Origin of the sequence: Rhizobium sp. SG570 (assembly GCF_012275345.1) — a bacterium.
GTDB lineage: Bacteria > Pseudomonadota > Alphaproteobacteria > Rhizobiales > Rhizobiaceae > Rhizobium > Rhizobium lusitanum.
In genome coordinates this window covers 1-55,381 of the sequence record NZ_JAAZQI010000022.1, presented here as the reverse complement: position 1 = coordinate 55,381, position 55,381 = coordinate 1, and the positions used below count along the sequence as shown (strand labels likewise).

Below are 55,381 nucleotides of genomic sequence, written 5' to 3'. Positions count from 1 at the left end.
GCTCGGTTACTCGGCGGCTGGTACATCTGAATGGGGCACGAGCCGTCGCCATGCCGGCGAGTTGCTTGCGGATGCCCTGAACAGCCGGGTGCCGCAGATCTTCGACGTCTTCAAGGATGCCGATGGCGAACGCCGGGTTCTCAATGTCGTCGATACAGAAGCCGCTCGCGACAAGCTGCAGCGGATCAAGCAGGCGTTTCAAGACTGGGTCTGGATCGATCCCGATCGCACCGATCGGTTGGCGAGGGATTACAACGATCGCTTCAACAATATCGCGCCGCGCAAATTTGACGGCTCGCATTTGAAGCTACCGGGCGCCTCAGGCGCCTTTACTTTGTATGGCCACCAGAAACGCGGCATCTGGCGGATTATCGCCGATGGTTCGACCTATCTCGCCCATGCCGTCGGCGCCGGCAAGACGATGACCATGGCAGCTGCCATCATGGAACAGCGCCGTCTCGGCCTGATCGCCAAGGCGATGCTGGTCGTACCCGGCCATTGCCTTGCGCAGGCGGCCCGCGAGTTCCTGGCGCTCTATCCGAACGCGCGCATTCTTGTGGCTGACGAGACCAACTTCACCAAGGACAAGCGCGCCCGATTCCTGTCGCGGGCGGCGACCGCGACCTGGGATGCGATCATCATCACCCACTCGGCCTTCCGCTTCATCGCCGTGCCCCCGGCCTTCGAACAGGAGATGATCCATGACGAGTTGCAGCTTTACGAGGATCTGCTGACCAAGGTGGATAGCGAGGACCGCGTCTCGCGCAAGCGCCTTGAGCGGCTGAAGGAAGGGTTGCAGGAGCGGCTTGAAGCTCTCGCGACCCGTAAGGACGACCTGCTGACGATTTCGGAGATTGGTGTCGACCAGATCGTCGTCGACGAGGCGCAGGAATTCCGCAAGCTGTCGTTTGCCACCAATATGTCGACGCTGAAGGGCATCGATCCGAACGGCTCGCAACGCGCCTGGGACCTCTACGTGAAGTCCCGGTATATCGAGACGAAGAACCCTGGCCGCGCGCTGGTTCTCGCGTCGGGCACGCCGATCACAAATACGCTCGGCGAAATGTTCTCCATCCAGCGCCTGCTCGGCCATGCCGCGCTAGCCGAACGGGGACTGCACGAATTCGATGCCTGGGCCTCGTGCTTCGGCGATACGACGACGGAACTCGAAATCCAGCCGTCGGGCAAATACAAGCCGGTCAGCCGCTTTGCCTCCTTCGTCAACGTGCCCGAGCTGATCGCCATGTTCCGGTCGTTCGCCGACGTCGTCATGCCGGAGGATCTCCGGCAATATGTGAAGGTGCCCAACATCTCGACCGGGCGGCGGCAGATCCTGACGGCCAAGCCGACCGCCCTGTTCAAGACCTATCAGCAGATGCTCGATGGCCGGATCAAGGCGATCGAGAAGCGTGAGGGGCCGACCAAGCCCGGCGACGATATTCTGCTCTCCGTCATCACCGATGGTCGCCACGCGGCGATCGATCTTCGTTTCGTCGTGCCGGGGGCCGAGAATGAGGAGGATAACAAGCTCAATCTGCTCATCCGTAATGCTTATCGGATCTGGCAGGAGAATGGGGACACGATCTATCGTCGCCCAGACGGGAAGGATTTTGATCTGCCGGGTGCGGCGCAGATGATCTTTTCCGATCTCGGCACCATCAGTGTCGAGAAATCCCGCGGCTTCTCGGCCTACCGCTTCATCCGCGACGAGCTGATCCGGCTCGGCGTACCGGCATCTCAGATTGCCTTCATGCAGGATTACAAGAAGACCGAGGCGAAGCAGCGGCTGTTCGGTGATGTCCGCGCCGGCAAGGTTCGATTTCTGATCGGTTCGTCGGAGACGATGGGCACCGGTGTCAACGCGCAGCTCCGCCTGAAGGCTCTCCACCATCTCGATGTGCCATGGCTGCCGTCGCAGATCGAGCAGCGGGAGGGACGGATCGTTCGCCAGGGCAATCAGCACGGCGAGGTCGATATCTTTGCTTATGCCACGGAAGGCTCACTCGACGCCTCGATGTGGCAGAACAACGAGCGCAAGGCCCGGTTCATTGCCGCCGCTCTCTCCGGTGACACCTCGATCCGCAGGCTGGAGGACATCGGCGAGGGAGCCGCCAACCAGTTTGCCATGGCCAAGGCCATCGCCTCCGGTGACGAGCGACTGATGCAAAAGGCGGGTCTCGAAGCTGATATCGCTCGGCTTGAGCGTCTTCGCGCTGCCCATGAGGATGATCAGTATGCCGTTCGTCGGCAAATGCGGGATGCGGAGCGGGAAATCGAGATGGCGCTCCGCCGTATCGAGGAGATCGGTCAGGATATCGCGCGGCTTAAGCCGACAGGCGGCGATGCCTTTAATATGACGGTACTGGGTCAGGATTATACCGAGCGCAAAGAGGCCGGGCGCGAACTGATGAAAGAAATCTTCACGCTGCTGCACCTACAGCAGGAGGGTGAGGTTCACTTGGCAGCGATCGGTGGCTTCGATCTCGTCTATAAAGGTGAGCGGATCGGCAAGGGCGACGGCTATCGCTACGACACCATCCTCCAGCGGACTGGCGCCGACTATGAGATCGAGCTGGCCATCACTGTCACTCCGCTCGGGGCCATCTCCCGGCTGGAACATGGGATCGACGGGTTTGAAGAGGAACAACGGCGTCACCGTCAACGCCTGGAAGAGGCGCAACGACGGCTGACTTCTTACAGTACAAGGGACGGCGGAGCCTTTACATTCGCGGACGACTTGAGCGTGAAACGGCTCCAACTGCGTGAGATCGAAACACAGCTGGCATCCGACGATGCGAACGATACCGCGGCGGCGTCCGCCTAGCCTTTGAAGGTCAAAATTCCACATCTTACGGGCCGCGACCTTTGCCGTTGGCCCGTCTTTATTGCTCCCTGGATTGAGCGCTATAGACGCACCACTGAACCAATGCGTGAGCCGCGACGAAGATTGCGTAAAAGATAATGAACCAAGGTTGCCAGAAGTAGAGACCGCGCATGACCTGCTCATCAACCCCGCCTTGAGTTGAGCCGATCACAACGAAGACGCCCGCTGCGATACTGAGTGTCGCAATGCAGTTCGCGCAACGAAGGCCCCAGGTTACCATCCAGCGCCTATTGAGAATTTTCCCAAAACTCATGAGGACGACCGACAGGCCGATCAGGACGAAGTTTATCACTGGCTGGATCGATGCAATCCGGCTCAGCGTTTCGAGCAAGGTTTCCTTCGCCATAAAGTAGCTGGCTGCAATGAACATTACGACCGCGAGGGTAAGACTGACGATTGCGAAGAAGGGAACATAGGTTGGCGATGTTGTTGCACAGCAGGTGTTTGGCGAAGTTTTTTTCACTATCAGAATTCCATGATGCGGTTTCCGCTGCTGCTTAATCACCACAACTTACGATAAATTTAAAAGGAAATGCGCAATCTGAACTGAAGAAGGGAAACGGAAACCTGTCGCAGATCGTTCCTCCTGTCGTCGCTATCGCTCAACCGCCGCCTGCGCGATCCCGGCCAGTTGTCCATCGCAGGGCTGATGCCCCGCTCGTCCTTCCCAGCAGGGATGCTCGGCCGCAGTTGCGGCAGTCCGGCCGCTCGGCGGTCCGGGAGGTGTCTTCGAGAAAAGATGAAGACAGGAAGGGCTGGCAAGGCGCCGGTCCGGAACTCTCCCGAAAGGAAAGACATCATGCAGATCATGAAGGTTGACCCGCGTGCACTGAAGGAAAACCCCGACCGGATGCGCCAGTCGAAGTCGTCGCCGCAGGCCGATGCGCTGATGCTGGCCACGATCAAGGCCGTCGGAATCGTGCAGCCGCCGGTGGTCGCACCGGAAACGGATGGCGGAAACGGCTACATCATCGACGCCGGCCATCGCCGCGTGCGCCTTGCCATCGCCGCCGGCCTGGAAGAAATCGAAATCCTCGTCGTGGATGCCGCGAACGACAACGGCGCCATGCGCTCCATGGTCGAGAACTCGGTTCGCGAGGCACTCAACCCGGTCGACCAGTGGCGTGGCATCGAACGTCTGGTCGCTCTGGGATGGACCGAGGAAGCGATTGCCGTCGCTCTCGCGCTTCCCGTCCGCCAGATCCGAAAGCTGCGTCTGCTTGCCAATGTCCTGCCGGCGATGCTCGAACAGATGGCGCTGGGCGACATGCCGTCCGAGCAGCAGCTGCGGATCATCGCCGCCGCCGGTCAGGTCGACCAGAACGAAGTCTGGAAGGCCCACAGGCCGAAGAAGGGCGACACGGCTCCCTGGTGGCAGATCGCCAATGCTCTGACCAAGAAGCGCATGTATGGCAGGGATGCGAGCTTTGGCGACGATCTGGCCCAGGCCTACGGGATCGAGTGGGTGGAAGACCTCTTCGCACCGGCCGACCAGGACGGCCGTTACACCACGAATGTCGAGGGCTTCCTCGGTGCCCAGCATGAATGGATGATGAGCAACTTGCCTAAGCGCGGCGCGATCGTCGAGGCCAACAGTTGGGGACAGCCGGAGCTGCCGAAGAAGGCCTCTCAGGTCTATGGCAAACCATCCAAGTCCGACCACACGGCGCTCTATCTCGATCGCGATGGCAAGGTGCAGACAGTGCATTACCGTATGCCCGAGGCGGCCAAGCCGAAGGGCACCGATGGTGACGGATCCTCCTTGGGCAGCGATGGCGATGCGGTTGCCTCGCCGAGGGTTCGCCCCGACGTGACCCAAAAGGGCCATGACATGATCGGCGATTTCCGCACCGATGCGCTTCACGACGCGCTTGGCCGCGCGCCGATCGAAGACGACATGCTGATGGCGCTGCTGGTGCTGGCCTTTGCCGGACAGAACATTCGCGTCGACTCCGGTGCGGATGGGACGTTCTACGGCGGCAAGCGCTTCTCGCGCCATGCCGTCGCCTTGTTCGACGAGCACGGCAAGCTCGCCTTCGATCGGGACAGACTTCGGATCACCGTTCGCTCCGTGCTGATCGACGTCCTCTCGTGCCGCCGGGGTATGTCGAACAGCGGCATGGTATCGCGAATTGCCGGCGATGCGATCGGCGCCGACGAATACCTACCCAACATGGGCTCGGAGGAGTTCCTCTTGTGCCTGTCTCGCCAGGCGCTGGAAGCCTCTTGTGCCGAGGCGTCCGTCCAGCCTCGGTCGAAGGTTCGCGAGACCCGTGCAGCGCTCGTCGAGCATTTCGAAAACGAGCACTTCGTCTATGCATCGGCCCGCTTCGTGCCACCAGCCGACGAGTTGCTCGACTGGATACGGACGAGTTCTGCCACGGATGTCAAGGGTGCGTCCTCGCACGAGGACAACGGCGGCCATGCTGACAACCCCGCTGACCACCAGCAAGGGAAGATCAACGAGGATGCGGATGAGGACGATCTGCAGGATACAGATCTGTCTGATGACGAAGAGCACGACCAGGATGTCGATCAGAGGGCCGCAGCATGACCGCCTCTCCGAAGACGAACATCGCGGCACCCACCCCCGATTTTTCGGGGGTGGAGTTTGCCACCAGCGCGGACGCCTGCCGGTCGCCGCATCGACTATCCGATCCTAGCAATGTGCCGACGCCGGGCTTCCGGTATAGGGCGCTGCGCTTCAAATAATCAGTTGCGTTCATGTGTCCTCTCTTTCGCGTCAACCGCGATGGAGAGACCTTATATGCCGACGAGGCGACCGCTATGATGCCGGAAACGTCGGCAAAAAGTTGATTAATGGGCATAGCTGGCCGGTCAGCATAAACCTGCAAACTCAACGCCGTCGATCCACAAGTCTACCTGACATACGCTCTCAGCCATCTTTAGTGGGCATAAGCAGAGCCAGATCGATGATCTGCTTCCTTGGAACTACCAGGCCGCGTAACGTTTGTTGGGGACCGCCATGGGCCGACCAATGTTCTTCCGATTGCATTGTCGCCGCCGATTGCGCAGTGGTCAGCCCCGTGAGGTCATCCATACGCCAACCAACGTCACCGCAAGCCCGGCGAACATTGCGACAGTCAGAGGCTCCGAGAACAACATCCATGCCCACAGCATGGTCACGGGTGGGCTGAGGTAGATGGCTGCGCTCACCGTGGCAACGGGAAACAAGCGCAGACTGGTATAGTAGACCGCATAGGCTAGGAACGTTGCGATCAGCACCAGCCAGACCATCCCGATTGCAAAATCTCGGGTCATCGGTGGAGCAAGGCTGCCCTGCGTCAATGCGCATAGGCCGAAGAGAGCTGAACCCATCAGAGTCTGAATGCAAAGGCTCTGATGGACCGGCATGTGCTGCGTCCTGCGCCGCCTGTGCAGGACCGAGGCGACGGCGAAAACCAGCATCGAACCGACCGTCAAACCGTATGCCCAGACCGGAGCAGTGCCGAAGCTGAGACTGTCGAAGGAGACGATCAAGACACCGCCAACGGCAATAGCGGTGCCTGTCCACTGTTGTGCCGTCAGCCGCTCGCCCAGGAAGGGTTGCGAAAGGGCGGCAACGGCCAGCGGAAGAAGGTCGGAGATCAGGGCGACGAGCCCCGTTGGCACCTTTTGCTCGATGGCAAGCGCGAAGCCTCCCAGATAAAGGAAAACAGCCATGATGCCGAACAGTGCCTGATCCCTGACCGCACGCATCGATATCCGCGGTCCGATGGCCATTGCGAATGGCAAAAGGATGAGGCCGGACAGCAAAGTCCGCCAGAAGAGCAAAAGCATGACGCTCGCCTCCTGGTTGGCGTATCGAATACCGACGAACCCAGAACTCCATCCGATGATGAGAAGCGTGGCGAGCAATGGCCATAACAGAGGATGGCGACTGTCAGAGACGGAAGGTAGAGAGGTGTCGGTCATTGGGGCTCTATCGCGAGGAACACGATCTACCCGTAGGCTGGAACTGAAGAAATCGCTCATGACAAATATCGATGATCCCATGACATTTATAGAGCATATGTCATAATCTGGCAGGCTCGTGGTAGGTTCGTTCCACGGACAATTTGACGGGATATGACCATGAACGAGCTGAACAGTCGCCGCCTCGAAATCGACGCTCTGCGGGCGCTTTGCGCAATCCGCCAACATGGCGGCATTACCAGAGCCGCCACCGCACTCGGTCTCTCCCAATCCGCCGTGAGCCATAAAATCAAAAGGCTTGAGGTTAGCCTAGATTGCGAGCTGCTCGGACGGAAATCGGGAGGACCGATGTTCACAGCCGCCGGCGAAGACCTGCTGGACTACGCTGGCCGCATCCTTGGGCTGCACGACGAGGCGCTGATAAGTCTATCCAAGACACCACTCGCCGGAAGACTTCTACTGGGGCTCACCGAAGACACTGCATGTACCGATCTCGCTCGCATCTTTGGCCGCTTCAGGCGGCTTCACCCAAACGTCGCGGTTCGAACCAAGGTCCGCATGAGCCTGGTCCTCCGCGCCATGCTGGAGCGCGGAGAACTCGATGCTGCAATCGTCCAGGTCTTCAGCCACGAGGTGCGACCGAACGACGTGGTCCTTTACAGAGAGGGCCTTCACTGGGTGAAGCATCCAGAGTTGCTGATCCGGAAAGATGAACCGATACCCTTCTTGTCGTTCGATGACGAATGTTTCTATCGACAATGGGCACTCGACGTCGGCCAGGAGAACTCAGTTCTCGAAACCGTGTTCGAGTGCTCAAGCGCCGCTGGGATTGTATCCGCCGTGAACGCGACAATGGGTGTAGCGTTGCTGAGCGACCGCCATATCCGGGGCGAGATGCAGATAATGGCCGACCGTTTGCCTGTACCGCCCTCCCTGGCTTACGTTGTACGGCGTGCACGTAAGTCGAGAAATCCAGCTCTCGATAGCTTGGTCAGAGAAATCGAGAGGGACATTGGTCGTCAGGGCGGCTTGGCACTAATTGGCTGAATTGAGTGCGTCTGCAGATGACGTATAGTTATCGCGCCAATTGCGGCTGAGAGTCCGGCATCGAAAATTAAATCTCAATCAAGGTGCGAGCGGAATACCGCTCTGATGTCCATTGTCAATGCATTGGGCATGAAGAAGCTGCCGCTCTTGCTGACCTCTCTCGACTCCAACCCGTTACGGAAATCCCATCCTCCCTCTCACTCTCAGTTGACCGAGCCGCTGCCAGGGGCGGGGTAAATTTCAGCTAATGGAAGTCAGTGTCTCGATATCGACCAATTATTCTTCCCTGCGGAAAGGTTCATCTTCCTCTCGTCCGATAGAGCAACTCGGCGGAAAGGAGGTGTGCGATGTCAAGCAGTTCAAGTCTGGCAAAGACCGTTGGCTCGTCGATATCGCGTACGTCCACCGAGAGTAATGCTGCTCTTGAGGGAGCGGCAACGCAGTATTTTTGCGCGACATTCCATTCGCCCAACGGCGTTCTGGTCGCGCAGTTGATTGGGGAAGCCCTTGCCGTATTCGACGAAGACGGGCCGCGGGCGCGCGGTTACATCGAGCGGGCGCACTTCATCTTGCGTGGCCGCTACCCTGTCGCACTTCCCGGCAAAGGGATGCTGGCGGATTGGCAGGTTCGCAAAGTCGTTCATCACATCCACGGCAATCTCGAAGCCGAGCTGCGCATGGGTGACGCCGCGAAGCGGGTGAACCTCAGCAGCGGGCATTTTTCCAGGTCGTTCAAGATGACGACCGGCCTGACCTATTCGCAATATGTGATTCAGGCGCGCGTGGATCTGGCGAAGCACCTCCTGCAGACTTCAGAGGCGCCGATATCGGAAATCGCGCTGATGTGCGGGCTGTCGGATCAGCCGCATCTCAACCGGCTTTTCCGTCGGTTGGTCGGCGTGCCGCCGAGCACTTGGCGCCGGATGATGGCCGAACCGCCGGCAAATGCGAACTGAGACCGACGCGCCGGTGATCATAAATCTTCAAAACGCGATCAATACAGCCAAGCGCTCGACGCCGCGAACCCTTAACTGACAGCGCCTGGGATTGCAGCAGATGCTCGCGATGCTGCTCGGAAATCCGGGCGCGTCCCGATGCGCCTCCCGGACTGTTCAGTTCCTTTGCGAGAGCCCCTCCCGCGAATGAGCCAACCGTCTGCAAGCAAGCTCAGATCGTAGCGACGTCGATCCACCAGCGCCGCCCCACCGGCCGGCGCGACGGGTGAGTTCGCCGGTCCGCCCGTTGCAACGCTGTGCCGGCATCGGCCAAACCAAGGAGAAAATCACATGTCGCATCATTACTCGGGACCCGACCTCGGCTTTCCCCAGGGCGATCCGCGCCTCGACTTCTGCGATCTCTACACGTTTCCTAAGCCGGGCGACGCCAGGAAATCGATTCTGGTGATGAACGTTCATCCGTCGTCGACGGTGAGCGTCGACCGCTCGCCCGACGCGGCGCCGACCGAACTGACGACATCCGTGCCATTCGCGGCCGACGCGATCTACGAAATCAAGATCGATACCGACAACGACGGTATCGCAGACGTGACTTATCGCGCGACTTTCACCCCATTCGTCTCTGGCGGCCAGTGGGCGACGTTGCGGTTGATCAAGGGCAAGGACGCTGGGATCGCCCAAGGCGACGGCGAAGTGTTGGTCGAGAATCTTTCCGTGTCGCTCGATGCAGAGCTCACGATCGGCGAAGGAGCTGGTCATCGGGTCTTCGTCGGCTGGCGCAGCGATCCGTTCTTCTTCGACCCGCCCAGCGCCTTCAACGGATTCGACTTTAGCGACAGTAAGGACTTCTTCGGTGACAAGGACGTTTGCAGCATCATTCTCGAGGTCCCGAATTCGATCTTCGGCGCCGGCAAGGTTGCGATCTGGGCGCGCACGGCGTCCAAATCGAGCGGGACCTGGGTACAGACCGATCGCGGCGCGCTCGCGGCGCAGTCGGTGTTCCTCACGAACGACCAGCGGGAGGCCTACCTGAAATCGGATCCGGTCAACGACCCCGCGTTTATCCCCGTCTTTGCCCACTCATTGGAACATCTCGGAGGCTTCGCCAGCGATGCGGCTAGGGACGTCGCCAAGGGCCTGCTTCCGGACGTCATCCACTACGACGCAACGCAGCCGGCCACCTATCCGACGAATGGCAGGACGCTGACCGACGACATCATGGGGCCGTTCCTGGCGATCATTACCGACGGCAAGGTGACGACGCATAACCTGACGCACCACGACGACCTGTTGGTCGATTTTCCCTATCTCGGCGCACCGCACGTCGCGTTCAGCGCGCGTCCGGCGCCGGTTGAGGCGAAGGCATGATGAGCATGGCTTGTCTGCTTGGTCAGGGCTGCGCATTCATCTGTGGCGACGGGCGGGCTGGGCGATGACGGGCCTCGGTTCGAGCGGGCGCCGCGGCAACAAGGGCGAGACACTCGCTCTTGTGGCGCCGGGGCGGCCGATGCTCGACTATCTGCCAGTCGGATTGTTTGGCTCGGTGATGGGTGTGACGGGGCTGTCGATCGCCTGGCGGCTCGCGCATTTGTGCTGGGGCGTTCCGGAGATGGTGTCGGTCGCGATGGCCATGATCGCGGTGAGCGCCTTCGCGCTGATGGTGGTGGCCTATACGATCAAGCTGGTGACGGCGTTCGGCGCCGTGCGGCAAGAATTCCACCACCCGATTGCCGGAAACCTCTTCGGCACGGTCCTGATCAGTTTGCTGCAGTTGCCGATCGCCCTTGCGCCCTTCGCGATGCCGTTCGCGAGGGCCATGTGGATGCTGGGTGCGGCGGGGATGGTATTCTTCGCGTGGCTGATCGTCATACGGTGGATGTCGGATCGCCAGCAGGTCGCGCACGCAACCCCGGCGTGGATCATCCCGGTTGTTGGCCTTCTGAATGTGCCGATTGCCGTGCCGGTCCTCGGGCTGCCCGGGTTGCATGGATTGATGGTCGCCACACTTGCCATCGGCCTGTTCTTCGCAGTGCCTCTGTTCACGCTGATCTTCTCCCGGCTGCTTTTCGAAGAGCCGCTCCCGGCGGCGCTCAGGCCATCGCTGCTGATCCTCGTTGCGCCCTTTGCGGTTGGTTATTCGACCTACACGGTCACGACGGGGCAAAGCGATCTGTTCGCCGAGGGGCTGTTCGCGTTGACGCTGTTCGTGCTGGCCGTCCTGCTCGGGCAACTGCGCAACCTGCCGCTCGCCTGTCCTTTCCGGATATCATGGTGGGCGGTCAGCTTCCCGATCGCGGCGAGCAGCGTCGCGGCCCTTCGTTTCGCCACTGCTGAGCCGGCGCTGGTGAACGACCTGATCGCTGCGGCATTGCTGGCGCTTGCGACGCTTATCATCGGATGGCTGCTGGTCTTCACCCTGATGGACCTCCGGCGGGGCGGGTTGCGCGCCCTGAGCACCTGAAACGCGGCTGGCGGCCGTTCACGCCGCCAGCGGCACCAGCGCAGGTTTGAACGTGCGCCGCGCCCCACAAGAGGCCGGGCCTCCTGGTCCTCGGACGGGTCACGATGCGTGGCGAAACTGGTAGGAAAGCTATGACGTCACATCATCGCCAGGCCGACGAACCCAGAACGAGGGTTGCAATCGTGTATCTGACGCTGCTCGCGTTCAACGTCGGCGCGTGGGCCTGGGCGGTCTGGGAGTTCGCGGATCGTCCGGTGCTGCTCGGGACGACTCTCCTGGCGTACAGCTTCGGACTGCGGCACGCCTTCGACGCGGATCATATCGCGGCGATCGACAACGTGGTGCGTAAGATGGTCCAGGAGAAGAAGCAGCCCTATGCGGTCGGGGCCTTCTTCTCGCTCGGGCATTCGACCGTAGTGGTCGTCGCGTCCCTGGTGATCGCCTTCGCCGCCGCCGGGGTTCGTGATGAACTCGACAGGTTTCATGTGGTCGGAGGTGTTATCGGAACGGCCGTCTCCGCGCTGTTTCTTCTCGCCGTCGGCCTCGCCAACCTTCTGGGTCTTACTGATGTCTGGGCCGCGTTTTTACGCGCACGTCAGCAGGCAGAGCACGGTGATCTGGAACTGGACAATCTATCCACACGCGGCGGCGTTATGAGCCGATTGTTTGGCCGGGCTTTCTCGGTCGTTTCGCGGCCATGGCATATGTACCCGCTCGGCTTTCTGTTCGGGCTCGGCTTCGACACGGCGACCGAGATCGGTGTGCTTGCCATCTCGGCCGCGCAAGCCACCCAAGGAGCGGCCTTCTGGACGATCCTAATCTTCCCGATGCTGTTCACGGCGGGAATGTCGCTGATGGATTTCACCGACAGCGTGCTGATGACCAGGGCCTATGGCTGGGCGTGGATCAATCCGGTCCGAAAGCTCTGGTACAACCTGACGATCACCGCGACGTCAGTCGTCGTTGCCCTGTTTATCGGGGGCGTCGAAGCGCTCGGCCTCATCGCAGACAAGCTTGATCTCTCGGGCCGGGGCTGGGACATGATCCGAGATTTAAACGACGAGCTGGGCTTTCTCGGCTTTGGGGTGGTCGCGTTCTTCGCCCTCGCATGGCTAGTATCTTTCCTCATCTTTCGCGCCCGGGGGTATAACGACCTCGTGCCAGGTCCGGGTGCGTTGGGTGCGAAGCTGGTCGAGGCGACGGCGCTCCCGGACTGAGGCGCCGCTGTCGGCCGGTCTTGCCCAAATCAGGAAGAACAGGAATTTCACCCTCGGCTCTTGGACGCCGCATGGCCGCCAAGTCTGGCTTCGAGCCCAGTCCGGAGGGCGATGAGTTCCGTCCTCAGATCTTCGATGCGCTTCGCTCCCAGTCCGGTAGCAAGATTGCTCTGCGCGGGGATAGTCGCTGCAATGCGGTTTAGGGCGTGCCCTTCGGGCGTCAGGGTGATGCGGACTTGTCTTTCATCTTCCAGATCGCGAGTGCGTCGGACGCGACCAGCCGCCTCAAGCCTTTTGAGCAGCGGTGTCAAGGTGCCGGAATCAAGCAGCAACCTCTGCCCCAATTCCTTGACGATAAGATCGTCGCGTTCCCACAGCACCAGCATCGCCAGATACTGCGGATAGGATAGCTCCATGGGATCGAGTAGAGGCTTGTATATCTTGTTGTAGGAATGAGCTGCTGCGTAGAGGGCGAAGCAGAGTTGGTTGTCCAGCTTCAACTCGTCATTCGCAGTGGCGCCCTGATTGGTTTCGTGTGACACGATTTTTCGCTTTCGTCTTGGTAGCAATTGAGTTGTGCCACCAAAAATTGCGCATCGAACCGCAACCGATAAGGCAGAGATTTCGACAGTCTTACTTCCGCAAAGTGGAAGAACGGTGACCATGAACCGAACATCTCTCGCGAAATCCGTGCCGAAATGCGCTGGCCGGTTGATTGCGATGTTTCGCTCAAGGGAATAAATTGCCCCTGACTGGCTGAACGTTTTCAGGGGGTGGAAGAAGCGATGGACAGATTGGAGGCGATGACGATCGTTCTGCTGACAGTCGAAAAGGGCAGCCTGACGGCGGCGGCGAAAGCGCTAAACATGCCGCTACCGACGGTGAGCCGGAAGGTCAGCGAGCTGGAGGCTTATCTCGGCACCAAGCTACTTCAGCGTTCCACCAGAAAACTGACGCTGACCGACGCCGGCGAGAACTATGTCAACGGCGTCAGGCGCATCATGGAGGATATAGACGAGGTCGAGCGAGCCGCATCGGGCGAGTATAGGACTCCCCGCGGCGAACTGGTTCTCACAGCGCCGATGCTGTTCGGGCAGATGTATATCCTGCCGATCGTCACCGACTTCCTCGCTGCGTATCCAGAGATCAACGTTCGGCTGCTCCTCTCGGACCAGAACCTTCACCTCTACGACGACCACGTCGATATGGCGGTCAGGCTCGGCGCACTGCCGGACAGCAGTATGATCGCGACCCGCGTCGGCTCCATGGACACGCTCGTCTGTGCATCGCCGGATTTCCTCGCGGCCCACGGCGTTCCGAAGCATCCAAAGGATCTCGAGGCGCTTCCCTGCGTGGTGTTTGCAGGCCCGTCGACGACCACCTGGTCGTTTCAGGACCCGAATTCCAAGCAGAAGTTCGAGGTCAACATCACCCCTCGGCTGTCGGTGACAGGGGCAGAGGCCGCGATCCAGGCGGCGTTGCGGCGCACCGGTCTGACGCGGGTGTTCCGTTATCATTGCGCCGACGAGCTGAGAGCCGGCACGCTTGTGCAAGTGCTGCAGGATTTCGACGTGAGCCCAATTCCGGTTCATCTCGTCCATGCGGCCCACGGAATGCTGCCCCTTAAAATGAGGGTGTTCCTGGACTTTGCGGCCAGCCAGTTGCGATCGGTCCTGTCGAAGCTGAAGTGAGAGGCGGGAGGTCGACCCTTACGCTGGATGGAAGTTACACTCTCGAATTCAGCGCATTATTCGATGGAATGTAATGCCGCATATTCTCCTCACCGAAGCCGAGGTGGCTCGGAAGTAAAGGAGAAACGAAATGGCTCGCATTGCAATCCCCACCCTTCAAGAAGCCCCCACGAAGTCTCAGCCGATCCTTCAGAACTACGTGAAGGTGCTCGGTCTGGTCCCGAACTTCTTCGCAATGATCTCACAGTCGCCGGACGCGCTGAAGGCGATTGCTGACATGCATGCCGCGCTGGGCAAAAGCCTCGGCCACAAGACCCGCGAGCGCATCCACGTCATGACGGCCGAGGTCAATGGCTGCAATTACTGCCTCTCGGCGCACACCTATCTCGGCGCCAAGCTCCAGGGCCTGAGCGCTGAAGACATGGAACTGAACCGCGAAGGTCACTCGACCGACCCCAAGGCCGACGCTGCGCTCCAGTTCGCTTACAAGGTTGCTACTGGTCGCGGCCACATCTCGGACGCCGATGTCGAGGCGGTTCGAGCCGCTGGCTTCAGCGAGGCTGAGATCGTCGACATCGTCGCCGAGACCGCGTTCAGCTTCATCACCAACATCTTCAACAACACCTTCAAGACCGAGATCGACGCGACCTTCCCGCCGCTTCAGACCCGTAAGAGCGCATCTGTTCCGTTCGAGAAGTACCTGACAAACGTCCAGTAAGCGGCGGCGACGCCCTTCAACCAGATGCCACCGGCCGGCCACACGTGCCTCTTTTAAGGGACGCGTGTTCGGCTGGGGCACCCTTAGAAACCACTAGCGCTGGCTGCGAACGGACGCATTGCCACTCGGAGCATTTCAATGCCACGCCCAAGAATATCAGCTCGTGACGACGCGCCAGCCGCCAGCAAGCCAATTTTGGATTTCGTTTATCGAACATTGGGCGTCGTGCCCAACGAGGCGCGGTTGCTCGGCAGCAGCCCCGCCGCGCTGGAAGCCTTCACAGCACTTCAGGCGGGCCTTTCCAAGGCTCTCGACGTCAAGACGAGGGAACGTATCGCGATCGCGGTCGCACAAGTGAATGGCTGTGATTACTGCTTGTCGGCACACAGCTACATCGCCACGAACTTCGCGAAACTGGCTCCGGAAGAGATTGCGCTTAATCGCAGAGGCGCATCGAAGGATCTACGCGCTGACGCAGCGGTAAACTTTGCTGCGAAGGTGGCCAGACATCGTGGCCGCGTTAGCGACGAAGACATCACAGCCGTGAAGCGTGCAGGCTTCGACGATGCCGAGATCGTCAAAATCGTCGCGGTCGTGGCTCAGAACAGCTTCACCAACCTGCTGAATACCGTCGCCAAGACTGAGATCGACTTCCCGGTCGTCCAGACCAATTACGGCGCTGAATCTGACGACAAGCAACCACTACCTTAACCCTGACTCCATTGTGAATGAACCCCAACCTCTTCGAGGAGAACTTCCATGACTACAGTTGTCATTCCCGTCTACGACGAAGTCACGCAGCTCGACTTCACAGCTCCGCATCAGTTTCTGACGATGATCCCCGACATCAAGGTCTTAGTCGCATCGCTTGGCGGGGGCCCAGTGACTTCGCAGGGCCTGTCCTTCGGCGAGTTGGCGGATCTTGAAGCCATCGAGACGTGCGACGTTCTCTGCGTGCCTGGTGGGCTGGGCGCCATCCATATGATGGAAAACGCGCGTTTCATGGCTGCGGTTCGCCGTCTGGCGGACGGGGCCACCTATGTGACCTCGGTCTGCTCAGGTTCGTTGATCCTCGGCGCCGCCGGCGTCCTTAAGGGGCGCCGGGCAGCTTGCCACTGGGCGTGGCGGAGCCTCCTGCCCGACTTCGGAGCGATCCCCGACGACTCACGGGTCGTGCGTGACGGTAATATCATCACCGGTGGAGGCGTGACGGCCGGCGCCGACTTCGCCCTCACACTGATTTCGGAATTGCGTGGCGAAGATGCAGCCCAATGTGTTCAGCTTGCGTTGGAATACGAGCCGGCCCCACCGTTCAATGCGGGCAATGCGCATACCGCTCCGACCCACATCCGCTATTCCGTCATGGCCCAGATGGGCGAGCAGATGGGTGACACGCCGAACCGGATGAAGGCGATTGCGGCGGGCATGCGAGGCTAGCGAGATCGGCCCGCCTGGCGCCGCCACCGCAGGGAGCGGGTTGCTTCGATCGAGGCGGCCCGCTCCTTCTGACGTGTGACCGGACTAAGCGGTGAACATAAGGCCCAGCGGGGCCCTAGGCGAAAGCGAGATGACGTCCATTTTCAGTTAAGCCCTTGGCTGACCACTGCTCCATCATCCTGCTCGTATATCTGTCCGATGGCACGTAGCCGCTGTTGCAGTCGGGGTGCCACGAAATCCAGGAATGCCCTGAGTTTCAGAGGTTGGTGCGGGCGGGGGGTATGGACGATCTGCACCGGAAAAGGGGGCGGCGCCCAATCGCGCAGGATCGGCACCAGGACCCCGTCACGGACACTGTCTGCTGCCTGATAAGAAATGATGTAGGCGATACCGAGCCCAGCGGCAGCGCCAGCAATCACAGCATCAGCCGTATTTACGGAAAAGCGTGGGCGGATAATCGTCGTCTGTTCGCCTCGCGGGCCGGCGAAGGTCCAGTCCCGCCATAGCTCGAGCCCCTCGTAGGCGATGCAGTCGTGTTCGGCCAGTTCGTCCGGAGACGAAGGCGAACCCCGTCGAGCCAGGTAGTCGGGACTCGCGCAGGTCACCCAACGAACCTCGCCGACGCGCTTGGCGACAAGCGCGCTGTCCGGCAACTTACCGAGCCTCACCGCGACGTCGACATGGGATTCAACCAGGTCGACGACACCATCGGTCAGGGCCAGCCGGACCGTGACCTCAGGGTAAGCCCCAAGAAAGTCATGGATCACCGGGGCAACATGCATTTTGCCGAACATGATCGGCGCGGTGATCAGCAGCTCGCCGCGGGGCGCCCGGTACTCGCCTGAGGCAGCCCGTTCGGCTTCAGCCAGTTCGTCAAGCACGCGCCGCGCCGAGGCGACATAGGCGGTTCCCGCCTCCGTGAGCAGTAGCTTGCGGCTTGTGCGCACCACCAACTGCGAGCCAAGCATGGCCTCAAGGTCCGAAACACGGCGACTGACCGTAGGCAAGGGGATGTTCAAGGCCCGTGAGGCGGCCGACAGGCTCCCGCCATCCACCGCGGCGACCAAGGTACGCATAGCCTCAAATCGATCCATAAAGCCTCTCGTAAAGCGGAAGTCTGGCTTTCAGTCTTAGTGGCTAATCGCGGAATGTGGAAGGCGTTACTTCTTTTCTGGCAGGCAAATCGAACGAACGTGGTCAGGAACAATCCAATGTCGCAGATACCGACGCCCAGTGTGGATGAAGCGCCCTCGCAGTCTCGCTCCCTCCTTGCGCAGGTGAATGACAGGCTTGGCGCGATCCCGAACTTCTACCGGGTCGTTTCCAATAGCCCGGCCGCGCTTCAAGCGGTGCTGAGCTTCCAGTCCGCGCTTGATCAGGGTGCTCTGGACAGCCTCGTTGCTGAGCGCATTGCGCTGACGGTGGCCGAGGTCAACGGCTGCGATTACTGCCTATCCGCCCAGACCTTTCGGGTTCGCAAGCTCGGCAAGCTGGATGACATCGAGATCACGGCAAACCGGAATGGCGCATCAAACGACATCGTCGTCGATGCATCCCTTCGGTTTGCAAGGAAACTTGTTCGCGAGCGCGGGCATGTGACGGAATTGGATGTCGACGACGTGAGACGCGCTGGGTACTCGGACGCTCAGATCGTTGAGATCATCGCCCATGTCGCTCTCAACGTCTTCACCAATTTCGTCAACGAGGCGCTGAAGACGGAAATCGACTTTCCCAGAATCGGCGCTCGTCGGCCAGCCTGACGACCCTGACTTTTCGACTTTTACAACGCAGGCGCAATGGCGCGCCTGTGAAACCTCTCGCACACCCTCAATAAGGAGAAGTACCATGACTGTTCGTTTCAAGACCGCCGATGTTGACGGCCTCAAGCTTTTCTATCGCGAAGCCGGTGACACAGCCCGGCCTACGGTCCTGCTGCTGCACGGCTTCCCGAGTGCCAGCCATATGTTCAGGGATCTGATCCCCGAACTCGCCGACAAATATCACGTCGTCGCTCCCGATCTGCCGGGCTTCGGCCAGACCGAGCAGCCGTCGCGGGACAAGTTCGTCTACACCTTCGAGAACATTACCAAGGTGATCGCTCGTTTCACCGAAGTGATCGGTCTCGACAAGTTCGCGATGTACGTCTTCGATTACGGCGCGCCGGTGGGCTTTCGTCTTGCCGTCGCGCATCCCGAGCGCGTCACCGCGATCATCACGCAGAACGGCAACACCTATCTTGAGGGCGTGTCGGAGGCGTTCGCACCGGTCCAGGCCTACTGGATTGACCCAAGCCAAGCCAATCGAGATGCGTTGCGGGGTTTCCTGGCTCCCGAGACGACGCTGTTCCAATACACCCACGGCGTCGCCGACCCGAGCCTCGTGTCGCCGGACGGTCGCAATCTCGACGACTTCTATCTGTCCCGGCCGGGCAACGATGAAATCCAGCTCGATCTCCTGTTGGATTACCAGTCGAACGTGGCGCTGTACGACACTATCCAAGCCTATCTACGCAAGCATCAGCCGCCCGTGTTGGCGGTCTGGGGCAAGAACGATCCGTTCTTCATCCCGCCGGGCGCCGAGGCCTTCAAGCGCGACGTTTCGTCGGCCGACGTGCGGTTCGTCGACAGCGGCCACTTCGCGCTGGAAACCCACGCAGCCGAGATCGGCGCCGCGATGCGCGAATTCCTCGCCAAGCACGTCGGCTGAGGCCGTCACTGTGCCCTGGGCGTCGCTTTAGGCGACGCCCCTTGGATTGGACCAATGAGATGGCGGCATCGCGACCGCTTTAGGAGACTGACATGCAAAACCCCGCAGAAATCGTCCGCAGCTTTTACGAGAGGCTCGGCGTCGGCGATGTCGCCGGCGTCCTCGACCTGATCGCCGCCGACATCGAATGGACGACCATGTGGCACTACAAGGTCACTGGCCCTGGGCTCGTCGGCATCGTCGACGGAATTTTCAAGCCCTTGATGGCGGAGTGGTCGCAGCATTCGCTGGTTCCGACGGAGTTGATCGTCGACGGCGACACCGTGGTGTCTCTGGGTGATTTCACCGGCAGGCACGCAACGACGGGCAAAGAAGCTCGGGCTCGCTACGCGCACGTCTGGACAATCAAGAACGGTCAGATCGCGCGGTTTCGTCAGTACATCGACACGTTGGCCGTGGAAGGGGCTCGGTCATGAGCCGGGTCGCGATCGTCACCGGCGCCAGCAGGGGCATCGGCCGCGGCACGGCGATCCGGTTGGCGCGAGACTTCAAGGCTGTGACCCTTGTCGCGCGCTCGGCCGAATCCTTGACAGAAACCGCCGACTTGGTTCGCTCGGCGGGTGCCGAACCGCTCGCGCTGTCCCATGACCTGAGGGAGCCGGAAGCAAGCGGAGCAGTCGTCAAGGCGACACTCAAACATTTCGGACGTATCGATGCGTTGGCTTGCATAGCCGGCGCGGTCCTCCAGGCCGACCTCTTCGCGCTGACCGACGAACAATGGGACGACGGCCTCGCGCTGAAGTTCCACTCAGCGCGTCGCCTGACCTTGTCGGCGTGGGATGCGCTGAAGGCGTCGCGGGGTTCGGTGGTCATCACGTCGGGAACGTCGGCTTACACTCCGAAGGCCTCGCTCGCTGCCGTTGGAACCATCAATGCTGCGATCGTCGCACTCGCCAAGGCATTCGCCGATCGCGGCATCAAGGACGGGATTCAGGTGAATTCAATCCTTCCGGGTTCGGTCATGACCGATCGCCGGCGGTCCATGCTGCAGGGATATGCCGACACGCATGGTCTGGGGCTCGACGAGGCGACGGAGAAGTTCGCGGTCGAGATCGGGATCGCGCGCTATGGCGAGCCCGACGATATCGCCAACGCCATTGCTTTCCTGTTCGCGCCGGAGAGCCATTGGATGACCGGGACGGCCCTGCGGGTCGATGGCGGGGAATCAAAACTCGTCTGAAGCCAGAAAGCCCGCCGGCCCGGGTCTCAGTGACCGGGCGGGCGGTGATGAATTGAGGCAATCTAGGGTCGGAGCGGAGGTCGCCTGGCCAGTTCGATGCGAAGCAACGCCAGGAGATGAACATGAGCCGTCCACCGATACCCCCGTTTACCGAGGAAACAGCGATCCAGAAGGTTCGCGCCGCCGAAGATGCCTGGAACACGCGCGACCCGGCCCGTGTGGTGCTCGCCTACACGTCTGATAGCCGGTGGCGAAACCGAACCGAATTTCCGGTGGGCCGTGCGGAGATCGAGGCTTTCCTCGTTCGAAAGTGGTCACGCGAGCTGGATTATCGGCTCATCAAGGAGCTTTGGACGTTCACCAGCAACCGTATCGCTGTCCGGTTTTCCTACGAATATCACGAAGATGGCGGCCAGTGGTTTCGCGCCTACGGCAACGAGAATTGGCTGTTCGACGCCGACGGCCTTATGGCCGTCCGATACGCGAGCATCAACGAACACCCAATCGCCGACGCTGAGCGAAGGTTTCGCTGGGCGTTGGGCCGCCGCCCGGACGATCATCCGGGCCTCACAGACTTGGGCTTCTGACGGCCCTTGTTTTCCTAAAGCACAAACGCGGATTCGCGTGGAGTTTTGTTATGGCCAAAAGACTATTCGATCGCATAAAGGACCGCTTGGCTACAGCGGCCGCCGTGACATCGGTGGCGCTTGCGCTTGCCACGCCGGTTTATGCTGCAACGCTGGAATCGACCACCGAGACCACGACATATCACCGCGTGCAGGTCGACGGGACCGGTGTCTTCTATCGCGAAGCCGGGCCTGCCAATGCCCCGACGATTGTCTTGCTACACGGTTTTCCGTCGTCGTCGCGCGAATTTGACACGCTCATCCCTCTGTTGGCCCCTCGTTTTCATGTGATCGCTCCTGACTTCCCGGGATTTGGTCACAGCGACGCGCCGGCGGCCTCGGCATACGCGTACACCTTCGACCATCTTGCGCAGGTGATGAATGATCTTCTGACGAGCCTCAAGGTCGACCGCTACACCCTCTACATCCATGATTACGGCGCCCCGGTGGGCTTCCGGATGATGCTGACGCATCCGGAACGGCTGCAGGCGCTCATCACACAGAACGGCAATGCCTACCAGGAAGGGCTTGGCCCGAAGTGGTCCCAGATCGCGCAATATTGGGCGAACCCGAAGGGCCATCCGGAGGTGCTCGACGCCTTCTTGTCGCTTGCCGCGACCGAGCAGCGCCACACGGCGGGTAGCGCCCATCCGGAGCGCTACAATCCGGACACGTGGACCGATGAGTTCGCCCACCTTTCACAACCCGGACAGCGTGAGATCCAGGCGGCGCTGCTGTACGACTATCGAACCAACGTTGCGTCTTACCCGACGTGGCAGGCCTGGCTCCGCGAGCACCGGCCTTCGACCCTTGTGGCCTGGGGCGCCAACGACCCGTCATTCGTGGCGCCAGGCGCCACGGCGTTCAAGAGGGATCTTCCCGACGCGGAGGTTCACCTGCTGGACGCTGGTCATTTCGCGCTCGACGAAAAGACGGACGAGATTGCACGCCTGATCCTGGACTTCATGGGAAGGCACGTCCGGTGAGGTGTGGTGTGCGGCCCGCATGCTTCAGAAACCGAGAGAGCGGCGCTGGGCTGACGGTTCGCATGACCGGAGACGGCGGAGTGACAGGAGATTGGCGATGAGTTTTTTGGCGATCGGGGCGGAGCGTGTGATCGATCTGACGCACGAGCTGCATGAGGATTTCCCGACTCTCATCGGGCAGAAGCAGTTTTCGCGACGCAGGCAGCTCGCCTTCGAAAAGGCGGGCATCAACATCGACACCATAATGTCGACAGAGCATGTGGGGACGCATTTCGACGCGCCGCTGCATTTCTCCGAGAACGGGCGATCGGCCAGCGAGGTCCCGGCCGCTCAGCTCGTCGTGCCGCTGTGCGTCATCGACATCCGTGAAAAGGTGGCAGCCGATCCCGATGCGCGGCTGTCTATCTCGGACCTTGAGGTTTGGATTCAACATCATGGGTCCATGCCCGACAACGCTTGCGTGGCGATGCTGTCGGGCTGGGGGCGTTTCGTCGGCGACGACAAGTTCCGAAATGCCGACGTTGACGGCAAACTTCACTTTCCTGGCGTGGACGCACAGGCTGCTCAATACCTGCTGGACGAGACAAGCGTAGTTGGCCTTGCCGTCGATACGCTCTCCTTGGACGCCGGTGCCGCGACCGACTTTCCGACCCACCGCATTTGGCTGCCGGGGGGGGCGCTGGGGCCCGGAATGCGTCGCCAACCTCCACGAGGTTCCACCGCATGGCGCGACGATCATCGTCGGCGCGCCGAAGCATCGTGGTGGCACCGTAGATCCGGCTCGTGTGCTGGCTGTCCGATAAGCGTTCGGTCGGCATCGCCGGCAGATGAGGTTCAACGTACATTCCGCAGAAATCGAGGCTTTCAGTGACCCGGCTCACGCATCAAACCGCGCCAAAGCAATATCTCGACGCTGACGGTACTCGATTTGCCTATCGCCGCTTTGGATAGGCAGTTGATGTCCCGATCGTGCTGAACCAGCACTTCAAAGGTACGCTCGACCATTGAAGATGATCCTGATCAGCGCCGGATTACGGGGCGCGGATATGCCGGTTACTTCGGGCTGGGATTCGAGGTCGCCCCCGTACCGGACTGCCCTTCTTGTTCGCTGCGGTCTGAACCAGCGGCCAGTCGTTTCAAGGCCGCTGTCGCGCCGCGGGGCGGCCAACCCAGCCTCACTGCACAGGGCAGGCCAGCGGTCCCAAGCAGGTCAAAACCTGCTGGCCCGCAAACCTACCCGGCTGGTTCAGCCGGATCGGACCTATGAAGCCGCCCGTCCTTTGCCGGTTCTTAGTCAGCCGCATCGAAGGGCAGACCGGCACGGGCCGGAACCGCTTCGGCAGTCAAGGAAGGAACAGACATGGCCAAGCCCGCAACTCCCAACCGCTCCAACACACGAGTATCGCAATCTCGTCGCGGCACCACCCTGGAAATGGTCCGCCACACCTGCCCAGACGCCACCCAGGCACTCAAGATCGCCGAAAGCTTCGGCACTACGATCGTCGACAGCGATGGCATCCGCAGGCTGCATGAGCGGCTGATCGTCGAGACCGCCGACAGCCTCTCAGAAGGCTTGGGCGAGAAGGCCATGCAGATACACCTGCAGCGCATCATCGGGGCTTTTGTCGGATCGGCGCATGGCGCCGGGCAGTTTTACTCCCGCGCCGTTACCGAAGCACGCGACGCAACCGCCAAGGCATCCAACGATGCCCGCGATGAGGATCTCGACGGTCCGGTCGGCTATGACAGCGGCGCTCAGCGCAAGCGGGAATTTGCGGCTGACATGGGTATCCAGTCCCATGCGCTACGCATGGCGGCCGAGGGCGCGGTAGCGGCCTACGAACAGGTCGTCGGGGAGACCTGGAAGCCCTTCGACCGGCCGGTCGAAAACCCGGGCGCATCGCTCGACCGCAAAGCAGCTGAGGTTCAGATGGCTGCATTCGGATGACGCACTCGGCGGGGTCTCACCCCACCTCCTCTTTCTGATCCGAGGCCGGCGCCTGCAGCGCCGGCCTTTCTTATGTCTAAAAGGAAAACTGGAGACGCGCCTATCGCGGCCCGTCCCGCTCGGCGGTCCTGCAGGAGCCGGGCGCCCATGCAACGGCTTTGCCGTCCTCCACGTTGTTGCGGCCTTCGGTGCCTGGTCACACCATTGGCCCCTGACCTCGGACCTCCGTGACGGGCCGCGATAGGCGCGGTCATAAGGTACGGAGAGACAAGTCATGAGCAGGAAAACGGATTCCAACCGCGTCGACATCTATGCGCGGATCACCGATCGGATCGTCGAGGACCTCGAACAGGGCGTGCGTCCCTGGATGAAGCCATGGAGCGCCGCCAACACCGACGGTCGCATTACCCGGCCGGTGCGGCACAACGGTCTTCCTTATTCGGGCATGAACGTGCTCCTTCTATGGTCGGAGCAGATATCGCGTGGCTTCGCCTCGTCGATGTGGATGACCTTCAAGCAGTCCCTCGAACTGGGCGGGGCCGTGCGCAAGGGCGAGACTGGCTCGACCGTCGTCTTCGCCAGCCGCTTCACCAAGTCTGAAGCGGACGGGAACGGCAACGAAGTCGACCGGGAGATCCCGTTCCTGAAGGCGTATTCGGTGTTCAACGTTGAGCAGATCGAGGGGTTGCCCGACAGCTATTACGCGCCGTCGGCCAAGGCAGTTGACCCGATCGCGCGGATCGAGAGCGCCGATCGCTTCTTCCACAATACCGGCGCAGTCATCCGGCACGGCGGCAACCAGGCCTACTATTCCCCGATCATGGACTGCATCCAGATGCCGCCCTTCGAGGCCTTTCGCGATGCCGCCGGGTACGCGGCCGTCCTCAGTCATGAGGCGACCCACTGGACGGCGGCGGAGCATCGTGTCGGACGTGACCTGTCGCGCTATGCCAAGGACCGTACGGAGCGGGCGCGGGAAGAACTCGTTGCCGAACTTGGCAGTTGCTTCCTCTGCGCCGACCTCGGTATCGCGCCGGAGCTTCAGCCGCGGCCGGATCACGCTTCTTATCTGCAGTCCTGGTTCTCGGTGCTGGCCAACGACAAGCGGGCGATCTTCCAAGCAGCAGCCCATGCTCAACGCGCCGTGAGCTTTCTGCATTCGCTGCAGCCGGAGACGGATGTGCAGGCTGCGGCCTGACCCTTAAGCGCGGTCGGCACCACCGGTGGCGGCCGCCTGATCCTTCTCACGCTGGTCGCTAAGACCTTGTGCAATGTCAGCATCCAGCCTTCCCCAGATCGACGGTTTTGCGGCGTCGGGTTTCGGTTTGCGGGACGGTTTGCGTTCGACGATGAACGGCTTGGTCTGCTGACGCATTGATCCTCCAGGCTGTGATTCGCGAGCGCAACGATATCGCACGAGGCGTGGTGGGCAAGTCGGACGATGTCTGCGTGGAGCTCGTTTCCCCAATTGAAGCAAGCAGCGACGACGGTGCAAGTGGGGCATGGCGCAGGCTACCATTCCTGCCCAAGGCAAATGCGGCGGAACGCCACTGCCCTATCCCTTCCCGTTAGAATTTCCGGCAACCCATCTGCGGGCTCGATGAGGCATGTCTGACCGGAGACCGGCTGCGCCTCGATCGTTTTCCCACAACGACAACTCGCGGATTTCTTACCCCGGAGCCCAGTCTACCCCACTCGACAGGTCGAGCGGGGACCCCAGCTTGGGCTCCTCCTTGCCCACTAACAAATCCGCGACTTGCCGCCCTCCATTTCATTGCGGCCCTATTGCCACCCCACCGCGCAGGCGCGCTGGGGACCCCGGCTGGGTGCGGTCCGATCGTCACCGGTCTGTTCGACAGCCATCGAGGCCGCGATGGGCGCGGCCCGAACACGAGAAAAGGAATACGACAATGGCAACCATCGGCACCTTCACCTCCGCCGAAAACGGCTTCACCGGCTCCATCCGCACTCTCGCCCTCAACGTCAAGGCCCGCATCGCCCGGGTCGAGAACCCCTCCGACAAGGGACCGCAGTTCCGCGTCTACGCCGGTAGCGTCGAACTGGGCGCCGCCTGGCGGAAGACCTCCGGTGAGGGCCGCGACTACCTCTCGGTCAAGCTCGATGATCCGAGCTTCCCCGCCCCGATCTACGCAACGCTCGCCGAGGTCGAAGGCGAAGACGGTCTCCAGCTCATCTGGTCCCGCTCGAACCGGGACTGACTGACATCACGAGGCTCCGCCATCGGCGGAGCCTTTTCCCTTATCGGAATTGGGGCGACATTAGCGCCCGTCGAACCTGGCGAGCATCCTGCGCAATTGCGCGTTCTGCTCGATGAGCTTCTTTGCAAGCTGACGCCGCAACGCGTCGACCTCAGCGTCGAGGTCGGCCATTTCATCCATGAATGATTTCGGGACGGCAGCGACGGCAGGAGCAACCTCGGCGGTTTGGGTGGCGGAAACCACAGGCTCCACGGTTGGATTAATATTCTTTCGACGTGCCGGCGCTCGCTTCCCCAGTATTTCGGCAACTTCAGTCAGCGTGGGAGCAGGCGACTTCTCCTCAGGCTGTTGCGGGGTAAGGAGAGCAGCAGGCTCTTCCTCATCAACTGGGGCCGCAGGAGCCTCTGCTGCAACGGGTGCCGCTGATTCGACGTCAGTCGAGCTAGTATCTTGATCGAGCAGGCTTGCCTTGAGTTGCGCAGCGGAGCGATCGACTGCCGCCGGTTCGATGCCCGGGTGTTCCTCTTCAGAAACCGGCTTGTACTCGAGCGCAACGGTTTTAGCTGCGACTGCAGCGCTCTCTGGCTTCGGTTTACGTGACACCAGGTCAGCCACAACTCTCCATGGTGTTCTCATCACATTACCTTCAAAGCATTGCGGCAGGGAAATAGCCGCGGTCATTCATTGTCACCAAGACCGTGTTGATCTCGGCTCAAACAGGCGAAGAATCGACGGCGCCGTCGCATGCAATGCGTGGCGCCGTTCGAATACCGAAACTCAGGCCTTCCCGAGGCGCTTGCGCAGATCCGCATTCTCGGCGCGCAGCTTTTCGGAGAGCTCCTTGCGAAGCTGTTTGTTCTCTTCCTCAAGCTTGAAGAGGTCGGCGATATCGTCAATGACGTCAACAGAGGTGACGACGGGAGCGGACGCAGCAGCTTTGCGGGGTGCGCGTGTGGCGGCCGCCTTGGGTGCGGGAACCGCCTTTTCGGCCTTGATCGGAGCGGTCTTGGAGCCACGCTTCGCACGAGTCTTCTTGGCCGGCTGTTCAACGGGTGCAGCAGTAGCATCGATGGTAGTGGCTTCGGCAGGAGCTTTCGGTGCCCGAGGCTTGCGGGTCTTCTTCTCGGCGAGAGCTGCGGCCGGCGCTTCGGTGGTCGCAGTTGTTTCAATTGTGTTTTCGTCGGCCATCAGTGTTCTCCTCTGTCAGGCGGGCCAAGCTTTTGATTCGTTGCGAATTAAAGTCAATGCGGGGAGCCGTGTTTTCGCGTGCAATCGGTGCTTGAGAGGCCGCAACGTGCGATTCCTTTCACTGCGCGACGAGGGACCGGTCCAACGCGGACTCGATGAGGCATGTCTGACCGGAGACCGGCTGCGCCTCGATCGTGTTACCGCAACGGCCACAACCACTTTTCTTACCCTGCCGGCTGCGCCGCCATTCCTCTCCGACTAACAAAAGTGGCAATTGCCGCCCTCCACTTCGTTCCGGCCTTATCAGGTGCGGTCCGATCGTCACCGGTCTGTTCGACAGCCATCGAGACCGCGATGGGCGCGGCCCGAACACGAGAAAAGGAATACGACAATGGCAACCATCGGCACCTTCACCTCCGCCGAAAACGGCTTCACCGGCTCCATCCGCACTCTCGCCCTCAACGTCAAGGCCCGCATCGCCCGGGTGGAGAACTCCTCAGACAAGGGACCGCAGTTCCGCGTCTACGCCGGCAGCGTCGAACTGGGCGCCGCCTGGCAGAAGACCTCCGGTGAGGGCCGCGACTATCTCTCGGTCAAGCTTGACGATCCGAGCTTCCCGGCTCCCCTCTACGCAACGCTCGCCGAGGTGGAAGGCGAAGACGGTCTCCAGCTCATCTGGTCCCGCCCGAACCGGGACTGATTGACATCACGGGGCTCCGCCATCGGCGGAGCCTTCTCCTCTACCGAGAATCAAAGCCGGACCCGGCATCGAGCCCGGTCCGGCTTTTTTGGTGCCATACGGAGATGAAGAAAACCTGCTCAGTATCCGATGATGATGCCGACGGGACTGCCGTCGTCAAGGATGAGCGGTGCCCCCAATTTCGAATTGGCAGCGGAGCCGCCAACACGAAATCGGCTCCCCCACCCCCCGGCGCTGCCGGTCGCTTCAGCGATCCCTGACATCGTCATTCCCTATCCGGCGCCGCTGATCGTCTTTCACATAGGAGATCAGACGATGACCTACGAACTCGAATGCCAGATCGAAGAGCTTCGTGCCGAATTGCGTAACGCTATCGACCCTTGCGAGCGCCGCCAGATCGAAGCCGAACTCGATCTGGCACAGGCAGGACTCACGCTGGCGATTGCCGAGATGGATGGCCGCGTCGATGCCGAGCCACCGTTCTGAGGGGGCGGCCTCAAATCGGGTCGTGTGCGTCACGCCGTACCGAAGATCTCCTGTTGACCCGATTTCATTGACATCAGGGATGGTGCGTCCCGGGCGTCTGGCTGCAACCTGATGACGCCAGAATTTTCCTTGGCCGCGGCTCCTCGCGCACCGAAATTCGGTCGCCATCAGGTCCTCCGCTCAGCTTCGGCCCTGCGGGTGCAGCCCTCCTTCCCTGTCCGCTCTTCATCCCCGCAATGAACCGCAATCGACAGGAGATCCACGATGCACCAGCTCGCAAAATTTCTCAGCGCCACCGGCCGCCGACTTCGCATCCTTGGCAAGGTCGTCAGTCACCTCTTCCGCAAGCGCAAGCTCGGCCTGAAGATCGCGATTAAGATTCCGTTCTTCGCGAACGTTGAGCTCAACATCGAAACCGAATGGGAACGGCGCGAGTGAGCGCCGACAGGCGCGGCCTTCACGGGCCGAGCCGGCTAGCACCATGGTTCGCGACGACCTGTCCAGGTCCGAGCCAGCCCTTCCGAGACCAGGATATCGCCGAGGCTGTGGCCATCTCGCGCGAGGATCCGGAGGGTACGGCCATAGCGATCCTTGTCACGACCCGGCCATGCCTGCAATTCGAATGGACCTTGGTTCACCAGTTTGATCAGCCGCTCGGTCGCGCGGTTACCGAGAGCAAGTTCCGAGCCGCATTTTGGGTCGCTGATCTCAGGTCCATCAATGTCTGCAACCCGAACTTTCGTTCCATCGATCCACAGTGTATCGCCGTCAACGACGCAGGTGATCCGCTGGCCGTTGGTGCATTTTTCAAATTTCACCGAAGCTATATTCGGTGCGGCCAGTGTCATTGGCGGAGCACTGACCGCCAGGGCGATGGCGCTTATGATGCCAGGGACTATCGCGAGGATTGCGAGCTTGCGTTGCCTCCTCCTTTTCCGGCAGAAAAGCCGGAGATCATGCGAATATGCCAAACGTCAAATGCTCCTGTTTCATCGTGGTCGAGGTGGGATGTCATACAGAGTCTGCAAGAACTCGCCGACTATCAATGACGGGCTGCCGAAGGGGTGACTCGGTAACCGCGTCTTCGCTTCTGTCGAAGAAGATCGAGGAAAGCTGCGACAGCATCTCGCTCTCTGGCAAAATGCTGAACCTTCATCTGGCCCTGTGCTCCGATCCGGCCCCAGCGACGTGTCAGGCAGACCTCGCCAAACAGATTGGGCTCGATCGTCATGGCATAGAAGCGAGCCATGTTGCGGGATTCGTCCGTGCGTTCGACATAGAGCTGGTAGGGTTGAATGAGCATGGCAGCATAATCGCTCGGCCGCCAAGTTTCGTCCAACTAGAGATATGAATCGATTGCGTCTGACCGATTCATTTTCGTGAAGTTCCGTTTGAGAGCTATGGGCGGTCCGCCGGAGGCGTTCGGCTCTATCCGCCAAGGCGAACGAAGCCCTTCGGTCTTCGCCTATGCGGGTCACGATCTTCCCGCAATCACCAAGCGCCATCGGTCGAACGGACGTCGATCAATATCCGAGGAACCCGAGGATATCTCCGTCATTGAATTCTCCGTAGCCGTCAGGATGCCCGATGACTTCGCCACTGTCCTTATCGATAAGCGCGCCGTCGGCTTCGCGAACCCCAGCCGTGATGCCATGTTTGCGGCATTCCTCGGCCGCCGTCACCTGTGCTTCGCATGCTTCCCAATATCTCATCGTTGCGCCCTCGACCTACCGCACAACAGGTTCATGCGTGCCGGAAGAGTTCTTGTGAAACCTGTTCTCACCGACGCAGGCCTTCATGTCCTCGCGGCGGAACCACACGGCGCGCCCGCATCGAAGGGGTGCATTGCCCGAGGTGAAGACGATCTGTTCGTCGGCGCGCATGCGCAGAACCTCATGCGGAAGGATCAACGGCCGGCGGTTGAGTTGCTTCGACCGCGATCTCGACGATCCCTTCATTCCGGACGAGCGATTGGTTTGGTCGACCTCGACCGTGGTGTCGCCACATCGCTTCGAAATGTAGTCGGCGGTATCAGGATCGTTGATTGCCGAAAACGAAATCCAGGATGCGGATTCGAACCATTTGCTCGTCGCATCACGCCCGCCATACGCCTCGCGCATCTGGCCGAGCGACTGGAAGATCATCGTCAGCGTGATGCCGTATTTACGGCCTGCGTCGCGGGCGGTTTCTAGGATGCGCAGATAGCCGAGACGTGCCACCTCGTCGAGTAGGAAAAGGGTTCGACCCTTCACGTCGCCGTTGCGGTTATAGATTGCGTTCAGCAGCGAACCGATGACGACGCGCGCGAAGCCCGGATGAGCTTCCAGCACTTTCAGATCGAGCGCTATGAAGATGTCAGTTTCGCCGTTTGCGAGATCGTCGCTGGAGAAACTGTCGCCAGAGACCAGACCGGCATAGTTGGGATAGGACAGCCAGTGCGTTTCCTTGACCGCATTGGCATAGACACCCGAAAACGTCTCCGGCGTCATGTTGACGAAGACGGAAACGTTCTCCTTCACGAATTCGGATTCAGACCCCTCATAGATCTTCGTCAAACGTGCTCGAAGCTTCGGCTCGGGCTCGGACAGATTGGCGCGGACCTGGCGCAGAGTCTGGTCTTTTTCATCCGTATATCCTGACAGGCAGACATCGGCGATCAGTGCCGTCAGGAGCTGCATCGCCGAGGCCCTGAAGAAGTCGTCGCGGGCGGACGCCGTGCGTGCATTGTCGGTCATGATCCAGGTGGCGACGGCGACGATATCCTCTTCCTTGGTATTGCCATGACGGCCGATCCAGTCCAGCGCATTGAAGCCCGTGCCCGACGCGGTCGGATCGAGCACCATCACCTTCCGGCCAGCCTGACGCCGGTGCTTGCTGACCATCGGCGCAACCTCGCTCGACGGATCCAGCACGACGAGACCGCCGCCCCATTTTAGCGCGGTCGGGATCGTCACCGAGGTCGTCTTGAAACCCCCGGAACCGGCGAAGACGATGCCATGCGACGAGCCGAAGGAACCGTCGAAGCAAAGCAGCGGCGCCTTGCCGCCGGCGCCCCAGCTTTGCTTGTCATCGGCCCGGAACGGCATGGCGGCAACACCATCGCGATCGACGCGATATCTCTCGCCAATGACGATGCCGCCGTGCTCTGGAAACAGTTTTCCAACCTCTTGCATCGTCATCCAGTCGGCCTCGCCGTGGATTGCTCGCCTGCCACCGATCCGCTTCGGTGCTGCCATTGCAAAGGCGGCATTCCCCTTGATCGCAACACGCAAAGCGAACGCGCTTCCGATGAGGGTGACGCTGGCACCGATCATCGTTGCCGGATCGGCATAGGCGAGAACCGATTGTTTGGCCGGCACGTCGCTGGCAATAGCGGCCAGGCGGATCGTCTCGCGTGCCATGGCGATAATGAGGACCACAGTACTTCCCGCCAGCGTGCTCAGACCGGCGACCTTGATATGCTTCGAACCATTAGCGGCGAAGAGCGCGACGACGCCGATCGCGGCGGCAGCCATATAGGGGAGGGCGAGCCCGACGCGGCCCAGCATCAGCTTCGCCTGCGCGGATGTTCCGAGCGCCGCCAGCCGATGTTCCATGCCTGACGTCAGGATCATGGCCGAGACCATGATTGCCGAGGGCAGGATTGCCAGAAGCAGCCTATTCGCCGTCATTTCCAAAGGCCTCCGCGCCAATTGCCGCTAGTCGGGCCTTTTCCGTCTCGTCGCCCCTGATCCGCCTGTTGGCGTCGATCAGCAGACCGAGCAGCAGAGAACGCTTCTCGTATCGCAGCCCAGCCTTGACGATCAGGCCTCCGAGTTCGATTTTTTCGCGCGTGTCCTTTTTGCGCGCATCTGATGTCATCGCCTTGGCCATCCGCTCAAGCCTCACCAGGCCCGCCCGCATCCGCGCCAGACGTGAACACCGCAGATGTTTCGCTGCCAGTCCTGCCTTCGCCAGCGTTCTTCTTCCCGCTCGCAGCACGTCTGCCTCCGCGAAACCGTTTGGCGATATCCTCGAAGGCCGCCTGAAGCTCTGCTTCGTCAATCTCGATTTCCCCCAGACCGGCCTTCAGCGCGGTACGTCCGATGCGTTCGGCCTCACGGGTTTCGGCCTGTTTCAACTGATCCTGCAGTCTGGCGATTTCTTCCCTGATCCTCGATGACGGCTTCTTCATTCCGGTTGCTCCTTTGAAGTCTGGGCGTTGCAATTGCGACGCCCAGATTCTCCCGGATGCGCTCGAAATGACATCTGCAGATCTGCAGATCGCCAAGGGCGATGCTTCTGTGGATGATCCCGGCCGTTCTGAAGGAATGGCTCCAAGGGCGCAATTATACGTCGCTGATGCGACGTGCTTGCTCACGGCCCTGGCGGGGCCGTCGCGGGGTCGTCGCCCCCGACGAACGAGGGTCGAACCGGGAGTGTCTTGCGCCGTGGCCATTGCCCATTTCTCAGCCAGTATCGTCAGCCGCGGCGATGGCCGCAGTGCCGTCCTGTCTGCGGCCTACCGGCATTGCGCAAAAATGGAATATGAACGCGAAGCTCGCACCATTGACTACACGCGCAAACAGGGTCTGCTTCATGAGGAGTTCACGCTCCCTGCCAATGCCCCGAAATGGGCACGAGCATTGATTGCCGACCGGTCGATCTCGGGAGCCGTCGAAGCCTTCTGGAACAAGGTTGAAGCCTTCGAGAAGCGCTCCGATGCTCAGCTTGCTCGCGACCTGACCATAGCACTTCCGCTGGAGCTCACCCCGGAGCAGAATATCGCGCTGGTACGCGACTTCGTGGAAAAGCACATCCTTGCCAAGGGCATGGTTGCCGATTGGGTCTACCACGACAATCCCGGCAATCCGCACATCCATCTGATGACCACATTGCGGCCGCTCTCCGACGACGGGTTCGGGTCGAAGAAGGTTGCTGTCATCGGTGAGGATGGCCAGCCGGTGCGAACGAAGTCCGGCAAAATCCTCTACGAGCTATGGGCCGGTTCGACGGATGATTTCAACGCCTTGCGGGATGGCTGGTTCGCACGGCTGAACCATCATCTGGCGCTCGGCGGCATTGATCTGAGGGTCGACGGCCGCTCTTACGAAAAGCAGGGTATCGATCTCGAGCCCACCATCCATCTCGGCGTCGGGGCCAAGGCCATCGAGCGCAAGGCGGAGCAACAGGGTGTGAGGCCGCAGTTGGAACGGATCGAGTTGAACGAGCAGCGACGCTCGGAAAACGCCCGCCGGATCATGCGCAATCCGGCCATCGTGCTCGATCTGATCACGCGAGAAAGAAGCGTCTTCGACGAGCGGGACGTGGCCAAGGTGCTGCATCGCTATATCGACGATCCCGGCATGTTTCAGCAGTTGTTAGCGCGCATCATCCAGATCCCCGATGTACTCCGTTTGCAGAGCGATACGATCGATTTCGGCACTGGCGACAGGGTGCCGGCCCGCTACGCCACGCGGGCGATGATCCGGCTGGAAGCGACGATGGCGCGGCAGGCAACGTGGCTGTCGAGCCGAGAGGGTGGGGGCGTTTCCCACTCCGCTCTCGACGCCACGTTCAGGCGGCATGCGCGGCTGTCCGACGAGCAGAAAGCGGCAATCGAGCGCATTGCAGGACCTGCCCGTATAGCCGCGGTCGTCGGACGCGCAGGCGCCGGCAAGACCACGATGATGAAGGCGGCCCGTGAGGTCTGGGAAATGGCCGGATATCGCGTTGTCGGCGGTGCGCTTGCAGGCAAAGCGGCTGAGGGCCTGGAGAAGGAAGCCCGCATCGAGAGCCGGACGCTTGCGTCATGGGAACTGCGCTGGAACCGCGGCCGTGACGTTCTGGACGACAAGACGATCTTCGTCATGGACGAGGCCGGCATGGTCGCCTCGAAGCAGATGGCCGGGTTCGTCGATGCCGTGGTCGGGGCGGGCGCGAAGATCGTGCTGGTCGGCGATCCCGAACAGCTGCAGCCGATCGAGGCGGGTGCTGCCTTCCGCGCCATCGTCGATCGCATTGGCTATGCCGAACTCGAGAGCATCTATCGCCAGCGCGAGGACTGGATGCGGAAGGCGTCGCTCGATCTCGCGCGCGGGAATGTCGAAAAGGCTCTCGTCGCATATCAGGACCAGGGCAGGCTGCTCGGCTCGCACCTGAAGTCCGAAGCCGTCGAACGCCTGATCGCTGACTGGAACCACGACTACGATCAGACAAGGACAACATTGATCCTCGCTCATCTGCGCCGCGATGTTCGCATGCTCAATGTCATGGCCCGCGAAAAGCTGGTCGAACGCGGCATTGTCGGTGAAGGCCATGTCTTCAAAACGGCTGACGGCGAACGCCGTTTCGATGCCGGCGACCAGATCGTCTTCCTGAAGAACGAGGGATCGCTCGGCGTCAAGAATGGCATGATCGGCCATGTCGTCGAGGCCGCAACAAACCGCATCGTCGCAACGGTGGGCGAGGGCGATCAGCGCCGACAGGTGATCGTCGAACAGCGGTTCTACAACAATCTCGACCACGGCTACGCCACGACGATTCACAAGTCCCAAGGCGCCACCGTCGACAAGGTCAAGGTGCTCGCTTCCCTGTCCCTGGATCGGCATCTGACCTATGTAGCGATGACTCGCCATCGTGAGGATCTGCAGCTCTACTACGGGACGAGATCCTTCTCCTTCAATGGCGGGCTGGCCAAGGTTGTTTCCCGAAGGAACGCCAAGGAGACCACGCTCGACTACGAGCGCGGCCAGCTTTATCGCGAGGCGCTGCGCTTTGCCGAGGCTCGTGGCCTGCACATCGTGCAGGTCGCTCGCACGCTGGTACGCGACCGGCTCGACTGGACGCTGCGCCAGAAGGCCAAACTTGTCGATCTCAGCCAGCGCCTTGCTGCCTTTGCCGCGCGCCTCGGCTTCACCCAATCCCCGAACACTCACGCGATGAAGGAGGCCACACCCATGGTCGCAGGCATCAAGACATTTTCCGGCTCTATTGCCGATACGGTCGGTGACAAGCTCGGCGCCGATCCGGCCCTGAGGCGGCAATGGGAGGAGGTCTCGGCGCGCTTCTCCTACGTTTTTGCCGATCCGGAAGCCGCCTTCCGTCCGATGAACTTCGATGCGGTTCTGGCGGACAAGGATAAGGCGAAACAGATGCTGCAGAAACTCGAGGCGGAGCCGGCATCGATCGGCCCGCTGAAGGGCAAGACTGGCATTCTTGCCAGCAAGGCGGAGCGTGAGGCGCGCCGCATCGCAGAGGTCAATGCTCCGGCCCTGAAGCGCGACCTCGAGCAGTATCTGCGTATGCGCGAAACGGCGACGCAACGCATGGCGACTGATGAACAGGCGTTGCGCCAGCGCGTCTCGCTCGACATTCCGGCGCTGTCGCCGGCAGCGCGCGTCGTGCTGGAGCGGGTGCGTGACGCCATCGACCGCAACGATCTTCCGGCGGCGATGGCCTACGCACTCAGCAATCGTGAGACCAAGCTCGAAATCGACGGGCTCAACCGGGCGGTGACCGAGCGGTTCGGGGAGCGGGTGCTGCTGAGCAACGCGGCGCGCGAGCCTTCCGGAACGCTGTACGAAAAACTCTCCGAGGGCATGAAGCCGGAGCAGAAGGAGCAGCTGAAACAAGCCTGGCCGGTGATGCGGACAGCGCAACAGCTTGCGGCTCATGAGCGCACCGTCCAGTCGCTAAGACAAGCCGAGGAACAGCGTCTAACCCAGCGCCAGACGCCGGTGCTGAAGCAATGAGACGGAGGCGCATTCATCTGTTTCTGGCGGGCACCGCCGTCGTTATATCCGCACTGGCGGCGGCTGCGTTCACGCGTGGTTATCGGCTCAACCTGACCCCAAGCGAGCCGCTTGGGCTCTGGCGTATCGAAGAGCTTCAGCGTCCGGTCGCCGTCGGCGATCTGGTGTTTTTATGCCCACCCATGACAGCTGTCTTCGCAGAGGCGCGGCGGCGCGGATATCTTCGGCGAGGGCTATGCGCCGGCGGGTTCGCGCCGCTGATCAAGACTGTCGCGGCACTTGCCGGACAACGTGTCGAAATCACCGATCACGTGCTCATCGACGGCCGTTCGGTTCCCGCATCGTCCCTGTGGGACAGGGATGGCGAGGGCAGGATGCTCTTGCCTGATCCCGGCGGTTTCGTGCCGTCACACCAACTGTTTCTCCATTCACCCTTTGCGAGCTCCTATGATAGTCGATATTTTGGCCCGATTCCGGATTCAGGTCTTCTCGGCCTGGCACGGCCTGTCCTTACCTTCAATCCCTGATCGTCTTCATCAGGTCGTTCTGATCGGCGGCGCGATCATCGTCGGCGTCCTCGGTTGGAGCGGAGATGTCCTGGCACTGCCGCTCGCGATGACGTTCCCGATGCTCTGGGCATTCTCGCGATCACGGGTGACGGCGGCCTTCGTGTCGGCGGGATATTTTCTGGCGGCTTCGCGTGGCCTGCCGCAGGGCGTCGCCAATTTCTATGCGTCCAATCTATGGTCGGGGCTTTTTCTCTGGATTGTCGCCTCGCTTGCCTTCGTCATCCTCCATGCGGCGCTCTGGACGGATCGTCCGGGACAGGCAAGGGCGCTGCGCTATGGGGCGGCGGCTGTGCTGATGGCGATCCCTCCGTTCGGGATAGTCGGTTGGGCGCATCCGATCACGGCGGCGGGCGTAGTGTTTCCGGGTTGGGGGCGGGCAGGTTTCGGCGCCGCTGCAGCCGGCCTCATTGTCATGACGACAAGGTGGTGGCCGGCTGCGGCCATCATCCTGGGAGGATTCTGGCTCTGGTCCGCCGCAATGTGGACAGTTCCGGACCTACCGGAAGGATGGAGAGGCGTCGACCTCGAACACGGGAAAAAGCTCGGCCGCGACACGTCGCTCGAGCAGCAGCGTGATCTGTCGGCCACAGTGAAACATGCCACACGCGAAGGCGCTCGTTTCATCGTCCTTCCCGAGAGCGCACTTGGTTTCTGGACACCGACCGTTGAGCAGTTCTGGCAACGCGAGCTCGCAACCAGCCGCCTTACCGTGATTGCCGGCGCTGCAGTCGTCGAGCGCACCGGTTACGACAATGTCCTGGTGGCGATCTCCGGTGACGGCGGGCGCATCCTCTACCACGAACGCATGCCGGTCCCCGTCTCGATGTGGCAGCCATGGCTAGCATGGAACGAACAAGATGGTGGTGCACAGGCTGGCTTGTTCGCCAACCCCGTCGTCGAACTCGGCGGCAGGAGGATCGCGCCGCTGATCTGCTACGAGCAGTTGATCGTGTGGCCTGTACTGCAGTCGATGCTGCATGGGCCGGACATGATTGTCGCCGCCGGCAATGGCTGGTGGACATCCGGCACTTCGATCATCGCGATACAGCAAGCCAGCGCCGCGGCTTGGGCGCGACTGTTCAACTTGCCCCTCGTCACTGCATTCAACACCCAAGCAGAGGAATAACAGCCATGGTCGATGCCGCCCTTATCCAGCAATGCGCCGATCCGGGCCTAAAGCCCGCGATCGTCGAAAAGTTTATCGCGCGGGCCGGATCGTCTGATCCGCTCACCGTCACGGTTCGCTCCGGTAACAGCGTTGTTCTGGTGCCGCAGGCGAAAACTGTCGATGAGGCAATGGCGCTGATCGGCGAGTATGTCGGGCAGGCTGTCGTGCGTGTGGGCATTACGCAATATCCGGCCGGGCTCGGGATCAAGGATGTCTCGGAGTTGAAACCGGACCTCGTCGACGCTTGCGAGAATATTCGCATGGGGACGGCGCTGTTCGGCAAGGTCTACCGTATCGTCACGAAATGGTACGGCAACGCGGTCGACGAGGCTTTCGAGGACGCCATCATTTCGTGGCAGAGCGGATATTTCGAGGGAAAGGCGGTGTTTACGGCGACCGATCCTGGCAACGTAAAACTCGCCGAGCCGAAGCAAGGCAAAGCGGGCATCGAGCCGGACGCGCGCCCAGGTGTGAAGCCGCAAGACCTGGAAGGTCAGGACGCACCGACATCCGATGGTGCAACAGATCCTAACAAAGCAGGGATACGGGTCGATCTCTCCGGAATCGGCGGCACCAGATAGACCGCATTTCCAAATGCGTCACAGGTGAAGCAGCGATCATTCACCATAAGGCACCGACACACCAGGCGATAGGGCAGATCCCGGAGTTTGCGAAGAACAGCAAACCGGCCATGCTGCTCGAAAGGAAACCGATGGAAGATCAACAGCAGTCTTCATTGTCATGGTCGTTGACGATGTTGCGAAGGGTACGCAGCAGAGCGGATTTAAATGTTGCCGTTGCTGACATTCGAGATCGCTACCAATTTGCCCATCTGACGTTTTTGGTGGTCCGCCTCGCAAATCGTGCAGACCCCCATCCTTTCTATTGCACGACATATCCTGAAGAATGGACGTCCCTTTATCTCGGTCAGAACTATTTCGAGATCGATCCCGTCATCGACCTCAGCCGCACCGGCTTCCTGCCCGTCGATTGGTCAAATCTTGATCGACGATCTCCAAGAACCCGCAGCTTTTTCAGGCAGGCCGAGTCCTTCGCCATCGGCCGGCGCGGTCTGACGGTCCCAATCAGAGGTCCGAGCGGCGAACGCAGCCTGTTTTCGGTGACGTCGGACCTGTCGACGCCTGAGTGGCGAAAGTTACGCACGTTGAGCAACCACGACCTTCAAATAGTCTCCCACTATCTGCACGAGAAAGCGCTCTCCGTAGGGGGGCTGCGGACAAGCGGCGGCTACCGGAAACTATCCAGACGGGAACAGGAATGTCTTCAACTCCTGGCGCGCGGCCTCGTTTCGAAGCGCATCGCTGCAAGACTGCAGATTTCGGAGAATGCCGTGCGCCTCTATCTCAAGCTAGCCAAACGCAAACTCGATGCCAGGACGATGTATCAGGCTATCGCAAGGGCAAGCTTCCTTGAAATAATCCAGTCCTGACGCAGCGCAAAAGTGCGTTTTGCGGCGCTTTGATCATGTCCTTTGTGCAAGTCAGAGCTGCGGGTCAATCTCCCAATACCGGTAGATTGCAAGGATGCTTCCCGGCAATCAACTCTAGGCAGTCACGGGTAGTCAAGAAAATTGCTCCTAGCAGGGGCGATTGGCGGAGCGGTGATGGCTGTTTCGAAAGCCGGATCACCGCGGCACCTGTCGTTTGGCTCGAAACGAGGATCGCACCATGGTGGACAGCAAGACAATAGATGCGTGGCGGAAGGCTCCGCGCCTCAATTCGTTTGCAACTTTCTTTGAACAAACAGCCAGTGGACTGGGAGGGGCGCCCGATCTCAGCAGGCCGGAGCCGGAGATGGATCTTCTGTCGTTCGATCTAGATTGCATGATATTCTGGGACACGCACCGGCGTTTGTGGGGGCATTTCGACAGCCACTATTTTGCAAGCATTCCCTATCGGCTGGAGGAGGAGTGTCGCCTCGGCGCCGCTATCCTCTCATTTTCGGAGAAAACCTGGGCGCGCCGCGGACGCCCTGCGACGATCTATACACTGGGAGCCGGCGCCGGCACACTTGCGAGAGCGCTGGCGAAGCTCGGCGACGGGCGTCTGAAAACCCTCAATTGCAGCCCCACGGACGGCAATCGCGTCTGCTTTTTCGCCCGGAGAGGCAGCGACGATGCGTACTTCTATCACGGTCCGTTTTTCGAACTGGACGACGAACGGTATGAGAAAGAGGAAACTCTCCAGCCTTTCCGAGACGGATATGATGTCCTTTTCGAAGATACGACGTTCCAGATGTACGGCCGGGATCGGGATAAGCAAACCGGCTTCATAGCGCCTCGAGTCAGCCCGAATGGTGTATTGGTGCAAGTACAAAAGCTCACCCACCGAGACAGTGAAACCTACCTTGAACGAGAGCGCCAAAAAGACGAGGTGTTCAAGTCGCGGTTCTTTTCCGGAACGCAGATTGTGGAGAAGAGACGTGATATTCTGGATACGATGTTCGACTTCCAGGTCGATCTGAAGACGACGCGATCGGCTCTCAGATCGTATTTCCAGTATACCATCGTTACGTGGAATAGCGGAAATTTCTACACGATTGTCTCATCCAATTCCCTCGATTCCTTGCGTGATTTTGTAGGTTCGATGGTGAGGCCGGCGATACCGTCAGAGTTTTGCTACGAACAACTGCCGCACATCCTTGGGAATCATGAGAGGAATCCGATGCTAGCAGACTGGGCCTGGCGACCGCCGCAGTCGATCGGCGGTGAAGCCTGAATAGTGGTCCCCTCATGCGAGAGTAGCGAAGGTGAATAGCGAGCTGTTAGGTGCCACTTGCGACAAGGTTGCGGCGGAGGAAGTAAGAGGGACATTGTCTTCTCTCATGCCTGACCTTGCCCGGTTCTGGGCACGTCCGCTCACGGAATACGCGCGTGCGGTCTACGATGAAAGAGCCCGCGGAAGATGCTCCGCCCGCGACGACGCGATGGCTCGGTTTCGGGCGTTTGTCACGCGTATCGCGTTAAGGTCAGGTGCCAGTCAGCAGGATGCAGAGCAAGCAAGTCGGCAAATTGCGACCGCACCGGTCATACAAACCGGTCCTCACCTTCACCTCCTGATCGAGCCAGATGCATTCTACACGCACCTGTTCAGTGCACTCGGCCTCACCACTCATGCCCGGCGGTGGCACATCTGCTACAGTTCTTCGACAGTCAAGTTCATCGAGAAATCGAAAAAAGGCCCAGGATGGCTTTCGCTCGGCAGCGAAGTGGTGAACGTCTTCGGCCTCTCTCGAAGCCGGATGGACCCCTACAGTATTTGTGGCTTTAACGGGCCTTACCGCTTCGCGCTGGCGCGGCAAAATGGCGGCGGATTCGTCAATCCCGCTGCTGGCCGGCTCAAGGCTATTTTGCCGGACGCTGACTTTCCGTCGGCGGCCGACGCGATCAAAGCCGCCAATCAGTCTCTATGGCGCGGTACGTTTCCGCCTCCTCTCCGGCTGCTGCAATTTGACGATATCGATGTTGCCGATCTCGTCGCGGACCATTTCGAGGATTCGGCATCGTGGCTATCGACCCATCTCGCCGGGCCCGGCCGGTTTGCGGACAGGATTTTGAGGACGGTGGATCAGCTCAACGCCGGACCGTGGGCGGGATGGGTCCGCCAGACGACCGATTTTTTCTGGGGTCTGCAGGATGGCAGGTTATTTCCCATGCGTTTGCAGGACGGCGTTCTTTCAGGCGGGTCCTCTTCGTTCCGTGAGGTGAGGTTTGATCCTGAAAGCATCGCGGTTTCCCTGCGCCAGCGCCGATTGGTGCCGAATCTGCTCATGACGTTTCTGGTGACATCGATCCTCCCGGGCGTTCGCGTTCTCGGCGGATGCCGCCAGACCGTCTATTATCCCCTGATGCGGTATCTCATAGCAACTGCACTCGACGTCTCGACCGACCGGGAACTCATTGACGCACTGCGTGCCGACGAGCGACCAGGAATGTGGGGGCACCGGGTCCTGCGCCCAATGAACGGCTCCCCATTCGTGGAGATCGAAGAAAACGGATCTGGGCTGCAGATTGCTGCCAGATATGGCGCCTGCTCTCTGGAGGATGCCGCCGGTGACCTTACCAGTTTCACCGGCGATCCGATTTGGGCAGAGCTGTCGGCGCATATGAGGGCTCAAGCGATTCACCCTGCTTCCTTGGAGTGGCAGTGGGCATAGTCCTCGCAGCCGCTGTCGGCGCTGTGGACTGGAAGGCCTGCGCAGAGATTCCTCTGCACGCGGCGAATGGTTCGTTGGGGTCCGCAACCTTCCCCGGTAGGAGCCCGTTTCACTTTTCTGGAGTCCGTCATGGCTGTGGAGCGAGTATCGATCAGGCGAATTACCGCTGGCGAGATCGATGTTTTCCGGAGCATTCGGCTGGAGGCCCTTCGGTGTGAACCGGCTTCCTTTGCGAGCCGATTTGAGGATTGGCAATTCCTCCGTGATGAGGAATGGCGCCGAAGGCTGAATGATCCGATCTTTGTCGCATTTTGCAAATCCGAACCTGTCGGTATCATGGGGTTCGTGCGCTTTCGCCCGCGCAAAATGGCTCATCGCGCCATGCTGGTCAGCGTCTACGTGCGAAAGAGCGAACGCGGGACAGGAATTGCCGCAGATCTTCTGGACGTGGTTTCGGATTATGCGAGATGCCTTGGAATTCTCCAATTGGAGCTTGCGGTCAGTGCGGAGAATTCGGCGGCATTGGGCTTCTATCACCGCCATGGATTTATCGAGGTCGGCCGGATTCCTGGCGGACTGCTGGACGGTGACAGGCAAATCGACGATGTCATCATGGTGCGACGGCTCGACCGATGAGGAGCTTCGACGTCTCCATCCGTCACGCTTCTTCTTCTCTGTCAAAGGGCGATTTCGCGGTGTCCTCCCGCGCGTTCCTTGGTACAAAACCGACGGTGAACCCGAACAGCCGGCCGATCTTGTCCAGTGTTTCAAATGTCGGATTTGCTGTGCCGGCTTCGATTTCTGCGACTTGCCGCCGCGTCAGGCTAAGCGTCTTGGAGAACTCCTCCTGGGTCATGCCGAAGCTCTTGCGGATTTCGACCACTGCCCTGGGCAGGCGCAGCGCACCCTGGCGTGCCCGCTCGGCCAGATTTCGGCGGTGCTCCAGAATTTCTTCTTTCGTGGGCTTTTTCCAGCGAGCCATCTGATCCGCTCCTTTCCGGTGCTACGCGCAGGCCGTTGAAACACTGTCTGCCATCTCGGTGCAGCGGATCATGGCTCGATCAAGAATTTCGGGCGGCGCGCCGATGTCCTTTGCCATTTGGGGCGCCTGACGCAAGCGCTCGGCAAATTGGCTGAGCGCGGTCGTGAGGCGCACCTGTGCATCCGGATCGGGCATAAGCTCGGCGCAGATCAGTTTCCAATCGGGAAGGTGATCGCGGCCTACATCGCGCATGGAAGCCCAGCGCGTGGAGCGAATAATTCCTTCCTTGGCGAGCCGCATGGGTGCGAAATCGAATAGCGGCGACAGTCGAATAGTTCCGTCAGGAAGCTTGCTCAAGGCCGAATTCCGGCCGTGATTGTCGGGGTTGCCAAGCGCAAGGTTGGCAATGTCGCGCTTCAGGTATTCGACTATGTCCGCGAGCGGATCGGACGAATATCGTTTCAGGATGTCGATATAGACTTCGTGCGCGCCGATATGGCCGAAATCGGCAACGCCGATGGCCGACACCAGACTTTCTTGGCCGAGGCGCAGCACTTGACCATTTTGCCCTTTTCGCCGATCGAAACGAGGGATGATTAGTACGCCTTCCGCGTAAGTTGAGACTTCACTGACATTCAGGCCGATTTCGGCGGCAATGCGGGAATAGAGTGCTTCGCCCTCAAGGATCAGGCGATCCATCGGCTCGGTGCTGCGAACCAGCTTGACAATGACATGACGTACCGCCTCATCGTCGGCGACGAAACTGTCCGGGTAGTACAGTCCATCGGTTGTTTTGGTCATCGAAACTTTCGGCCATTCGCCCTGAAGGCCGCTTGAGCCGGAGGCAAGCATTCCGAAACGATCGGCGACTTCCATGAACCGGTCCGAGCGCTCCAGGATTTCAGCCTCGGTGACACCTTGGCGCTGCACGCCATGCAAACGTTCCGCTTCCGCGTCAGCCGCTTCTTTAATTCGCACATTGCCAATTCCGCCTGCCGCTGCCCGAAGAAGCAAGGGAAGATCGGATGCGCGCGCCGCTTCCACGAGTCCGAGATGTTCGGCGAGCCTTCGCCTCGCGTGCCCTTGGGGCATCAGGTCCAGAAGGAAGGGAGGCCAATGAGGGCCATATCGGTTCTCGAGGTCCACCGGATAGCGGACAGACAGCGCGCGAAGATCGCAAACCGCTTTACCCGACGCGAATTCCTGAGAAGCTACCCCTATGAAGTAATCGAGGTCATAGTCGACGATCGACGCGCCCTGATAGCCTGTGTCGTCATCTTTTATCTCAAGCGTCGCAGCTTGATGCCACTCACCATCAAAATGGATTTGAAGCGCTAGTCGCATTTACTGACCCCTTTGATGGTTCAAATAAAGCCATATTGTGAAAAAATCAACCCATTAAAATGGATCAATAATTTACGCTGACTATGACCTTCCAATTGCGAGGGCGAGCTTGGGAACCCTTTTGCCGAGCATTGTGCGGTGTCAAATTGGCAAGGGCAGATGTTAATTAACGCAATGGATGACGGCAATTAGGGTTTGGCGAAACGTTAATCAGCATGTCGGCGAAATGTTAAATAGAGTTCTGCTGGAGCGCCAATTTATGTGACGGCGGAATGTTAATTTCCTCTCCAAAGCCGCCATACAGCGTGATCCGAGACGAAGGAAAGGGTGCGAGGTCATAGCCGATGGCGTTTATCGACAGGGTTGGTTTCATGCCTGCCCTGTCGCCGAGGAACCTCAAGTAGCCGGCTTCTTGAACCGCACTCCGACGCCGCCGCCATTTTCCGGGATGAATTCAATCCCGGCGTCCTCAAAGATTATCCTGATAAGTTTCAGATTTGCAGCCGTAATCGATGGTTGTCCGTCTTCCGCCTCCGAACGGCGTATCGTCGTAACGCCAATACTTGCTGCCTTCGCGAGATCTTCAGCGGACCATCGGAGCAGCGCTCTCGCCGCTCTAATTTGAGCTCCCGTAATTCCATTCATTTTTTCAATTTCTCATTGAAGACTTTACGACTAAGTGATATGAAAACGCCCATAACGGCTGAAATCGGTGTTTCGACCACCGGTTTCAGCCTAACCACAACCAAGCTGTCAGGAGCTCGGATCATGACTGATTCCGACAATAGCAGAACTTTGCCTCCGGTCACCCGGGGGAGCAACTTCCATTCGCTCGTGGCGGCGTCTTTACCGACATATCCGGGGCTTTCAGCCTCACTTGCCGCACTTCTGGACGTTGGCAATAACGATCTTGCCTTCGCGATCTCGCATGAATGGCGTGCATCCCGACAACGGCTGATCGAATCACGCCTTCGAGGACAGGGGCTCGAAGCCCGGCTCTTTGCGATGGTCGGATCACAACCGCACGCGCCCGAAACCTAGAAGATCGCTGAGCAAAAGGCGCAAGCCGGATGTTTGAGAACATCGCTTCGGTGATGAACGCGTGGTGGGAGCAATTCTGCCACAGGGTCGCCAGCTGCGGCGAAAAATCAAAAAAATGGGAACCTCATGGTGAAACAGGGAAATTCATTTCGTCCGCTCGTGCTGTTGGCAGCGCTGGTTTTGGTCCCGCTGTGGAGCGTCCTGGCTGGACCGGCACAGGCGCAGGAGCTGCGGATCGCGACGTCGTACAAGTTGATGACACTCGATCCGCATTACGCGAATCTCAACGAAAACACCTCGCTGCTCTCTCATATCTACGAACGGCTCGTCTATCAGGATGAGCGTCTCGACCTGAAGCCCGGCCTTGCCGTCTCCTGGCGTGCGACGTCCGGCACGCAATGGGAATTCAAGCTGCGGGAAAACGTCCGCTTTCATGACGGCTCGCCCTTCACCGCAGACGATGTCGTCTACACTATTGCGCGCATTAGGGATTTCCTGAACTCACCAAGCGGCGGCTTTCGCTCATATGTCACCGAGATCAAGGCGGTCTCGGCGCCCGATCCTCTCACCGTTGTCATCGATACGAACGGCAATGTCCCCAACCTGCCGCTGGCCTTTTCCTCGATCTTCGTGATGCATCGACCGGGGCAGGGGTTCCAGACCACGGAGGAGCTCAATGCCGGAAGTCCTCCCGTCGGCACCGGGCCTTATAAGTTCGAGAGCTGGAGTTCCGGTGAGATGCTGAAGCTTACGAGGAACGACGACTATTGGGGCGGCAGACCCGCTTGGTCCGAGGTGACGTTCCGGATCATCGAGAATCCTGCGGCGCGGGTGGCGGCTTTGGCCACCGGGGATGTCGACGTTGCGGACGCCATTCCGGCACGCGACGTGGCCTCGCTCAAACAGCGGGGCGCGAGGATCGAGAGCGTCAGTGCGGCGCGTGTCAATTTCCTGCAGTTCGACGTGGAAAGAGAAACACTTCCCGGCGTGACGAGCAAATCCGGCGAGCAGATCCCCAACCCCTTCAAGGACCCCTTAGTGCGGCGCGCGCTTGCGATGGCGACGGATCGCGGAATTCTGGTCGACAAGATCCTTGCCGGTTACGGTACGGCCGCGACACAGGTTTTCCCGGGCGGTCTGCCGGGCACTTCGTCCAATCTGAAGCCGGAGGATCCGAATTACGACGAAGCGAAGGCGCTCCTCACAAAGGCAGGCTTTCCGAACGGCTTCAACGTTGTTCTCGCCGGACCTGCCGGCCGCTATCCCGGCGACGGTGAGAGCCTCCAGGCGATCGCGCAAAGCTGGGCGCGCATCGGGGTCACCGTCCAGCCCACCGCCTTTCCGTTCTCGGTCTTCAACACCAAGCGCGCTAGCGGCGACTTTGCCGCGTGGTACGGCGGCACATCCGGCGAGGCGGTCGACATCATTCTCCATGCTCTCCTGGCCTCGCCAAATCCCGAACGGGGAACCGGAGCCTTGAACTTCGGGCATTATCGGAACCAGGCCTTCGACGCGATGCTTGCAAAGGCGGAAAGCATCCAGGAAGGCCCGGAGCGAAACAAGGCGCTTGCCGAAGCGACGGATTTCGTGATGGCCGACCAGCCGATCATTCCCCTCTATCACTTCCATCACATCGTCGGCTTCGGCCCGCGGATTGGCTCCTATGTGATGCATCCCCGCGGCTGGACGACCGCGATGCAGACGCTTCCAACGACGGAGTGAGAACCATGGCCTTGATTTCAGCAGCATTCGGAAGGCTGGGCCAAGCCTTCCTTCTCCTCCTTGCCATGTCGTTGATCGGTTTTGTCGGCATTCACAGCATCGGCAATCCGGTCTTCAACATCGTCAACATCGAAACCGCCACGCCTGAGGATATCCAGCGCGCGACTGTCGCGCTGGGACTGGATCAGCCGATCTGGCGCCAGTACCTCCTTTTCATCGACAACGTCGTCCATGGAAACTTCGGAACCTCTTACATCTATCATCTGCCGGCTCTGGAACTGGTGATGAGCAAGCTTCCCGCGACGCTTGAGCTCGCATGTATCGCGATGCTCATCGCGGCTCCGGCCGGAACAGGAGTGGGGCTCCTGGCCGGCCGGAGGAGGGGAACACTGCTCGACCGGAGCGTGCTCAGATCGAGCGTGTTCGCACTCAGCGTCCCGTCATTCTGGCTGAGCATGATGCTGATTCTCATCGGCGCCATCCTAACGGGCTGGTTTCCATCCGGGGGCAGGGGCGCGACGGCGAGCTTCATGGGGCAGGAGTGGAGCGTCCTGACCCGGGAGGGCGTCTGGCACATGGTTCTTCCGGCGCTTGCGCTGGCAATACCGAACATCGCGCTTATCGCGCGGCTTTCGCGATCCGGCACGATCGAAGTCGAGAGCCTGGACTTTACGAGGTTTTGCCGCGCGAAAGGGCTTTCCCCACGAAGGATCCTGCTTCGCCACACTCTGCCGAACATCAGCGTGCCGATCATGACGATCATCGGCCTGCAATTCGGCGGCATGCTCGCCTTTGCGGTGGTGGTGGAATCGATTTTCTCGTGGCCGGGCGTCGGCAAGCTCCTGATCGACTCCATCCAGCTCCTCGACCGGCCGGTGGTGATGGCGACATTGACCTTCATCTCGGTCGCCTTCGTCGCCCTCAATGCCTTTGTCGATCTCTTCCATGCCGTGCTCGACCCGCGCGTGCGCCTGTCTTCATAAAGGGAACTGCCATGAAAGCTCACATTCTCCGGGCGTTGAACCGGCGTCCTCAATGGCAAACGCTGAGCCCGTCCAAAATCCTGCTTGTGGCCTACATCCTGCTTGCCCTTGCCGCACCGGCGATCGCGCCGCAAAACCCATACGACCCCCTGCAAATCTACGGGTGGGAGGCATCCTCTCCTCCGGGTACGTGGGGCAGCGGCGGCTATCTTTACCTGCTCGGAACGGACGGGCTCGGCAGGGATATCGTCAGCTGTATCCTCTACGGCTTGCGCATCAGCCTCGTGGTGTCTGTCACCAGTGCGGCCATCGCCGCCCTGATCGGGCTGACGGCAGGTGTCAGTGCTGCCTATTTCGGCAAGTGGGCCGATATTGTCATTATGCGGCTCGTCGACCTTCAGCTCAGCCTGCCGACGATCCTCATCGCCTTGATCGCGATCGTCACCCTCGGGCCTGGAATTGACCGGATCATTCTGGCGCTGATTATCGCCCAGTGGGCAAGTTATGCCCGGTTGGCGCGCAGCGTGGCACTCAGTGAGACGAACAAATCCTACATGGATGCGGCCCGGCTCATGCGGTTGCCGACATCTCGGATCATTTTTCGTCATCTGCTCCCGAACAGCATCGCGCCGGCCGTGACCTTGATCCCGATTGAAGTCGGCCATGCCGTCGCGCTCGAAGCAACCTTGTCCTTTCTTGGCCTCGGCGTTCCGATCGACAAGCCCTCCCTAGGCTCTACGGTCGCAAACGGCTTCCAGTACCTTTTGACCGGCCAATACTGGATCAGCCTTTTTCCTGGCTTGGCTCTCTTTGGGCTGATCGCAAGCATCAATCTCGTCGGTGAAGATGTCCGACGCCGTCTCGATCCAAGGAGCCGTCCGGTATGACTCAAAACACTGGAAGAACGCCTCTGCTTCAGGTGAAGAACCTCGGCCTTCGCCATCGCTCTGCGTCCGGGCCGGTGACGATTTTGACCGATGTGAGTTTCGCGCTTGGGCGCGGCGAGATCCTCGGCGTCATCGGTGAATCGGGGGCTGGAAAGTCAACATTGGGCAATGCCGTCCTCGGCTTGCTTGCGCCTGAGTTTGAGGTGATGTCGGGTACGATCGAATTCGACGGCAAACCCATCGACGCCATGGGAAAAGGGGAGGGCGCCGCCCGAGGACGGCGGATATCCGCCATCTTCCAGGATCATACCGCCTCGCTCGACCCCCTGATGAGCGTCGGCGCACAGGTAGAGGAAACCATCCTCGCCGTCGACAGCTCTGTCTCGAGACGTGATGCTCGCTCACGTGCACTCGAGCTCCTGGCCCGCGTTGGCATTCCGGAGCCGCAGCGTCGATATGGCAATTATCCGCATCAGTTCTCCGGAGGGCAAAGACAGCGGGTGGTTATCGCGATCGCTCTGGCGGGATCTTCCGACATCATCATCGCCGACGAGCCGACCTCAGCACTGGATGCCACGGTCCAGAAGCAGATTCTGACACTCCTTCGAACCCTCGTCGATGAGACCGGCGTCTCCATCGTCCTGGTCACCCACGACATGGGTGTGGTGTCCGAGATAACCGATCGGGTTCTCGTCATGCGAAAGGGCCAGGTGGTGGAACAGGATCGCACCGGGATCATTCTCGATGCGCCCGCAAACGACTACACCCGCAGCCTGCTTGCCGCAGTTCCGCGGCTGCGGATATCGGCGGCTGCAGTAGAGCCAGGAACCAATGGCAGCCGGACCATGTCTTCCGATTGCGGAGAGGGTGCCAAGGTGCTTCTCGTCGCAGAGGGTGTTTCGAAAAGCTTCTCCTCACATGGGTTCTCACGGAGCGTTGGCCGAAATAGCGCAAAGTTTGCGTTGCGCGACGCAAGCATACGGCTGGCGCGCGGTGAGATCACCGGCATTGTCGGGGAGAGTGGAAGCGGAAAGACGACGCTCGGCCGAATCATCGCCGGGCTGGACACGGCCTCAGTGGGACGGGTGACGATCGGCGGAAACGAGTTCGATGTTTCGAAGAGCGGCCGCCGCAGCGGCCTCCTCGGACGTGTGCAGATGGTCTTTCAGGATCCCTCGGTTTCGCTCAATCCCAGAATGACCATCGGCGAGACATTGCATGAAAGCATCCGCTTTGGCGCGGATATGTGTTCTGGTGAAGAACCCGCGGATGTCGGGACGATGATGGATCAGCTTGGTCTCTCGCGGACCTTGCTTGCCCGCTATCCGCATCAGCTATCGGGCGGTCAGAAGCAGCGCGTCTGTATCGCGCGGGCTCTGTTGGCGAGACCTGAGATCATCATTGCGGACGAGCCGACCTCAGCGCTCGATGTGTCCGTGCAAGCCGAAATCGTCAAGCTTCTCAAAGACAGCATCGCCGAGAGGGATATGACGATGATCTTCATCTCCCATGACCTTGCCGTCGTGCAGCAGCTCTGCAGTTCCGTATATATTTTGAAGGACGGCCGGGTCGAGGATTTCGGATCCTCGGACTTCATCTTCTCGCAATCCCGGAATCCCTACACACGCACCCTCATCGAGGCCCGGCCTCTCCGGTTCACGCGCTGAGTGTTGCTGGGCCATAGCCCCGCGACGGCGGCCCAGTGTTCAATATCGGGTTTCCGAACATCGGCGGCTTTCGCCGCCCCAAAGGTGACATATGAATGACAGGTTCACATTGGCCGTCACGGGCCAATCCCTTATAAAATACGACATCCGTGCTATCCGTGCTCCGGCGTTTCAGGAGGTACAGGCCCTGCTTAACCGCGCGGATCTTTCGTTCACCAATTTTGAGGGAACGATCCTTGGAAGCCATGGTGGATGGCCGCTCAAGGGATCATTCTTCGGCTGTAGCGATCCTGTCGTCCTGGATGTGCTTCAGGCGACCGGGTTTCGGGCACTTTCGCTCTCGAACAATCATGCGTTTGATCTTGGCCCGTCCGGTGTGCTCTCGACCCTGGAAGAGGTCGAGAAGCGAGGTTTCCTCCATGCCGGCCTCGGTCGCAACCAATTCGAGGCAGCAAAGGCAGGCACCGGAACAATCGGCGGACGACGTGTCGCCATCGTCGCGATGGACGGGGGGCCGGGTCCCGACTTCATGTATGCAGCGAATGCAGACATAGGCCGCCCTGCGCGCCCCGGCGTGAACCGGCTGCGTCTTTCGCAGGTCATCAAGGTCGATGACGCAGCCTTCGGGCAGCTTCGCTCCATTCGGGACAGTGTTGGCTACACCGCGATTGACCTCACCAATGACAGCCAGCCCGACGACCCTTCGTATGTTGATCCGCATGAGGAGATTGGTATCGCTCGCGCAATCTTCAAACGATCGGAGATATTCGGCAGGAGCGTCAAAATTGACGAGTACGATATTACTCGGAACCTCGAGGCAATTGCTTCCTCTGCCAGGGATGGCTGCCTCGTCATAGCCTATCTGCACCATCACCACTGGGCATCTGACTGGTACGAGGTACCGGAGTGGGTGAGCGGCGTTGCAAAACAATGCATCGACGCAGGTGCGGCGATGTTCGTCAGCCACGGCGCTCCGGTGCTACAGCCCATGGAAATCTATCGCCGCCGTCCGATTTTTTACAGCCTCGGCAACTTCATCTTCCATGTCAGGTCGGAAAAATCGTCATGGCGAGCGCCTGAGGTCTGGGAGAGCGTTGTCGGTGTGTGCTCTTACCGGCAGGATAACGATCTGATCGACATCAGCTTCTATCCTATCGTGATCGGCGGAGAAGACGGATTGAAGGATCGCTTGCTCGAAAGCCGATTGGTTCCACACCTGGTGACGGGAGGAAGCGCTGAACGAATCCTGCAACGATTCAAGAAGCAATCGGAAAGTCTGGGCGTACAGATCGAATTGGAAGGCGGGATAGGTATTCTTCGCATCTAATTTTTCGGCCTGATCGTTATGTGGTTCCGGGCTTTGGACGCTCCTGTGATCTGGAGGTGAGGGGACGGATGACAGCCATCGGATACTTACCGGGCATCGCCACCCAAGAGCATAATCATTCATCGCCTATGAGGAAATTGAATGGAATCGACTGAACAAGGAACAACGGGCGTTCGCGACGAGCTTATCGGCCGATTTTTCCGCTACGTTGCCATAGAAAGCCAGAGTAATTCCGCTTCCACGCATTTGCCATCTTCTCCGGGGCAGCTTGAACTCGCCAGGCTGCTGGCGGAGGAGATGCGTGGTCTCGGCGTTGATGACGTCGTGGTCGACGAGCATGCGATCGTGACGGGCGTAAAGCGCGGCAATAGCCCGGGCGCCCCGCGCGTCGGTTTCATCGCGCATCTCGATACGGTCGATGTCGGCCTCTCTCCGGTAATCCGGCCTCAAATCAAACGCTTCGAGGGGCTGGATCTGTGCCTCAATCCGGAGAAGGACATCTGGTTGCGGATCGCGGAACATCCGGAAATTCTGCCCTGGCAGAACCAGGATATTATTCTCGGTGACGGCACGAGCGTACTCGGGGCGGATAACAAGGCAGCCATTTCGGTCATCATGACGTTGCTTGCCAATCTCAACTTGTCGCAGCCTCACGGCGACATTGTCGTCGCCTTCGTTCCGGACGAGGAAATCGGGCTGAGGGGCGCCAAGGCGCTCGATCTGAGCCGCTTCCCATGCGACTTCGCCTACACCATCGACTGTTGCGAACTTGGCGAAGTCGTCGTGGAAAACTTCAATGCCGCATCTGGTGAGATCGCCTTTACCGGCGTCAGCGCTCATCCGATGTCGGCAAAGGGCGTGCTGGTCAATCCGCTGCTGATGGCGCTCGACTTCATATCCCACTTCGACCGTAACGAAACACCGGAACGCACGGAGAAACGCGAGGGGTATTTCTGGTTCAAGGATCTTGTTGCCAACGACAGTGAGGCCCGGCTCAAGGTCATGATCCGTGACTTCGACAAGGTCAAATTCGAGCAGCGGAAACAGCGTATCGACGATGTCGTGGAGCGGATCGGGTCGCAATACCCTTCAGGATCGGTGCAGTACAGCGTGACCGATACCTATCATAACATCGGGGACTACCTCCAGGGCGACAATCGCTCGGCCGAATTGCTGTTCAGCGCCTTGGACAGGCTCGGGATCGAAAGAAAGCTAACCCCAATGCGTGGAGGAACCGACGGGGCAGCGCTGTCTGCCCGAGGTCTACCGACCCCGAATTTCTTTACCGGCGCTTACAATTTCCATTCTCGCTTCGAATTCCTGCCCGTTCCCGCTTTCGAAAAATCCTACGAGACGGCTCTCATGCTCTGCACTCTAGCTGCTGAAGGGGGCAGTGATCCCCAGACGTCAAAGGATGATTCATGAACGGGCGAGCCCCGTATGCTCATGCGGCAGAATGATCGGAATTTATCTGAACCAGGTGTTTGCTTCTCAAGAAGGAGTGGATAGGTGAGGGGCATCTGTGAGAAATGTCGCATCGTTTTGATTTGATGTATGTCCGTGCGCTTCCGTGCCAACGGTTACAGGGCTCCGGGTGGAGGTTTCAACCCCGGTTGGGGATCATGGATAGACATTTGCGGGGCGGACCGCAGACGAAACGTCGGGAGGATTGGTAATGAATTTGAGTGACGCGACAGTGTCGGATAGCAGTGAACTGCGCCCGGTGATCGGGCTTACCCGGGGCCTGGACACCGCAGACATCGAGACTTTAACGATCAGTGCCATCCGGCTCCACAGACAACTCGTGGACAAGGCTGATCAGTTATTCCAGGCATTGCCAGCAGACCATAAAACGGGAAAAGCTGTTGGAGGCGCGCAGCATCTCGAATACGTGGAAGCAATGATCGCGATGCACGCGCAGATGAACGCCCTCAATACGCTCGTTGGAGTTCTGGGCTATATCCCAAACGTATCCGTCAATTGATGCGTTCGCTCAGATGAGCCCTGCCCGGATGGCCAGTGCCACCAGGTGCGGCATGGTGTGAATCTGAAACCGCTTCCTGGCTTCTTCGAGCTTGCTTTTGACGGAGTTGTATTTGACACCCTCCAGATCGGCGGCTTCGTCCATCGTTTTACCGACGGAAATCCAATGGAGATAGGCGGCTTCCTTGGGATCCAGCCAGGCTGGGTGCTGTTCACTCGGCGTCAAGGGCAGGAAAGACATACGGGCATGGAGTTGCCCCACAGCTGCGGCGGCGGCCACAGCATCGATATCACGTTCAAGCTCGATCATGGTTTTCTCGGAGGCAAGCGTGAACATTGACGTAGATCCGTTTGCTGCCTTGACGGGAATGGTGATGCCGGAGCGAATGCCGAAGTCGGCGGCCTCGGCGTAAAACGCCCGCTCAGCTTTGGACAGGCGGTGTCTGTTTTGTTCGCCGCTCCAGGTGAAGAGCTGTTTGAAGGACTTGGCGCGTCTAACGACCGGATCGATGGCCGCTAAATTCCGTTGGAAATAAGTCTCTCGCCATTCGGGATGATAGTTGGACGCAGCAATCGTGTGACCGGGCTGGATGTGTAGATAGGCGTAGCCTTGGAAGCCGGCTTGTTTCGTAAGGTGTGCCAAGGCTTGCTTGAGGATTTTCTCGTCACCCCTGATCGCCGAGAGATCAGTCAGTCTGTCCAACCAATGCTGCATTTGGTCACTCCCTTCGGTGGTCAGTTGGGACAGGTCATTGTGCACCACTAGACTTTGTTATTGCAAACCAAATGGAGAAGCTCACCCAAGTGCATCATGCCGGCGTTTAGGGTAGGGGATCAGCCCTTTTCGTGCAAATGCGCCATGAACACTTCGGCTGGCGTTTTGTAGCCGTGGGACGTTGGTGCGCGGATCGTTAATCGCGGTGGGTTAGGTGCGGTGGCCAGCTCAATAACCGGTCTCCGCCACGATGCCTTTCAAGCACAACGCCTCCCGCCGCCATCGTATTGGCAAGATGAAGTTCCAGGTCACGAACTGAGCAGAGTACGAGGCTGGTCTTCGCCGACGTGGCAGCCTGATGCTTTGGATGACGCCGGAGGCGCTGTCGTCCTGGCAGGCGCCGAAGCGGACAACGCGCGGTGGACAGCCGCGTTATTCCGATCTGGCGATTGAAACTGCCCTGACGCTGAGACTGGTGTTCGGCCTGCGGCTGCGCCAGACGGAGGGCTTTTTGACTTCAGTGCTGACCCTGATGGGACTGGCTCTCGCCGTTCCCGATCATACGACCCTGAGCCGTCGGGCAAGCAAACGGCGATTGCCGGACGGGCGGCGACAGCACCAAGCTCGGGGAAAGGGAC

Annotated in this window: 60 protein-coding genes and 1 pseudogene (1 of these 61 cut by a window edge); 43 read left to right on the top strand and 18 right to left on the bottom strand. The window is 60.0% G+C overall.

The genetic code is table 11. The features are described 5' to 3' along the window. A protein-coding gene (locus FHT28_RS30545) for a DEAD/DEAH box helicase family protein (protein WP_168598243.1) crosses the window boundary here: on the top strand, positions 1-2,824 show its 3' portion. 2,273 nt of this gene lie to the left of the window's left edge; only the last 2,824 of its 5,097 coding nucleotides appear in the window; the start codon falls outside the window, past its left edge; its stop codon occupies positions 2,822-2,824. 58 nt (positions 2,825-2,882) lie between these two features. On the opposite strand, the gene FHT28_RS30540 is transcribed toward FHT28_RS30545, so the two are convergent. Then, the gene (locus tag FHT28_RS30540) at positions 2,883-3,347 is read right to left on the bottom strand and encodes a hypothetical protein (protein WP_168598242.1); all 465 of its coding nucleotides are present in this window, start codon (positions 3,345-3,347) and stop codon (positions 2,883-2,885) included. Between the two features lie 336 nt (positions 3,348-3,683). Between FHT28_RS30540 and FHT28_RS30535 the strand changes: the two genes are divergently transcribed. Together FHT28_RS30535 and FHT28_RS30530 are read left to right on the top strand one after the other, a co-directional pair. Then, the gene (locus FHT28_RS30535; protein ID WP_168598241.1) at positions 3,684-5,438 is read left to right on the top strand and encodes a ParB N-terminal domain-containing protein; all 1,755 of its coding nucleotides are present in this window, start codon (positions 3,684-3,686) and stop codon (positions 5,436-5,438) included. Between the two features lie 293 nt (positions 5,439-5,731). After that, a pseudogene (locus FHT28_RS30530) lies at positions 5,732-5,852 on the top strand (transposase domain-containing protein); the annotation flags it as partial. 71 nt (positions 5,853-5,923) lie between these two features. On the opposite strand, the gene FHT28_RS30525 reads toward FHT28_RS30530, so the two are convergent. Further along, positions 5,924-6,820 carry a DMT family transporter gene (locus FHT28_RS30525; RefSeq protein ID WP_168598240.1) on the bottom strand — a complete coding sequence of 299 codons (897 nt, stop codon included), beginning with the start codon at positions 6,818-6,820 and terminating at the stop codon, positions 5,924-5,926. A 159-nt stretch (positions 6,821-6,979) separates the two neighbouring features. Here FHT28_RS30525 and FHT28_RS30520 point away from each other — a divergent pair, with 159 nt between their 5' ends. From FHT28_RS30520 to FHT28_RS30500, 5 genes are all read left to right on the top strand, one after another. Then, positions 6,980-7,867, top strand: coding sequence for a LysR family transcriptional regulator (locus FHT28_RS30520; protein WP_168598239.1), 888 nt, complete (start codon positions 6,980-6,982; stop codon positions 7,865-7,867). Between the two features lie 347 nt (positions 7,868-8,214). Further along, the gene (locus FHT28_RS30515; protein WP_168598238.1) at positions 8,215-8,823 is read left to right on the top strand and encodes an AraC family transcriptional regulator; all 609 of its coding nucleotides are present in this window, start codon (positions 8,215-8,217) and stop codon (positions 8,821-8,823) included. A gap of 330 nt (positions 8,824-9,153) precedes the next feature. Next, positions 9,154-10,191: a DUF4331 family protein gene (locus FHT28_RS30510; RefSeq protein ID WP_047563422.1), complete on the top strand. Its 1,038-nt coding sequence runs from the start codon at positions 9,154-9,156 to the stop codon at positions 10,189-10,191. Positions 10,192-10,330: 139 nt separating this feature from the next. After that, the gene (locus FHT28_RS30505) at positions 10,331-11,284 is read left to right on the top strand and encodes an SLAC1 anion channel family protein (RefSeq protein WP_168598284.1); all 954 of its coding nucleotides are present in this window, start codon (positions 10,331-10,333) and stop codon (positions 11,282-11,284) included. Positions 11,285-11,415: 131 nt separating this feature from the next. Beyond that, complete coding sequence (locus tag FHT28_RS30500; protein ID WP_168598237.1) at positions 11,416-12,501, top strand: HoxN/HupN/NixA family nickel/cobalt transporter; 1,086 nt, start codon at positions 11,416-11,418, stop codon at positions 12,499-12,501. A 47-nt stretch (positions 12,502-12,548) separates the two neighbouring features. On the opposite strand, the gene FHT28_RS30495 is transcribed toward FHT28_RS30500, so the two are convergent. Continuing rightward, positions 12,549-13,166, bottom strand: a complete 618-nt coding sequence (locus tag FHT28_RS30495; protein WP_168598236.1) for a MarR family transcriptional regulator — start codon at positions 13,164-13,166, stop codon at positions 12,549-12,551. Positions 13,167-13,286: 120 nt separating this feature from the next. On the opposite strand from FHT28_RS30495, the gene FHT28_RS30490 reads away from it, so the two are divergent. The 4 genes from FHT28_RS30490 to FHT28_RS30475 all read left to right on the top strand — a co-directional run bounded on the left by FHT28_RS30490 (position 13,287) and on the right by FHT28_RS30475 (position 16,347). Continuing rightward, positions 13,287-14,192, top strand: coding sequence for a LysR family transcriptional regulator (locus tag FHT28_RS30490; protein ID WP_047563424.1), 906 nt, complete (start codon positions 13,287-13,289; stop codon positions 14,190-14,192). 130 nt (positions 14,193-14,322) lie between these two features. Further along, positions 14,323-14,910 carry a peroxidase-related enzyme gene (locus FHT28_RS30485; RefSeq protein WP_168598235.1) on the top strand — a complete coding sequence of 196 codons (588 nt, stop codon included), beginning with the start codon at positions 14,323-14,325 and terminating at the stop codon, positions 14,908-14,910. Between the two features lie 138 nt (positions 14,911-15,048). Continuing rightward, a complete protein-coding gene (locus tag FHT28_RS30480) occupies positions 15,049-15,621 on the top strand; it encodes a carboxymuconolactone decarboxylase family protein (RefSeq protein WP_168598234.1) in 573 nt (190 codons plus the stop codon). Positions 15,622-15,669: 48 nt separating this feature from the next. Further along, on the top strand, positions 15,670-16,347 hold the full coding sequence (locus FHT28_RS30475) for a DJ-1/PfpI family protein (protein WP_168598233.1): 678 nt from the start codon (positions 15,670-15,672) through the stop codon (positions 16,345-16,347). Positions 16,348-16,490: 143 nt separating this feature from the next. Here FHT28_RS30475 and FHT28_RS30470 read toward each other — a convergent pair whose 3' ends face one another. Further along, entirely contained in the window at positions 16,491-17,441 is a 951-nt protein-coding gene (locus FHT28_RS30470) for a LysR family transcriptional regulator (RefSeq protein WP_168598232.1), read from the bottom strand. 117 nt (positions 17,442-17,558) lie between these two features. Between FHT28_RS30470 and FHT28_RS30465 the strand changes: the two genes are divergently transcribed. From FHT28_RS30465 to FHT28_RS30435, 7 genes are all read left to right on the top strand, one after another. Continuing rightward, complete coding sequence (locus FHT28_RS30465; protein WP_168598231.1) at positions 17,559-18,107, top strand: carboxymuconolactone decarboxylase family protein; 549 nt, start codon at positions 17,559-17,561, stop codon at positions 18,105-18,107. An 85-nt stretch (positions 18,108-18,192) separates the two neighbouring features. Continuing rightward, the gene (locus FHT28_RS30460) at positions 18,193-19,053 is read left to right on the top strand and encodes an alpha/beta hydrolase (protein WP_168598230.1); all 861 of its coding nucleotides are present in this window, start codon (positions 18,193-18,195) and stop codon (positions 19,051-19,053) included. Between the two features lie 92 nt (positions 19,054-19,145). Further along, complete coding sequence (locus tag FHT28_RS30455) at positions 19,146-19,529, top strand: nuclear transport factor 2 family protein (RefSeq protein WP_168598229.1); 384 nt, start codon at positions 19,146-19,148, stop codon at positions 19,527-19,529. Further along, positions 19,526-20,293, top strand: coding sequence for an SDR family oxidoreductase (locus FHT28_RS30450; protein ID WP_168598228.1), 768 nt, complete (start codon positions 19,526-19,528; stop codon positions 20,291-20,293). Before FHT28_RS30455 ends, FHT28_RS30450 begins: the two co-directional genes overlap by 4 nt. A gap of 122 nt (positions 20,294-20,415) precedes the next feature. Next, a complete protein-coding gene (locus tag FHT28_RS30445) occupies positions 20,416-20,880 on the top strand; it encodes a nuclear transport factor 2 family protein (RefSeq protein WP_168598227.1) in 465 nt (154 codons plus the stop codon). 50 nt (positions 20,881-20,930) lie between these two features. After that, positions 20,931-21,905, top strand: coding sequence for an alpha/beta hydrolase (locus tag FHT28_RS30440; protein ID WP_168598226.1), 975 nt, complete (start codon positions 20,931-20,933; stop codon positions 21,903-21,905). A 97-nt stretch (positions 21,906-22,002) separates the two neighbouring features. After that, positions 22,003-22,776, top strand: coding sequence for a cyclase family protein (locus FHT28_RS30435; RefSeq protein ID WP_168598225.1), 774 nt, complete (start codon positions 22,003-22,005; stop codon positions 22,774-22,776). On the opposite strand, the gene FHT28_RS30430 is transcribed toward FHT28_RS30435, so the two are convergent. Then, a complete protein-coding gene (locus tag FHT28_RS30430; protein WP_168598224.1) occupies positions 22,770-22,910 on the bottom strand; it encodes a hypothetical protein in 141 nt (46 codons plus the stop codon). The two genes, FHT28_RS30435 and FHT28_RS30430, sit on opposite strands and share 7 nt — an antisense overlap. Positions 22,911-23,265: 355 nt before the next feature. Here FHT28_RS30430 and FHT28_RS30425 point away from each other — a divergent pair, with 355 nt between their 5' ends. Continuing rightward, positions 23,266-23,853 carry a hypothetical protein gene (locus FHT28_RS30425; RefSeq protein WP_168598223.1) on the top strand — a complete coding sequence of 196 codons (588 nt, stop codon included), beginning with the start codon at positions 23,266-23,268 and terminating at the stop codon, positions 23,851-23,853. Between the two features lie 274 nt (positions 23,854-24,127). Next, on the top strand, positions 24,128-25,051 hold the full coding sequence (locus FHT28_RS30420) for a zincin-like metallopeptidase domain-containing protein (RefSeq protein WP_168598222.1): 924 nt from the start codon (positions 24,128-24,130) through the stop codon (positions 25,049-25,051). A gap of 3 nt (positions 25,052-25,054) precedes the next feature. Here the strand turns inward: FHT28_RS30420 and FHT28_RS30415 are convergent, their stop codons facing one another. Then, positions 25,055-25,228: a hypothetical protein gene (locus tag FHT28_RS30415; RefSeq protein WP_168598221.1), complete on the bottom strand. Its 174-nt coding sequence runs from the start codon at positions 25,226-25,228 to the stop codon at positions 25,055-25,057. A 535-nt stretch (positions 25,229-25,763) separates the two neighbouring features. Here FHT28_RS30415 and FHT28_RS30410 point away from each other — a divergent pair. Beyond that, positions 25,764-26,072 (top strand): DUF736 domain-containing protein, encoded by a 309-nt coding sequence (locus tag FHT28_RS30410; RefSeq protein WP_168598220.1) that lies wholly within the window; start codon positions 25,764-25,766, stop codon positions 26,070-26,072. 60 nt (positions 26,073-26,132) lie between these two features. Here FHT28_RS30410 and FHT28_RS30405 read toward each other — a convergent pair whose 3' ends face one another. Beyond that, positions 26,133-26,753, bottom strand: a complete 621-nt coding sequence (locus FHT28_RS30405; protein ID WP_168598195.1) for a hypothetical protein — start codon at positions 26,751-26,753, stop codon at positions 26,133-26,135. 96 nt (positions 26,754-26,849) lie between these two features. Beyond that, positions 26,850-27,260: a SyrB-like regulator gene (locus FHT28_RS30400; RefSeq protein WP_168598219.1), complete on the bottom strand. Its 411-nt coding sequence runs from the start codon at positions 27,258-27,260 to the stop codon at positions 26,850-26,852. A gap of 391 nt (positions 27,261-27,651) precedes the next feature. Between FHT28_RS30400 and FHT28_RS30395 the strand changes: the two genes are divergently transcribed. From FHT28_RS30395 to FHT28_RS30385, 3 genes are all read left to right on the top strand, one after another. Further along, positions 27,652-27,960, top strand: coding sequence for a DUF736 domain-containing protein (locus tag FHT28_RS30395; protein ID WP_168598218.1), 309 nt, complete (start codon positions 27,652-27,654; stop codon positions 27,958-27,960). Positions 27,961-28,275: 315 nt separating this feature from the next. Further along, positions 28,276-28,446, top strand: coding sequence for a hypothetical protein (locus FHT28_RS30390; protein WP_168598217.1), 171 nt, complete (start codon positions 28,276-28,278; stop codon positions 28,444-28,446). 264 nt (positions 28,447-28,710) lie between these two features. Next, positions 28,711-28,884, top strand: coding sequence for a hypothetical protein (locus tag FHT28_RS30385; protein WP_168598216.1), 174 nt, complete (start codon positions 28,711-28,713; stop codon positions 28,882-28,884). A 35-nt stretch (positions 28,885-28,919) separates the two neighbouring features. On the opposite strand, the gene FHT28_RS30380 is transcribed toward FHT28_RS30385, so the two are convergent. From FHT28_RS30380 to traC, 6 genes are all read right to left on the bottom strand, one after another. Next, entirely contained in the window at positions 28,920-29,264 is a 345-nt protein-coding gene (locus tag FHT28_RS30380) for a thermonuclease family protein (RefSeq protein WP_318284068.1), read from the bottom strand. 224 nt (positions 29,265-29,488) lie between these two features. Beyond that, on the bottom strand, positions 29,489-29,749 hold the full coding sequence (locus FHT28_RS30375) for a WGR domain-containing protein (RefSeq protein ID WP_168598214.1): 261 nt from the start codon (positions 29,747-29,749) through the stop codon (positions 29,489-29,491). A gap of 220 nt (positions 29,750-29,969) precedes the next feature. Beyond that, a complete protein-coding gene (locus tag FHT28_RS30370) occupies positions 29,970-30,158 on the bottom strand; it encodes a hypothetical protein (protein WP_168598213.1) in 189 nt (62 codons plus the stop codon). Between the two features lie 15 nt (positions 30,159-30,173). After that, positions 30,174-32,117, bottom strand: a complete 1,944-nt coding sequence (gene traG, locus FHT28_RS30365) for a Ti-type conjugative transfer system protein TraG (RefSeq protein WP_168598212.1) — start codon at positions 32,115-32,117, stop codon at positions 30,174-30,176. Beyond that, a complete protein-coding gene (locus FHT28_RS30360; protein WP_047563694.1) occupies positions 32,104-32,319 on the bottom strand; it encodes a type IV conjugative transfer system coupling protein TraD in 216 nt (71 codons plus the stop codon). Before FHT28_RS30360 ends, traG begins: the two co-directional genes overlap by 14 nt. Before the next feature lie 4 nt (positions 32,320-32,323). Then, positions 32,324-32,620: a conjugal transfer protein TraC gene (traC, locus tag FHT28_RS30355; protein WP_168598211.1), complete on the bottom strand. Its 297-nt coding sequence runs from the start codon at positions 32,618-32,620 to the stop codon at positions 32,324-32,326. Between the two features lie 256 nt (positions 32,621-32,876). Between traC and traA the strand changes: the two genes are divergently transcribed. From traA to FHT28_RS30315, 8 genes are all read left to right on the top strand, one after another. Further along, on the top strand, positions 32,877-36,179 hold the full coding sequence (gene traA / locus FHT28_RS30350; protein WP_168598210.1) for a Ti-type conjugative transfer relaxase TraA: 3,303 nt from the start codon (positions 32,877-32,879) through the stop codon (positions 36,177-36,179). Further along, positions 36,176-36,706: a conjugative transfer signal peptidase TraF gene (traF, locus tag FHT28_RS30345; protein ID WP_168598209.1), complete on the top strand. Its 531-nt coding sequence runs from the start codon at positions 36,176-36,178 to the stop codon at positions 36,704-36,706. Before traA ends, traF begins: the two co-directional genes overlap by 4 nt. Beyond that, positions 36,627-37,874, top strand: coding sequence for a conjugal transfer protein TraB (locus FHT28_RS30340; RefSeq protein ID WP_168598208.1), 1,248 nt, complete (start codon positions 36,627-36,629; stop codon positions 37,872-37,874). The genes traF and FHT28_RS30340 overlap by 80 nt, the downstream gene beginning before the upstream one ends. 5 nt (positions 37,875-37,879) lie before the next feature. Next, positions 37,880-38,497 (top strand): TraH family protein, encoded by a 618-nt coding sequence (locus FHT28_RS30335; RefSeq protein WP_168598207.1) that lies wholly within the window; start codon positions 37,880-37,882, stop codon positions 38,495-38,497. Positions 38,498-38,607: 110 nt separating this feature from the next. Further along, a complete protein-coding gene (locus FHT28_RS30330; RefSeq protein ID WP_348645041.1) occupies positions 38,608-39,366 on the top strand; it encodes a LuxR family transcriptional regulator in 759 nt (252 codons plus the stop codon). A gap of 238 nt (positions 39,367-39,604) precedes the next feature. Further along, the gene (locus FHT28_RS30325; protein ID WP_168598205.1) at positions 39,605-40,654 is read left to right on the top strand and encodes a class I SAM-dependent methyltransferase; all 1,050 of its coding nucleotides are present in this window, start codon (positions 39,605-39,607) and stop codon (positions 40,652-40,654) included. A 31-nt stretch (positions 40,655-40,685) separates the two neighbouring features. Further along, positions 40,686-42,092 (top strand): hypothetical protein, encoded by a 1,407-nt coding sequence (locus FHT28_RS30320; RefSeq protein ID WP_348645040.1) that lies wholly within the window; start codon positions 40,686-40,688, stop codon positions 42,090-42,092. Positions 42,093-42,221: 129 nt separating this feature from the next. Continuing rightward, entirely contained in the window at positions 42,222-42,728 is a 507-nt protein-coding gene (locus FHT28_RS30315; RefSeq protein WP_168598204.1) for a GNAT family N-acetyltransferase, read from the top strand. Positions 42,729-42,750: 22 nt separating this feature from the next. Here FHT28_RS30315 and FHT28_RS30310 read toward each other — a convergent pair whose 3' ends face one another. Together FHT28_RS30310 and FHT28_RS36505 are read right to left on the bottom strand one after the other, a co-directional pair. Then, complete coding sequence (locus FHT28_RS30310) at positions 42,751-43,074, bottom strand: helix-turn-helix transcriptional regulator (RefSeq protein ID WP_047563464.1); 324 nt, start codon at positions 43,072-43,074, stop codon at positions 42,751-42,753. A 21-nt stretch (positions 43,075-43,095) separates the two neighbouring features. Continuing rightward, positions 43,096-44,004 carry a HipA domain-containing protein gene (locus FHT28_RS36505; protein ID WP_318284066.1) on the bottom strand — a complete coding sequence of 303 codons (909 nt, stop codon included), beginning with the start codon at positions 44,002-44,004 and terminating at the stop codon, positions 43,096-43,098. Here FHT28_RS36505 and FHT28_RS36500 point away from each other — a divergent pair. Next, a complete protein-coding gene (locus FHT28_RS36500) occupies positions 43,993-44,412 on the top strand; it encodes a hypothetical protein (RefSeq protein WP_246704992.1) in 420 nt (139 codons plus the stop codon). The two genes, FHT28_RS36505 and FHT28_RS36500, sit on opposite strands and share 12 nt — an antisense overlap. Positions 44,413-44,814: 402 nt before the next feature. Here the strand turns inward: FHT28_RS36500 and FHT28_RS36495 are convergent, their stop codons facing one another. Then, on the bottom strand, positions 44,815-45,063 hold the full coding sequence (locus FHT28_RS36495; protein WP_047563471.1) for a helix-turn-helix transcriptional regulator: 249 nt from the start codon (positions 45,061-45,063) through the stop codon (positions 44,815-44,817). A 123-nt stretch (positions 45,064-45,186) separates the two neighbouring features. Here FHT28_RS36495 and FHT28_RS30300 point away from each other — a divergent pair, with 123 nt between their 5' ends. The 8 genes from FHT28_RS30300 (at position 45,187) to FHT28_RS30265 (ending at position 54,029) form a co-directional block, all read left to right on the top strand. Beyond that, positions 45,187-45,459: a hypothetical protein gene (locus FHT28_RS30300; RefSeq protein ID WP_168598202.1), complete on the top strand. Its 273-nt coding sequence runs from the start codon at positions 45,187-45,189 to the stop codon at positions 45,457-45,459. Positions 45,460-45,588: 129 nt separating this feature from the next. Beyond that, on the top strand, positions 45,589-47,181 hold the full coding sequence (locus tag FHT28_RS30295; RefSeq protein ID WP_168598282.1) for an ABC transporter substrate-binding protein: 1,593 nt from the start codon (positions 45,589-45,591) through the stop codon (positions 47,179-47,181). A 5-nt stretch (positions 47,182-47,186) separates the two neighbouring features. Next, entirely contained in the window at positions 47,187-48,164 is a 978-nt protein-coding gene (locus tag FHT28_RS30290) for an ABC transporter permease (RefSeq protein ID WP_168598201.1), read from the top strand. Between the two features lie 11 nt (positions 48,165-48,175). Beyond that, on the top strand, positions 48,176-49,051 hold the full coding sequence (locus tag FHT28_RS30285) for an ABC transporter permease (RefSeq protein WP_168598200.1): 876 nt from the start codon (positions 48,176-48,178) through the stop codon (positions 49,049-49,051). Continuing rightward, a complete protein-coding gene (locus tag FHT28_RS30280; RefSeq protein WP_168598199.1) occupies positions 49,048-50,718 on the top strand; it encodes an ABC transporter ATP-binding protein in 1,671 nt (556 codons plus the stop codon). The genes FHT28_RS30285 and FHT28_RS30280 overlap by 4 nt, the downstream gene beginning before the upstream one ends. Before the next feature lie 91 nt (positions 50,719-50,809). Further along, positions 50,810-52,045, top strand: a complete 1,236-nt coding sequence (locus FHT28_RS30275; RefSeq protein ID WP_168598198.1) for a CapA family protein — start codon at positions 50,810-50,812, stop codon at positions 52,043-52,045. A gap of 141 nt (positions 52,046-52,186) precedes the next feature. After that, positions 52,187-53,470, top strand: coding sequence for a peptidase T (gene pepT / locus FHT28_RS30270; protein WP_168598197.1), 1,284 nt, complete (start codon positions 52,187-52,189; stop codon positions 53,468-53,470). A 250-nt stretch (positions 53,471-53,720) separates the two neighbouring features. Next, entirely contained in the window at positions 53,721-54,029 is a 309-nt protein-coding gene (locus tag FHT28_RS30265; RefSeq protein ID WP_168598196.1) for a transcriptional repressor TraM, read from the top strand. A gap of 9 nt (positions 54,030-54,038) precedes the next feature. Here the strand turns inward: FHT28_RS30265 and traR are convergent, their stop codons facing one another. Beyond that, positions 54,039-54,743: a transcriptional regulator TraR gene (gene traR / locus FHT28_RS30260; protein ID WP_037197774.1), complete on the bottom strand. Its 705-nt coding sequence runs from the start codon at positions 54,741-54,743 to the stop codon at positions 54,039-54,041. A 355-nt stretch (positions 54,744-55,098) separates the two neighbouring features. Between traR and FHT28_RS30255 the strand changes: the two genes are divergently transcribed. Further along, positions 55,099-55,381, top strand: a 283-nt coding sequence (locus FHT28_RS30255; RefSeq protein ID WP_246704995.1) for a transposase, incomplete at its 3' end; no start/stop codon positions are given.

Excerpts from the sequence above, each read along its gene's own strand:
- FHT28_RS30450 (WP_168598228.1), top strand. The coding sequence starts at position 19,526 with ATGAGCCGGGTCGCGATCGTCACCGGCGCCAGCAGGGGCATCGGCCGC.
- pepT (WP_168598197.1), top strand. The coding sequence starts at position 52,187 with ATGGAATCGACTGAACAAGGAACAACGGGCGTTCGCGACGAGCTTATC.
- FHT28_RS30480 (WP_168598234.1), top strand. The coding sequence starts at position 15,049 with ATGCCACGCCCAAGAATATCAGCTCGTGACGACGCGCCAGCCGCCAGC.
- FHT28_RS30325 (WP_168598205.1), top strand. The coding sequence starts at position 39,605 with ATGGTGGACAGCAAGACAATAGATGCGTGGCGGAAGGCTCCGCGCCTC.
- FHT28_RS30285 (WP_168598200.1), top strand. The coding sequence starts at position 48,176 with ATGAAAGCTCACATTCTCCGGGCGTTGAACCGGCGTCCTCAATGGCAA.
- FHT28_RS30310 (WP_047563464.1), bottom strand. The coding sequence starts at position 43,074 with ATGGCTCGCTGGAAAAAGCCCACGAAAGAAGAAATTCTGGAGCACCGC.
- FHT28_RS30370 (WP_168598213.1), bottom strand. The coding sequence starts at position 30,158 with ATGAGATATTGGGAAGCATGCGAAGCACAGGTGACGGCGGCCGAGGAA.
- FHT28_RS30460 (WP_168598230.1), top strand. The coding sequence starts at position 18,193 with ATGACTGTTCGTTTCAAGACCGCCGATGTTGACGGCCTCAAGCTTTTC.
- FHT28_RS30375 (WP_168598214.1), bottom strand. The coding sequence starts at position 29,749 with ATGCTCATTCAACCCTACCAGCTCTATGTCGAACGCACGGACGAATCC.
- FHT28_RS30405 (WP_168598195.1), bottom strand. The coding sequence starts at position 26,753 with ATGACCGCGGCTATTTCCCTGCCGCAATGCTTTGAAGGTAATGTGATG.
- FHT28_RS30465 (WP_168598231.1), top strand. The coding sequence starts at position 17,559 with ATGTCGCAGATACCGACGCCCAGTGTGGATGAAGCGCCCTCGCAGTCT.
- FHT28_RS30275 (WP_168598198.1), top strand. The coding sequence starts at position 50,810 with ATGAATGACAGGTTCACATTGGCCGTCACGGGCCAATCCCTTATAAAA.
- FHT28_RS30335 (WP_168598207.1), top strand. The coding sequence starts at position 37,880 with ATGGTCGATGCCGCCCTTATCCAGCAATGCGCCGATCCGGGCCTAAAG.
- traG (WP_168598212.1), bottom strand. The coding sequence starts at position 32,117 with ATGACGGCGAATAGGCTGCTTCTGGCAATCCTGCCCTCGGCAATCATG.
- FHT28_RS30485 (WP_168598235.1), top strand. The coding sequence starts at position 14,323 with ATGGCTCGCATTGCAATCCCCACCCTTCAAGAAGCCCCCACGAAGTCT.
- FHT28_RS30360 (WP_047563694.1), bottom strand. The coding sequence starts at position 32,319 with ATGGCCAAGGCGATGACATCAGATGCGCGCAAAAAGGACACGCGCGAA.
- FHT28_RS30315 (WP_168598204.1), top strand. The coding sequence starts at position 42,222 with ATGGCTGTGGAGCGAGTATCGATCAGGCGAATTACCGCTGGCGAGATC.
- FHT28_RS30390 (WP_168598217.1), top strand. The coding sequence starts at position 28,276 with ATGACCTACGAACTCGAATGCCAGATCGAAGAGCTTCGTGCCGAATTG.
- FHT28_RS30340 (WP_168598208.1), top strand. The coding sequence starts at position 36,627 with ATGATAGTCGATATTTTGGCCCGATTCCGGATTCAGGTCTTCTCGGCC.
- FHT28_RS36495 (WP_047563471.1), bottom strand. The coding sequence starts at position 45,063 with ATGAATGGAATTACGGGAGCTCAAATTAGAGCGGCGAGAGCGCTGCTC.
- FHT28_RS30455 (WP_168598229.1), top strand. The coding sequence starts at position 19,146 with ATGCAAAACCCCGCAGAAATCGTCCGCAGCTTTTACGAGAGGCTCGGC.
- traR (WP_037197774.1), bottom strand. The coding sequence starts at position 54,743 with ATGCAGCATTGGTTGGACAGACTGACTGATCTCTCGGCGATCAGGGGT.
- FHT28_RS30500 (WP_168598237.1), top strand. The coding sequence starts at position 11,416 with ATGACGTCACATCATCGCCAGGCCGACGAACCCAGAACGAGGGTTGCA.
- FHT28_RS30300 (WP_168598202.1), top strand. The coding sequence starts at position 45,187 with ATGACTGATTCCGACAATAGCAGAACTTTGCCTCCGGTCACCCGGGGG.
- traF (WP_168598209.1), top strand. The coding sequence starts at position 36,176 with ATGAGACGGAGGCGCATTCATCTGTTTCTGGCGGGCACCGCCGTCGTT.
- FHT28_RS30425 (WP_168598223.1), top strand. The coding sequence starts at position 23,266 with ATGGCCAAGCCCGCAACTCCCAACCGCTCCAACACACGAGTATCGCAA.
- FHT28_RS30435 (WP_168598225.1), top strand. The coding sequence starts at position 22,003 with ATGAGTTTTTTGGCGATCGGGGCGGAGCGTGTGATCGATCTGACGCAC.
- FHT28_RS30385 (WP_168598216.1), top strand. The coding sequence starts at position 28,711 with ATGCACCAGCTCGCAAAATTTCTCAGCGCCACCGGCCGCCGACTTCGC.
- FHT28_RS30395 (WP_168598218.1), top strand. The coding sequence starts at position 27,652 with ATGGCAACCATCGGCACCTTCACCTCCGCCGAAAACGGCTTCACCGGC.
- FHT28_RS30400 (WP_168598219.1), bottom strand. The coding sequence starts at position 27,260 with ATGGCCGACGAAAACACAATTGAAACAACTGCGACCACCGAAGCGCCG.
- FHT28_RS30470 (WP_168598232.1), bottom strand. The coding sequence starts at position 17,441 with ATGGATCGATTTGAGGCTATGCGTACCTTGGTCGCCGCGGTGGATGGC.
- FHT28_RS30495 (WP_168598236.1), bottom strand. The coding sequence starts at position 13,166 with ATGGTCACCGTTCTTCCACTTTGCGGAAGTAAGACTGTCGAAATCTCT.
- FHT28_RS30280 (WP_168598199.1), top strand. The coding sequence starts at position 49,048 with ATGACTCAAAACACTGGAAGAACGCCTCTGCTTCAGGTGAAGAACCTC.
- FHT28_RS30290 (WP_168598201.1), top strand. The coding sequence starts at position 47,187 with ATGGCCTTGATTTCAGCAGCATTCGGAAGGCTGGGCCAAGCCTTCCTT.
- FHT28_RS30430 (WP_168598224.1), bottom strand. The coding sequence starts at position 22,910 with ATGGTCGAGCGTACCTTTGAAGTGCTGGTTCAGCACGATCGGGACATC.
- FHT28_RS30505 (WP_168598284.1), top strand. The coding sequence starts at position 10,331 with ATGCTCGACTATCTGCCAGTCGGATTGTTTGGCTCGGTGATGGGTGTG.
- FHT28_RS30515 (WP_168598238.1), top strand. The coding sequence starts at position 8,215 with ATGTCAAGCAGTTCAAGTCTGGCAAAGACCGTTGGCTCGTCGATATCG.
- FHT28_RS30520 (WP_168598239.1), top strand. The coding sequence starts at position 6,980 with ATGAACGAGCTGAACAGTCGCCGCCTCGAAATCGACGCTCTGCGGGCG.
- FHT28_RS30510 (WP_047563422.1), top strand. The coding sequence starts at position 9,154 with ATGTCGCATCATTACTCGGGACCCGACCTCGGCTTTCCCCAGGGCGAT.
- FHT28_RS30420 (WP_168598222.1), top strand. The coding sequence starts at position 24,128 with ATGAGCAGGAAAACGGATTCCAACCGCGTCGACATCTATGCGCGGATC.
- FHT28_RS30410 (WP_168598220.1), top strand. The coding sequence starts at position 25,764 with ATGGCAACCATCGGCACCTTCACCTCCGCCGAAAACGGCTTCACCGGC.
- FHT28_RS30330 (WP_348645041.1), top strand. The coding sequence starts at position 38,608 with ATGCTGCTCGAAAGGAAACCGATGGAAGATCAACAGCAGTCTTCATTG.
- FHT28_RS30490 (WP_047563424.1), top strand. The coding sequence starts at position 13,287 with ATGGACAGATTGGAGGCGATGACGATCGTTCTGCTGACAGTCGAAAAG.
- traC (WP_168598211.1), bottom strand. The coding sequence starts at position 32,620 with ATGAAGAAGCCGTCATCGAGGATCAGGGAAGAAATCGCCAGACTGCAG.
- FHT28_RS30415 (WP_168598221.1), bottom strand. The coding sequence starts at position 25,228 with ATGCGTCAGCAGACCAAGCCGTTCATCGTCGAACGCAAACCGTCCCGC.
- FHT28_RS30265 (WP_168598196.1), top strand. The coding sequence starts at position 53,721 with ATGAATTTGAGTGACGCGACAGTGTCGGATAGCAGTGAACTGCGCCCG.
- FHT28_RS30440 (WP_168598226.1), top strand. The coding sequence starts at position 20,931 with ATGGCCAAAAGACTATTCGATCGCATAAAGGACCGCTTGGCTACAGCG.
- FHT28_RS30445 (WP_168598227.1), top strand. The coding sequence starts at position 20,416 with ATGAGCCGTCCACCGATACCCCCGTTTACCGAGGAAACAGCGATCCAG.
- FHT28_RS30525 (WP_168598240.1), bottom strand. The coding sequence starts at position 6,820 with ATGACCGACACCTCTCTACCTTCCGTCTCTGACAGTCGCCATCCTCTG.
- FHT28_RS30535 (WP_168598241.1), top strand. The coding sequence starts at position 3,684 with ATGCAGATCATGAAGGTTGACCCGCGTGCACTGAAGGAAAACCCCGAC.
- FHT28_RS30475 (WP_168598233.1), top strand. The coding sequence starts at position 15,670 with ATGACTACAGTTGTCATTCCCGTCTACGACGAAGTCACGCAGCTCGAC.